Source organism: Bradyrhizobium macuxiense (genome assembly GCF_007993935.1).
Lineage (GTDB): Bacteria > Pseudomonadota > Alphaproteobacteria > Rhizobiales > Xanthobacteraceae > Bradyrhizobium > Bradyrhizobium macuxiense_A.
This window is the reverse complement of record NZ_VITY01000007.1, coordinates 1-55,861: the sequence shown is the minus strand read 5'-3', so window position 1 is coordinate 55,861 and position 55,861 is coordinate 1. Positions and strand designations below refer to the sequence as shown.

54 protein-coding genes and 1 pseudogene (1 of these 55 cut by a window edge) are annotated in these 55,861 nt (G+C 64.0%); 26 read left to right on the top strand and 29 right to left on the bottom strand.

The genetic code is table 11. The features are described 5' to 3' along the window. The 6 genes from FBZ93_RS19300 to xoxF5 all read right to left on the bottom strand — a co-directional run. Positions 1–602: the 5' portion of an epoxide hydrolase family protein gene (locus FBZ93_RS19300; RefSeq protein WP_146987545.1), read on the bottom strand. It extends 541 nt beyond the left edge of the window; only the first 602 of its 1,143 coding nucleotides appear in the window; it begins with the start codon at positions 600–602; its stop codon lies beyond the left edge, outside the window. Between the two features lie 76 nt (positions 603–678). Further along, a complete protein-coding gene (locus FBZ93_RS19295; RefSeq protein WP_146987544.1) occupies positions 679–1,632 on the bottom strand; it encodes a hypothetical protein in 954 nt (317 codons plus the stop codon). Positions 1,633–1,768: 136 nt separating this feature from the next. Continuing rightward, positions 1,769–2,332 (bottom strand): S-(hydroxymethyl)glutathione synthase, encoded by a 564-nt coding sequence (gfa, locus tag FBZ93_RS19290; RefSeq protein WP_146987543.1) that lies wholly within the window; start codon positions 2,330–2,332, stop codon positions 1,769–1,771. A 33-nt stretch (positions 2,333–2,365) separates the two neighbouring features. Then, the gene (locus FBZ93_RS19285; protein ID WP_050419326.1) at positions 2,366–3,475 is read right to left on the bottom strand and encodes an S-(hydroxymethyl)glutathione dehydrogenase/class III alcohol dehydrogenase; all 1,110 of its coding nucleotides are present in this window, start codon (positions 3,473–3,475) and stop codon (positions 2,366–2,368) included. Positions 3,476–3,525: 50 nt separating this feature from the next. Continuing rightward, complete coding sequence (locus tag FBZ93_RS19280; RefSeq protein WP_050419327.1) at positions 3,526–4,008, bottom strand: c-type cytochrome, methanol metabolism-related; 483 nt, start codon at positions 4,006–4,008, stop codon at positions 3,526–3,528. A 124-nt stretch (positions 4,009–4,132) separates the two neighbouring features. Further along, positions 4,133–5,938, bottom strand: a complete 1,806-nt coding sequence (xoxF5, locus tag FBZ93_RS19275) for a lanthanide-dependent methanol dehydrogenase XoxF5 (protein ID WP_146987541.1) — start codon at positions 5,936–5,938, stop codon at positions 4,133–4,135. Between the two features lie 421 nt (positions 5,939–6,359). Here xoxF5 and FBZ93_RS19270 point away from each other — a divergent pair, with 421 nt between their 5' ends. Then, positions 6,360–7,334, top strand: a complete 975-nt coding sequence (locus FBZ93_RS19270) for a helix-turn-helix domain-containing protein (protein WP_146987539.1) — start codon at positions 6,360–6,362, stop codon at positions 7,332–7,334. A gap of 31 nt (positions 7,335–7,365) precedes the next feature. Beyond that, the gene (locus FBZ93_RS19265) at positions 7,366–7,761 is read left to right on the top strand and encodes a YkvA family protein (RefSeq protein ID WP_146987537.1); all 396 of its coding nucleotides are present in this window, start codon (positions 7,366–7,368) and stop codon (positions 7,759–7,761) included. Here FBZ93_RS19265 and FBZ93_RS19260 read toward each other — a convergent pair. Next, positions 7,742–9,115 (bottom strand): histidine kinase, encoded by a 1,374-nt coding sequence (locus FBZ93_RS19260; protein WP_146987535.1) that lies wholly within the window; start codon positions 9,113–9,115, stop codon positions 7,742–7,744. The two genes, FBZ93_RS19265 and FBZ93_RS19260, sit on opposite strands and share 20 nt — an antisense overlap. A gap of 181 nt (positions 9,116–9,296) precedes the next feature. Here FBZ93_RS19260 and FBZ93_RS19255 point away from each other — a divergent pair, with 181 nt between their 5' ends. Together FBZ93_RS19255 and fghA are read left to right on the top strand one after the other, a co-directional pair. Continuing rightward, positions 9,297–9,917: a response regulator transcription factor gene (locus FBZ93_RS19255; RefSeq protein WP_146987533.1), complete on the top strand. Its 621-nt coding sequence runs from the start codon at positions 9,297–9,299 to the stop codon at positions 9,915–9,917. A 30-nt stretch (positions 9,918–9,947) separates the two neighbouring features. After that, positions 9,948–10,787 carry an S-formylglutathione hydrolase gene (gene fghA, locus FBZ93_RS19250; RefSeq protein ID WP_146987531.1) on the top strand — a complete coding sequence of 280 codons (840 nt, stop codon included), beginning with the start codon at positions 9,948–9,950 and terminating at the stop codon, positions 10,785–10,787. 196 nt (positions 10,788–10,983) lie between these two features. Here the strand turns inward: fghA and FBZ93_RS19245 are convergent. Further along, a pseudogene (locus FBZ93_RS19245) lies at positions 10,984–11,456 on the bottom strand (DUF3280 domain-containing protein). Between the two features lie 175 nt (positions 11,457–11,631). Between FBZ93_RS19245 and FBZ93_RS19240 the strand changes: the two are divergent. The 6 genes from FBZ93_RS19240 to FBZ93_RS19215 all read left to right on the top strand — a co-directional run bounded on the left by FBZ93_RS19240 (position 11,632) and on the right by FBZ93_RS19215 (position 16,492). Then, positions 11,632–12,813 (top strand): ABC transporter substrate-binding protein, encoded by a 1,182-nt coding sequence (locus tag FBZ93_RS19240; RefSeq protein WP_146987529.1) that lies wholly within the window; start codon positions 11,632–11,634, stop codon positions 12,811–12,813. 14 nt (positions 12,814–12,827) lie between these two features. After that, positions 12,828–13,796, top strand: a complete 969-nt coding sequence (locus FBZ93_RS19235) for a YVTN family beta-propeller repeat protein (protein ID WP_167529111.1) — start codon at positions 12,828–12,830, stop codon at positions 13,794–13,796. Beyond that, a complete protein-coding gene (locus tag FBZ93_RS19230; RefSeq protein ID WP_146987525.1) occupies positions 13,793–14,608 on the top strand; it encodes an ABC transporter ATP-binding protein in 816 nt (271 codons plus the stop codon). Before FBZ93_RS19235 ends, FBZ93_RS19230 begins: the two co-directional genes overlap by 4 nt. Next, positions 14,605–15,453, top strand: a complete 849-nt coding sequence (locus FBZ93_RS19225; RefSeq protein ID WP_146987524.1) for an ABC transporter permease — start codon at positions 14,605–14,607, stop codon at positions 15,451–15,453. Before FBZ93_RS19230 ends, FBZ93_RS19225 begins: the two co-directional genes overlap by 4 nt. Continuing rightward, on the top strand, positions 15,450–16,067 hold the full coding sequence (locus tag FBZ93_RS19220; protein ID WP_167529110.1) for a hypothetical protein: 618 nt from the start codon (positions 15,450–15,452) through the stop codon (positions 16,065–16,067). Before FBZ93_RS19225 ends, FBZ93_RS19220 begins: the two co-directional genes overlap by 4 nt. Positions 16,068–16,195: 128 nt before the next feature. Further along, a complete protein-coding gene (locus FBZ93_RS19215; RefSeq protein WP_074125345.1) occupies positions 16,196–16,492 on the top strand; it encodes a copper-binding protein in 297 nt (98 codons plus the stop codon). 37 nt (positions 16,493–16,529) lie between these two features. On the opposite strand, the gene FBZ93_RS19210 is transcribed toward FBZ93_RS19215, so the two are convergent. Both FBZ93_RS19210 and FBZ93_RS19205 read right to left on the bottom strand, forming a co-directional pair. Then, a complete protein-coding gene (locus FBZ93_RS19210) occupies positions 16,530–17,084 on the bottom strand; it encodes a PQQ-dependent catabolism-associated CXXCW motif protein (RefSeq protein ID WP_146987522.1) in 555 nt (184 codons plus the stop codon). After that, on the bottom strand, positions 17,081–17,962 hold the full coding sequence (locus tag FBZ93_RS19205; RefSeq protein ID WP_146987520.1) for a substrate-binding domain-containing protein: 882 nt from the start codon (positions 17,960–17,962) through the stop codon (positions 17,081–17,083). Before FBZ93_RS19205 ends, FBZ93_RS19210 begins: the two co-directional genes overlap by 4 nt. 203 nt (positions 17,963–18,165) lie before the next feature. On the opposite strand from FBZ93_RS19205, the gene FBZ93_RS19200 reads away from it, so the two are divergent. Next, the gene (locus FBZ93_RS19200) at positions 18,166–19,056 is read left to right on the top strand and encodes a quinoprotein relay system zinc metallohydrolase 2 (protein WP_433995432.1); all 891 of its coding nucleotides are present in this window, start codon (positions 18,166–18,168) and stop codon (positions 19,054–19,056) included. Positions 19,057–19,099: 43 nt separating this feature from the next. Further along, positions 19,100–19,924, top strand: coding sequence for a quinoprotein dehydrogenase-associated SoxYZ-like carrier (locus FBZ93_RS19195; protein ID WP_146987516.1), 825 nt, complete (start codon positions 19,100–19,102; stop codon positions 19,922–19,924). Positions 19,925–19,951: 27 nt separating this feature from the next. On the opposite strand, the gene FBZ93_RS19190 is transcribed toward FBZ93_RS19195, so the two are convergent. Beyond that, the gene (locus FBZ93_RS19190; protein WP_433995429.1) at positions 19,952–20,320 is read right to left on the bottom strand and encodes a hypothetical protein; all 369 of its coding nucleotides are present in this window, start codon (positions 20,318–20,320) and stop codon (positions 19,952–19,954) included. A 149-nt stretch (positions 20,321–20,469) separates the two neighbouring features. Between FBZ93_RS19190 and FBZ93_RS19185 the strand changes: the two genes are divergently transcribed. The 4 genes from FBZ93_RS19185 to FBZ93_RS19170 are packed head-to-tail and all read left to right on the top strand — an operon-like array spanning position 20,470 to position 23,236. Beyond that, complete coding sequence (locus tag FBZ93_RS19185; RefSeq protein WP_433995431.1) at positions 20,470–21,402, top strand: ABC transporter substrate-binding protein; 933 nt, start codon at positions 20,470–20,472, stop codon at positions 21,400–21,402. Positions 21,403–21,404: 2 nt separating this feature from the next. Beyond that, on the top strand, positions 21,405–22,142 hold the full coding sequence (locus tag FBZ93_RS19180) for an ABC transporter permease (RefSeq protein WP_146987511.1): 738 nt from the start codon (positions 21,405–21,407) through the stop codon (positions 22,140–22,142). Continuing rightward, on the top strand, positions 22,132–22,842 hold the full coding sequence (locus FBZ93_RS19175; RefSeq protein ID WP_146987510.1) for an ABC transporter ATP-binding protein: 711 nt from the start codon (positions 22,132–22,134) through the stop codon (positions 22,840–22,842). The genes FBZ93_RS19180 and FBZ93_RS19175 overlap by 11 nt, the downstream gene beginning before the upstream one ends. Before the next feature lie 40 nt (positions 22,843–22,882). Further along, positions 22,883–23,236, top strand: a complete 354-nt coding sequence (locus FBZ93_RS19170) for a hypothetical protein (RefSeq protein ID WP_146987508.1) — start codon at positions 22,883–22,885, stop codon at positions 23,234–23,236. 3 nt (positions 23,237–23,239) lie between these two features. Here the strand turns inward: FBZ93_RS19170 and FBZ93_RS19165 are convergent, their stop codons facing one another. Beyond that, the gene (locus FBZ93_RS19165) at positions 23,240–23,476 is read right to left on the bottom strand and encodes a hypothetical protein (RefSeq protein WP_146987506.1); all 237 of its coding nucleotides are present in this window, start codon (positions 23,474–23,476) and stop codon (positions 23,240–23,242) included. A gap of 124 nt (positions 23,477–23,600) precedes the next feature. Between FBZ93_RS19165 and FBZ93_RS19160 the strand changes: the two genes are divergently transcribed. Together FBZ93_RS19160 and FBZ93_RS19155 are read left to right on the top strand one after the other, a co-directional pair. After that, positions 23,601–24,755 (top strand): efflux RND transporter periplasmic adaptor subunit, encoded by a 1,155-nt coding sequence (locus FBZ93_RS19160; RefSeq protein ID WP_246667557.1) that lies wholly within the window; start codon positions 23,601–23,603, stop codon positions 24,753–24,755. Continuing rightward, positions 24,748–27,876, top strand: a complete 3,129-nt coding sequence (locus FBZ93_RS19155) for an efflux RND transporter permease subunit (RefSeq protein WP_146987504.1) — start codon at positions 24,748–24,750, stop codon at positions 27,874–27,876. Before FBZ93_RS19160 ends, FBZ93_RS19155 begins: the two co-directional genes overlap by 8 nt. Before the next feature lie 254 nt (positions 27,877–28,130). Here FBZ93_RS19155 and pqqA read toward each other — a convergent pair whose 3' ends face one another. Continuing rightward, positions 28,131–28,211, bottom strand: a complete 81-nt coding sequence (gene pqqA, locus FBZ93_RS19150) for a pyrroloquinoline quinone precursor peptide PqqA (protein ID WP_009031067.1) — start codon at positions 28,209–28,211, stop codon at positions 28,131–28,133. A gap of 342 nt (positions 28,212–28,553) precedes the next feature. Continuing rightward, positions 28,554–28,952, bottom strand: coding sequence for an EF-hand domain-containing protein (locus FBZ93_RS19145; protein ID WP_146987503.1), 399 nt, complete (start codon positions 28,950–28,952; stop codon positions 28,554–28,556). A gap of 200 nt (positions 28,953–29,152) precedes the next feature. Here FBZ93_RS19145 and FBZ93_RS19140 point away from each other — a divergent pair, with 200 nt between their 5' ends. The 4 genes from FBZ93_RS19140 to FBZ93_RS19125 all read left to right on the top strand — a co-directional run bounded on the left by FBZ93_RS19140 (position 29,153) and on the right by FBZ93_RS19125 (position 32,590). Continuing rightward, positions 29,153–29,398, top strand: coding sequence for a hypothetical protein (locus FBZ93_RS19140; protein WP_246667556.1), 246 nt, complete (start codon positions 29,153–29,155; stop codon positions 29,396–29,398). 228 nt (positions 29,399–29,626) lie between these two features. Continuing rightward, the gene (locus tag FBZ93_RS19135; protein WP_050628657.1) at positions 29,627–31,291 is read left to right on the top strand and encodes a methanol/ethanol family PQQ-dependent dehydrogenase; all 1,665 of its coding nucleotides are present in this window, start codon (positions 29,627–29,629) and stop codon (positions 31,289–31,291) included. A 70-nt stretch (positions 31,292–31,361) separates the two neighbouring features. After that, positions 31,362–31,655: a c-type cytochrome gene (locus tag FBZ93_RS19130; RefSeq protein WP_246667572.1), complete on the top strand. Its 294-nt coding sequence runs from the start codon at positions 31,362–31,364 to the stop codon at positions 31,653–31,655. Then, positions 31,652–32,590, top strand: a complete 939-nt coding sequence (locus tag FBZ93_RS19125) for a substrate-binding periplasmic protein (RefSeq protein ID WP_146987501.1) — start codon at positions 31,652–31,654, stop codon at positions 32,588–32,590. The genes FBZ93_RS19130 and FBZ93_RS19125 overlap by 4 nt, the downstream gene beginning before the upstream one ends. Before the next feature lie 190 nt (positions 32,591–32,780). Here the strand turns inward: FBZ93_RS19125 and FBZ93_RS19120 are convergent, their stop codons facing one another. The 11 genes from FBZ93_RS19120 to FBZ93_RS19070 all read right to left on the bottom strand — a co-directional run bounded on the left by FBZ93_RS19120 (position 32,781) and on the right by FBZ93_RS19070 (position 42,961). Next, the gene (locus tag FBZ93_RS19120; protein ID WP_146987499.1) at positions 32,781–33,689 is read right to left on the bottom strand and encodes a flagellin; all 909 of its coding nucleotides are present in this window, start codon (positions 33,687–33,689) and stop codon (positions 32,781–32,783) included. A 16-nt stretch (positions 33,690–33,705) separates the two neighbouring features. Next, on the bottom strand, positions 33,706–35,484 hold the full coding sequence (gene flgK / locus FBZ93_RS19115) for a flagellar hook-associated protein FlgK (RefSeq protein WP_146987498.1): 1,779 nt from the start codon (positions 35,482–35,484) through the stop codon (positions 33,706–33,708). A 27-nt stretch (positions 35,485–35,511) separates the two neighbouring features. After that, positions 35,512–35,967 carry a flagellar protein FlgN gene (locus FBZ93_RS19110; RefSeq protein WP_146987496.1) on the bottom strand — a complete coding sequence of 152 codons (456 nt, stop codon included), beginning with the start codon at positions 35,965–35,967 and terminating at the stop codon, positions 35,512–35,514. Positions 35,968–35,986: 19 nt separating this feature from the next. Continuing rightward, on the bottom strand, positions 35,987–36,244 hold the full coding sequence (locus FBZ93_RS19105; RefSeq protein ID WP_349643259.1) for a hypothetical protein: 258 nt from the start codon (positions 36,242–36,244) through the stop codon (positions 35,987–35,989). Continuing rightward, a complete protein-coding gene (gene flgE / locus FBZ93_RS19100; protein WP_146987494.1) occupies positions 36,241–37,512 on the bottom strand; it encodes a flagellar hook protein FlgE in 1,272 nt (423 codons plus the stop codon). Before flgE ends, FBZ93_RS19105 begins: the two co-directional genes overlap by 4 nt. A gap of 19 nt (positions 37,513–37,531) precedes the next feature. Beyond that, positions 37,532–38,203 (bottom strand): flagellar hook assembly protein FlgD, encoded by a 672-nt coding sequence (locus FBZ93_RS19095; RefSeq protein ID WP_146987493.1) that lies wholly within the window; start codon positions 38,201–38,203, stop codon positions 37,532–37,534. A gap of 237 nt (positions 38,204–38,440) precedes the next feature. Beyond that, the gene (locus tag FBZ93_RS41960; protein WP_433995428.1) at positions 38,441–38,986 is read right to left on the bottom strand and encodes a hypothetical protein; all 546 of its coding nucleotides are present in this window, start codon (positions 38,984–38,986) and stop codon (positions 38,441–38,443) included. A gap of 93 nt (positions 38,987–39,079) precedes the next feature. Continuing rightward, a complete protein-coding gene (gene fliS / locus FBZ93_RS19085; RefSeq protein ID WP_146987491.1) occupies positions 39,080–39,526 on the bottom strand; it encodes a flagellar export chaperone FliS in 447 nt (148 codons plus the stop codon). Continuing rightward, positions 39,526–41,232, bottom strand: a complete 1,707-nt coding sequence (fliD, locus tag FBZ93_RS19080) for a flagellar filament capping protein FliD (RefSeq protein WP_146987489.1) — start codon at positions 41,230–41,232, stop codon at positions 39,526–39,528. Before fliD ends, fliS begins: the two co-directional genes overlap by 1 nt. 63 nt (positions 41,233–41,295) lie before the next feature. After that, positions 41,296–42,120: a flagellin gene (locus tag FBZ93_RS19075; protein ID WP_029080085.1), complete on the bottom strand. Its 825-nt coding sequence runs from the start codon at positions 42,118–42,120 to the stop codon at positions 41,296–41,298. 139 nt (positions 42,121–42,259) lie between these two features. Beyond that, entirely contained in the window at positions 42,260–42,961 is a 702-nt protein-coding gene (locus tag FBZ93_RS19070; RefSeq protein WP_146987487.1) for an RNA polymerase sigma factor, read from the bottom strand. A 667-nt stretch (positions 42,962–43,628) separates the two neighbouring features. Between FBZ93_RS19070 and FBZ93_RS19065 the strand changes: the two genes are divergently transcribed. The 3 genes from FBZ93_RS19065 to FBZ93_RS19055 are packed head-to-tail and all read left to right on the top strand — an operon-like array spanning position 43,629 to position 48,136. Beyond that, a complete protein-coding gene (locus tag FBZ93_RS19065) occupies positions 43,629–45,962 on the top strand; it encodes a hypothetical protein (protein WP_349643258.1) in 2,334 nt (777 codons plus the stop codon). Positions 45,963–46,020: 58 nt separating this feature from the next. After that, positions 46,021–47,379 carry a hypothetical protein gene (locus FBZ93_RS19060; RefSeq protein WP_146987484.1) on the top strand — a complete coding sequence of 453 codons (1,359 nt, stop codon included), beginning with the start codon at positions 46,021–46,023 and terminating at the stop codon, positions 47,377–47,379. A gap of 31 nt (positions 47,380–47,410) precedes the next feature. Beyond that, complete coding sequence (locus FBZ93_RS19055) at positions 47,411–48,136, top strand: formyltransferase family protein (protein WP_146988104.1); 726 nt, start codon at positions 47,411–47,413, stop codon at positions 48,134–48,136. A gap of 145 nt (positions 48,137–48,281) precedes the next feature. On the opposite strand, the gene FBZ93_RS19050 is transcribed toward FBZ93_RS19055, so the two are convergent. Beyond that, a complete protein-coding gene (locus FBZ93_RS19050; RefSeq protein WP_146987483.1) occupies positions 48,282–51,317 on the bottom strand; it encodes an ATP-binding protein in 3,036 nt (1,011 codons plus the stop codon). Positions 51,318–51,609: 292 nt separating this feature from the next. Here FBZ93_RS19050 and FBZ93_RS19045 point away from each other — a divergent pair, with 292 nt between their 5' ends. Next, positions 51,610–52,098 (top strand): hypothetical protein, encoded by a 489-nt coding sequence (locus FBZ93_RS19045; RefSeq protein WP_146987482.1) that lies wholly within the window; start codon positions 51,610–51,612, stop codon positions 52,096–52,098. A gap of 113 nt (positions 52,099–52,211) precedes the next feature. On the opposite strand, the gene FBZ93_RS19040 is transcribed toward FBZ93_RS19045, so the two are convergent. The 3 genes from FBZ93_RS19040 to FBZ93_RS19030 form a co-directional block, all read right to left on the bottom strand. Then, positions 52,212–52,454, bottom strand: a complete 243-nt coding sequence (locus FBZ93_RS19040; RefSeq protein WP_167529109.1) for a hypothetical protein — start codon at positions 52,452–52,454, stop codon at positions 52,212–52,214. Between the two features lie 365 nt (positions 52,455–52,819). Further along, a complete protein-coding gene (locus FBZ93_RS19035; protein WP_146987480.1) occupies positions 52,820–54,274 on the bottom strand; it encodes a short-chain fatty acid transporter in 1,455 nt (484 codons plus the stop codon). Between the two features lie 51 nt (positions 54,275–54,325). Beyond that, positions 54,326–55,861: molybdopterin dinucleotide binding domain-containing protein (locus tag FBZ93_RS19030; RefSeq protein WP_146987478.1), on the bottom strand; the 1,536-nt coding region annotated here is incomplete at its 5' end.

Below are 55,861 nucleotides of genomic sequence, written 5' to 3'. Positions count from 1 at the left end.
ATGTGGATGCCGGCGCAATGCGCCGGATCCTGTCCGCCGATCGCGGTCGTGACCGCGGAGCCCCAATCGCCGCCTTGCGCGAAATAGCTGGTATAGCCCAGCCGCTGCATCAGGACGGCCCAGGCCTTCGCGATGCGGTCGACACCCCAGCCGGCCGCCGCCGGCTTGGCCGAGAAGCCAAAGCCCGGCAATGACGGGCACACCACATGGAACGCATCGGCGGCGCTGCCGCCATGCGCGGTCGGATCGGTCAGCGGTTCGATCACCTTGTGGAATTCGACCACCGATCCCGGCCAGCCATGCGTGATGATCAATGGCCGCGCCTCCGGATGCTTTGAGCGGACATGGATGAAGTGAATGTCGAGCCCGTCGATCTCGGTGGTGAACTGGCTGAAGCGGTTGAGCCGCGCCTCGCGCTGCCGCCAATCATAGGTCTCGGCCCAATACTGGCAGATGTCCTTGATCCATTTCAGCGGAGCGCCCTGGCTCCAATCGTCGACCAGCTCGGCCTCCGGCCAGCGGGTCCGGCGCAACCGGGTGCGCAGATCCTCGAGGACATCGTCGCTGACGGCGATGCGAAACGGGCTGATGGCGGTATTCATGGCGTCTCCCCCGGGATGCAGAGCTTTCCGGAGAAGATAGGGGCGGACCGTCAGCCGATCAAACCGTCGCGTAGGGCTATTTGCCGATCGCTGTCTCCAGCAGCGCCTGGGCCTGCTTGGTGGCTGCGGCGAATGCCTGCTGCTCCGGGGCGTGCTGAACGAAGCAGCGCCTGAAGGCATCCTCGCCCTGCTGGCGCAGGTCGCCGAGCTTGTCATAGGCCGCCCGGGTGATCTGCTTGCGCTCGAGCTTCTCGGCCGCCGCGTCGGCCTTCTTGTTGTAGTCGGTGCGGATCGCGGTGCAGGCCGGCACCTGCACGGTGGGCGCGATCTCGCCATAGGCGATGTAGAACTTGCCGTTGGCGAGCGCTGCGACAAACACCTCGTCGGCCGCCTTTGGGAACGAATCCTGGGTACGGCCGGCCAGAAAACCGTAGGTCAGCGTGGCCGACGCCGGCTTAGCGACCGGCAGCTCGTTGAAGTTGATCACGGCCGCATCGGTCGAGATCGCCTGGGTGTAGAGACCCTCGAACTTCAGCGCCGGTTCGATCTGCTGCGGCACGTTCTTGCTGCCCTTGTCCCACCAAGCCTTGTGCTCGTGCAGCCAGTGGGTGAACAGGGCTTCGGATGTGACGATGATGTGAGCTTTCGGCTCGACGAAACTGCCGTCGGCACGCTTCTCGCCGATCTTGCCGCCGTCCCTGCCGGTGTCGGCATCGAAGCGCAGGCCGTCGAGCATGCCGAACCCCATGTCGCCTTTATATAGAGTGTCAAGATTGAGCTGGGCGGGCGCAAAGCCCGGCCGGGCGGGCTGCGACAGGACCGCGGCCAACTGGCCCTTGAGCTCGTCGCGCGCGGCCGCCTCGGCCTTGTCGACGGCCTCGTTGATCTTGTTGTCGTTCGACAGCTTGGCAAATTTGGCGATCGCGGCGTCACGCGTCGCGATGTAGCGGTCTTCCGGCGACGCGGCGCGGGCCGGCGACAGGATCAGGATCAGGGACAGGACGAGGGCAAGGCGGAAAATAAAATGCATGCCCTGTGGTCGCCCGCAGGGCATGCAAGGTTCAAGGTCACGGGTACTACCAGCATATCCGTCGCCGGCAGGCCCTCTGCCGGCGCCGAATCTCGTCAGGACAGACCGGTCAGGCCGCCCTTGTCGGCTGCCGTGGTCAGGCTGCTTTGGAATTCGCCACGTGGGTGGCGATCGCATCCATCAGCGGCGGCGACAGGCAGTCATAGGGCTCGAGCCCAAGCTCCTTCAGCCGCGACCTGATCCCGGCCATGTCGGCTGGCTTGACGCCGGATTCGATCACCGACGACACGAAGGCAGCAAACCCCGGAGCCGCCGAGCCGGACTCCTGGAACAGCTCGGGATGGATGAAGTCGAGGCCATAGAACGGATGGCCCTTGTTCTCGATCCGGCCGTACATGTGGGTGCCGCATCCGGTGCAAGCATGGCGCTGGATCACCGCAGCGGCATCGACGATCTTCAGCTTGTCGCCGTTCTCCAGCACGGTGACGTTCTCGCGCGGGACGACCGCGACCACCGAGAAGGTGGCGCCCGAAGGCTTCCAGCACTTGGTGCAGCCGCAGGCGTGGTTGTGGGCGACGTCGCCCTTGACCCCGACCTTGACCTTCTTGTCCGCGCATTTGCAGACGAGCGTGCCGCCGGCAAAACTGCCGGAGCCTTGTTTGACGCCATTGTCGACCGACGGGTGGATATGAACAGTCATTGGTCTATCCTCCTAGTGCTTGGTGTTTTGATTTCAGAATACGACGACCGAACGGATCGATTTTCCCTCGTGCATCAGGTCGAAGCCCTTGTTGATCTCGTCGAGCTTCAGCACATGGGTGATCATCGGATCGATCTGGATCTTTCCGTTCATGTACCAGTCGACGATCTTCGGCACGTCGGTGCGACCGCGCGCGCCGCCGAAGGCAGTGCCCTTCCAGACCCGCCCGGTGACGAGTTGGAACGGCCGGGTCGCGATCTCCTTGCCGGATTCCGCGACACCGATCACGACCGAGACGCCCCAACCACGGTGACAGGCTTCCAGCGCCTGCCGCATCACGTTGGTGTTGCCAGTGCAGTCGAAGGTGTAGTCGGCGCCGCCGTCGGTCAGGCCGACCAGGTGCTGGACGATATCGCCGGTCACCTTGGTCGGGTTGACGAAATGCGTCATGCCGAACTGCTTGCCCCACGCTTCCTTGGAGTCATTGATATCGACGCCGATGATCTTGTCGGCGCCGACCATCTTGGCGCCCTGGATCACGTTGAGGCCGATGCCGCCGAGGCCGAACACGACGACGTTGGCGCCCGGCGTCACCTTGGCGGTGTTGACGACCGCACCGACACCGGTGGTGACGCCGCAGCCAATGTAGCAGCTCTTGTCGAACGGCGCGTCCTCGCGGATCTTGGCGACCGCAATCTCGGGCAGCACGGTGAAGTTCGAGAAGGTCGAGCAGCCCATATAGTGGAAGACCGTCTTGCCCTTGTAGCTGAAGCGCGAGGTGCCGTCCGGCATCACGCCCTTGCCCTGCGTTGCGCGGATCGCGGTGCAGAGATTGGTCTTCTGGCTCAGGCAGCTTTTGCACTGGCGGCATTCGGGCGTGTAGAGCGGGATCACATGATCGCCCGGCTTCACCGACGTCACGCCGGCACCGACCTCACGGACGATGCCAGCTCCTTCATGTCCGAGAATCGAAGGGAAGATGCCCTCGCTGTCGAAGCCGTCGAGCGTGTAGGCGTCGGTGTGGCAGATGCCCGTCGCCTTGATCTCGACAAGGACCTCGCCTGCCTTGGGGCCTTCCAGGTCGAGCTCGACGATCTCAAGCGGCTTCTTTGCTTCGAATGCGACTGCGGCGCGGGTCTTCATCTTGGTCTCCACAAAACATCAAACAGGTTTGTCATTCGCGCCGGTCACGCTCACTTCTTGTCGTTGTGACCCATGCAGGCGTCTTCTGCCTTGCCGTAGGCTTCCGATTTGTCTTCGTGCTTGGCCGGCCGTACGCGCTCAACCGCATCATTGGAACGAGCACGCAGGTACACATAGAGGTCGTCCATGTAGCAAGCAACGTTCGGATTGTCGCCGAACGCCGGCATGACGTTCTCCTGCGACGTCGAGACGTTCTTGCGTCCGCTCGCGACCACGCCGAGAAAATCGGCATAGTTCATACTCTTCAACGAGTCCTTCAGCGCAGGCGCGTACGTCGAACCCATGCCATCGGGCCCGTGGCAAACGTGGCATTCCGAATGGTATCGGCGATATCCGGAGTAGGTGTACCAATCCACGGTCCCGTCAGGTGCAACCTTGTAGGTCGGGTTACCGTCCTTATCGAGATACTTGCCGTCCTCGGACTTGACCGCCGTCGGGTCGCCGGGAGCTTCGGCAGAGGCAACTCCTCCCATTGCCACGACGAAGATCGCAGCAGTCACAAACCAGATCTTACGCAAAAGCATATCCTCGCGTGCGGATTGAAGACGGACCGGCGCATGGAGATCGCCCCATGCGCCGGAACGAGGCTTGCTCAGCTCACTGCTGCGGCAGCGAGAACACCGTGAGCGTTCCACCGAGCGCGGTGTAGTTGCTCAGCGCCGCATAGCCGCCGACTGCGCCAAGACCGGCCGTCGGATCGGTCAGACCGGCCGCGAGGCCGATGCCTGCCCAACCACCAACACCCGACAGAACTGCGACGTACTGCTTGCCGCCATTTTCATAGGTGGTGACGTTGCCGATGATGCCGGACGGGGTCTTGAACTTGTAGAGCTCCTTGCCCGTCTTCGCGTCGACTGCCTTCAGATAGCCTTCCAGCGTGCCGTAGAACACCACGCCGCCGGCGGTTGCGAGCGCACCCGACCAGACCGAGAACTGCTCCTTGTTCGACCACACGATCTTGCCGGTCTTGCCGTCCCAGGCAATGAAATTGCCCATGTTGGTCTCACCGGGAGGCGGATACATCGACAGCGTCGCGCCGACATAGGGCTGACCTGCGGTATAGCTCACCTTGAACGGCTCGTAGTCCATGCAGACGTGGTTGGTCGGCACGTAGAACAGTTGCGTGTCGGGCGAGTAGGCCGCAGGCTGCTCGTCCTTCGAACCCAGCGCCGCCGGGCAGATGCCCTTGACGTTGTGGTCCTCGCCGGCCTTGTCGGTCGACGCTGCATCAAGAACCTTCGGACGACCATAGGTCGGCGAGCTCTTGTTCATGTCGACGCCGGAGGTCCAGTTCACCTTCGGATCATACTTCTCGGCGACCAGCAACTCGCCGGTGGCGCGATCGAGCGTGTAGCCGAGGCCGTTACGATCGAAGTGCGTCAGCAGCTTGCGCGGCTTGCCGTCGATCGACTGATCCGAGAGGATCATCTCGTTGACGCCGTCATAGTCCCATTCGTCATGGGGCGTCATCTGATAGACCCACTTGGCGACGCCGGTATCCGGGTTACGTGCCCAGATCGTCATCGACCACTTGTTGTCGCCGGGACGCTGCTTCGGATTCCAGGTCGAGGGGTTGCCCGATCCGTAATACACGAGGTTCAGTTCGGGATCGTAGGAGATCCAGCCCCAGGTCGCGCCGCCGCCGATCTTCCACTGATCGCCTTGCCACGTCTTCAGGCTCGAGTCCTTGCCGATCGGCTTGCCGAGCTCGGTGGTCTTGTCGTCGACCAGGATCTGATCATCCGGACCTTCCGAGAAGCCGCGCCAGACCAGCTTGCCGGTCTTGAGGTCGTAGGCCGTCATATGGGCCTGAACGCCGAACTCGCCGCCCGAGATTCCGATCAGGACCTTGTCCTTGATGACCATCGGCGCCGATGTACCGGTCGATCCCTTGCTCGGATCGCCGTTCTTGACGCTCCACTCCACCTTGCCGGTCTTCGCATCGAGCGCGACCAGCGTGGTATCGGCCTGATGCAGGAGGATCTTGCCGTCGCCGTAGGCGAGGCCGCGATTAACGGTGTCGCAGCACATCACCGGAATGACGTTCGGATCCTGCTTCGGCTCGTACTTCCAGACGATCTGATTGTCCTTGGAAAGGTCAATAGCGTAGACCTTGTTGGGGAACGGGGTATGCACGTACATCATGTTGCCGATGATCAGCGGTCCGCCTTCGTGACCGCGCAGCACGCCGGTCGAAAACGTCCAGGCGACCTGCAACTTTCCGACGTTCTGGGCGTTGATCTGATTCAGCTTCGAGTAACGCTGATTGGTGTAGTCGCCGGTCGGCATCACCCAGTCTTTCGGGTTCTGCGACATCTTGTGGAGTTCGTCATTGGCGCTGGCGGCTCCGACGGCAAACACCGCCATTGCCCCAAGGCCCGTCGCGTAAAGCATCTTGCGCATCGTGGATTTCCTCCCAGGTTCAAGAGCTCAAGGGTTTCCGCCGAAACGGCCCCACTTCTTCCATTTTGGTTCCCCAGTCGTAGTCCGATCGAACCCTGCTGACTTGCCCAATAGAGAAGAGCCGTTTGCTCAAAAGCGAAGCTGCGACAGATTTTTGCAGGCCCGGCCCGAATGGGTGGCATAAGGTTGCTTCATGTTGCAGGGCATCAATCGCGGCCGGCGCATTCGAAGCGCCAGATTGACGCGTTCTAAGGTTGCGCTTGACGAGCCCAGAACTAAGTCGGAGGATCACCCGACATTAACCGGGAAGAAATCCCGCCACCTCCCTAAGCTGTTCAGAATCAGGGAGAAGGCGCATCATCCCGGGCCAGATTGAGCATGGTGAGCAGTCACGTTGGGGATCGAATCGGTGGCTGGAAAGATGTCCGATACAGTCCATTCACTCAGCACGAACGGATTGACGCCCAAGCGGCAAATCCAGCGCTGGTCGGATGCGCTCACTGACCTCTGTGGTCAGTTCGACGTCGATGCGCTGGAAGGATCCTCGCTCGAGGGCCGCATCAATTTCACGACGGTCTCGCGATTGAAGCTGTGCCAGATCGAGGCAAGCCAGCACCGGATCGCGCATACCATCTCGCGCATCAAGCTGAGCGAGCATCCCTACATCAAGATCGTCTTCCAGACCCACGGCGTCTCGCATTTCGAGCAGGACGGTCTGCACTTCGACATCATGCCGGGCGACTGCTTCGCCTACGACGTGTCCTGTCCGCATACGATCATCAGCCCGTCCCTGACCCGTCACGAGGTTGTCATCGTGCCGAAGGACCTGCTCAAGGAGCGCGGCTTCCAGCTCTCGAAGATGGCGCCCTGCAAGCTCTCGGCGCGCAACGGCACCGGCCGCATCGCCTATGATTTCGTGCATGCCGCGTTCGGCGAAGCGCCGACGCTGACCCCGGTCAATGCGGTCGGCGTCGCCGATGCGCTGATTGATTTGCTGCTGCTGCCGCTGCGCGAAACCGGCGCCATGTTCGATCGCGGCAGCGCCGAGGCAACCTATGTGCGGGCCCAGGGCTTCATCCGCGAGCACCTGCGCGATCCCGATCTCTGCATCGACCGCATCTCTGCGGCCCTCGGCTGCTCGAAGCGGTATCTGCACATGCTATTCAGCGATCGCGGCATAACGGTCAGCGACTACATCTGGAAGGCCCGGCTACAGAATTGCCGGCAGGAGCTGGAATCCCAGAACGGCAAGACCATCACGGACGTCGCCTTCTCCTGGGGCTTCTCGAGCTCTTCGCATTTCAGCCGCGTATTCCGGAAATATTTCGGCATCGCGCCCTCGTCCGTCCACAAGGGTCTGCACAGCGGCATGCCAGTGGACGTGGTGCTGGAGTAGCGGTTTTCGTCTGGCGTGCTGGCGTCACGCCATGCTGTCCGCGATCAAGATTTCCTCTGTCAAAGCTTGGGCGCGCAACCTGAAACGGGACAGCGTTGCGCTCTATCTCGCATCACGCGACCCGCGCGTACCGTGGTACGCCAAGGCGCTTGCGATCGCCATCGCGGCCTATGCGCTGTCTCCGATCGATCTGATTCCGGATTTCATCCCGGTGCTCGGCTATCTCGACGATCTGATCCTGCTGCCGCTCGGCATCTGGCTTGCGATCTCGCTCGTTCCGGACGAGGTGATGGCGGAATGCCGCGCCAAAGCCGGCGCGGTATTGCAGCGACCGATCAGCCGGGCCGGGATGATCGCAATCGTCGTGCTCTGGATCGCCGGCGCACTGGCGCTGGTGTGGGCCGCATTCAGATACTGGCCGCGGTAGCGGCCTTCGGCACCAGCGCTTCGACCGTCACGCCGTCATCGGTGGAGTTGATCTTGAGCGTGCCGCCGAGCGCGAGGATCCGCTCCCGCATGCCGGTCAAGCCGCGGCCAAGTCTGTGATCGGCGAGCATGCCGCGGCCATTGTCGCGAACCCGCACCAGCGCGCCGCCGCGGCTGCCGCGCAGGCCCGCCTGCCGCTCGACAGGCTCGATCGTGATAGCGACTGCCGTCGCGCCGGCGTGGCGGAACACGTTGGTGAGCGCTTCCTGGACGATGCGGTAGATCGTCAAGTCGGCCATCTCGCCGGTCTCGCCGATATCTGGCGACACGTTACTCTCGATCTCCACCTCCGGGTGCGTCTCGCTCCACAGCCGCACCAACGCGCCGAGCGCTTCCGCAAGCCCCAGCTCGGCCAATCCCACCGGCCGCAATCGCTCCAGGATGCGGCGAGTGAACTGCTGGAGCGCGTTGACCTGCTCGAGGATGGCGTTGCCGTGCTTGCGCAGTGCCGCAGGGTCCGCCTTGTCCACCTCAGACAGCCGGGTCAGCGCGCCGGCATGCGCACGCAGCGCAAACAGATAGGGCCCGAACTCGTCGTGCAGTTCGCGCGCGATCTCCTTGCGTTCGGAATCCTGCAGCGAGACCGCACGTTCGGCGAGTTGCCGCTTGCTGTCGACGGCCTCGCCGAGCGTCGCCGCCAAATGGTTCAGTTTGGCACAGATCGCGGCCAATTCAGGCGATCCGCCGGGCTCGACCCGTGCATCGTAGTCCCCGGCCTCGATGCCGATCATGGCCTGCGACAGCGCCTCGAGCGGCGCCAGCGCGCGACCGACCACCAGCATGGTCACCAGCAGCAGCGCCACCGCGATCGCGGAGCCGATCTCGAGCTGGGTAACGATGCCGTCCCAGATCTCGGCGATCTCGTCGTCGGGATGCGAGGTGATGACAAGCGACTGCGGCTTGCCGTGAACCGAGATCGGCACCCGCACCGAGGTCTGCTCGGGATGGACCAGTGCGACGAACCACTCCGGCGGGGCGCGCGGATCGCCAGCGTCCTGCGGGCGCTCGGGGGATTTTGCGGTCGCGTCATCCTGCCGCGTGATGCTGACATGGCGCAGCCGGCTCAGATCCTCGACGATCTGATCGAGCCGCGCATCGGGATCCGGCGCCTCGTCGAGACCGGCCACGATCGCAGCAACAAACTCGCGCGCGAGCCGGATAACGCTTTGATCTTCTGCCTGAACGCGAGGTCCCGCCTCGAGCGCCAGCCGCGCGATATTGATGCCCAATCCAAGCGCCAGTATCAGCGCCAGCAACAGGTTGATCCGTGCGCGCAAGGATAGCTTTTGCCACATGACGTTGCCCCCGACCGCGATCCCTCCTCCGAGAGGATCGTTGACAGCCAAATTTGCCCGGCTATCTAATCGCACCCTATCGCAATCCCGTGCGAGGTGCACAACCGGTCGGAACCGAGGTGTTCTTCGTGCAAGCCGATGTGATGACGCGTGAATCGAAGCAGGTCGCCGGAACAACGCCATGCGCATTCTGATCGTTGATGATCATCCCATCGTTGCCTCCGGTTGTCGCACCGTGTTCGCCGACGATCCCGAGATCACGCTGCTCGAGGCGGCGGATGCCGAGAGCGGCGAGCGGGCTTTCGTTGCTGAGAAGCCCGATCTCTGCGTGATCGACATCAACCTGCCGACCGTCTCCGGCTTCGAGCTGGCCCGGCGCATCCTGACCCGTGATGCGTCCGCGCGCCTCATCATGTTCAGCATGAACGACGATCCGGTGTTCGCCGCCCGCGCCATCGACATCGGCGCCAAGGGCTACGTCTCGAAGACCGGCGATCCCAACGATCTGGTGGAGGCGGTGCGCGAGGTCGGCAATGGCGGCGTCTATCTGCCGCCGGCGATCGCACGCAACGTCGCCTTTGCACGGCCGGGCTTTGCGCAGAATCCGCTTTCCAAGCTGACCTCGCGCGAGATGGAGATCCTGCGCCTGCTCAGTTCCGGCAAGAGCCTGTCGGAGATCGCCTGGCTGGTCCATTCGTCATACAAGACGGTCGCGAACACGTCATCGATCATGCGCCAGAAGCTTGGCGTGCGCACATCGGCCGAGCTGGTGCGCCTCGCGATCGAGAGCGGCGTCGCCTGACGCCGCGCACCAACATAGAGGAACACGACGATGCAGACGGTTTCCCAGAACAAGTCGCATGGCGGCACGCAGGGCGTCTACCGCCATCCCAGCCGCGAGACCAAGACCGATATGACGTTCTCGGTGTTCGTCCCGGATCATGCGGCCGGCACCAAATTGCCTGTCGTCACCTATCTGTCGGGCCTGACCTGCACGCACGCCAACGTCACCGAGAAGGGCGAATTCCGCCAGGCTTGCGCCGAGCTCGGCCTGATCTTCGTCGCTCCGGATACCAGCCCGCGCGGCGAAGGCGTCCCCGGCGATCCCGCCAATTCCTACGATTTTGGCCTCGGCGCCGGTTTCTATGTTGACGCGACGGAGCAGCCGTTCGCGACCAACTACCGGATGTGGAGCTACGTCACCGAGGAATTGCCGAAGCTGATCGCCGAGCAATTCCCGGTCGACACGACGCGGCAATCGATCCTCGGTCACTCCATGGGCGGCCATGGCGCGCTGACGGTGGCGCTGCGTTATCCGGATCGCTATCGCGCGGCAAGCGCGTTTGCGCCGATCGTGGCGCCATCGCAGGTGCCGTGGGGCAACAAGGCGCTCGGCGGTTATCTCGGCAACAACAAGCAGGCGTGGCGCAAGCATGATGCGGTCGCGCTGATCGAGGATGGCGCCCGCTTCTCCGACCTGCTGGTCGATTACGGCGATGCTGACGGTTTTCTCACCGAACAGTTGCGGCCCGAGTTGCTGAAGGCTGCATGCGAGAAGGCCAACATTCCCCTCACCTTGCGGCGTCAACCGGGTTACGACCACAGCTATTACTTCATCTCGACCTTCATGGCCGATCACCTGCGCTGGCATGCCGCGCGGCTGAAGGCATGAGCGCGCGCCCCGCCGGGAAGGGTCACCCACGAATATATCCCCGTCATCCTGAGGAGCCGCGAAGCGGCGTCTCGAAGGATGCACGGCCCGGCTGGTGGCCGCCGACCCTTCGAGACGCGCGCGAGAGCGCGCTCCTCAGGGTGACGGGGATAGACTGCCGTCGCTCAATCAAGTTTTTTGCTAGTGAAGGACTGATCTACCGCACTTGCGGCGCGCCGTAGTTCGGCGCGAGCAGGCGGTTGCGCACGAGGTAATCGGTGGCGCGCGACCAGGATTCGTCGGTGTTGCCGCGCATGTCGGCACTCACCGCTGTCAGCAATTGCCCGGTATGCACGGCAGATAGAGATTGATGTTGAGGATCAGGTTGGAAACCTTCTGCACCACGCCCGTCATCGCAAGATCGGCGCCAAGCTCATCGGCCAGTTTCACGTCGCATCCGCCGCAAGCCTGAAGATTGCTGCCGTGCGCCGCAGCATTGACGGGCGCGATGTCGATCACGCGGAACTTGCCGGAATCCGCAAGCTCCTTGCGCACCTGACCGCCGGTGCGGAGCAGCCGTGCCTGCTCGTCGGTCTGCGGCCCGTTCATCTCCCCTTGCAGGCTGGTGTCGATCATCTCGAGGTCGAACACCGCGAGCTTGGGCGGCTCGGCGCGTGCCGCCGCAGACATCACCAGCAAAGATACGACGATGGCGGACGCTGATCTCATCATTGTGAACCAATCGAATTTGTAACCTTGCAACGACAAAAAGCGGGGTTGCAAGCCAAGCCAATTTCGTCATCTTGCATCTCAACGCATGGTCCGACAATGCCATGCCCGGTGCAGAAAGACTGCGGGAGGAGTTATGTTCCGATGGCTGATCGGCACGATCGCGCTCAGCATGGTGGCGACCGGCGCATTGGCGGCTGATCCCGTCGAGATCCATATCGGCTATCTCGGCAATACCGGCATCAAATCGACACTCTCGCTGGTCGAACAGCCGGCCGACAATGACGGCATCGCCGGCGCACGCCTCGCGATCGAGGACAACAATACGACCGGCAAATTCCTCAACCAGCGCTTCGTGCTCGACGAGGTCAAGGTCAAGGACAGCGACGATGTCGCCAAGGTCGCGACCGATCTCGCCGGCCGCAGCGACTACATCATCACCGACCTGCCAGCCGATGCCCTGCTCAAGGTCGCCGATACGCTACGCGACCGCGGCACCGTGCTGCTGAACGCGGGCGCGATCGACGACCGGCTGCGCGAGCAGGACTGTCGCGGCAATGTCATTCATGTCGCGCCGACCCGCTCGATGCTGGCGGACGCGCTCGGCCAGTACCTGGTGTGGAAGCAGTGGAAGCGCTGGCTGCTGGTGACCGGCTCGCACGACCAGGACAAGCTCTATGCCGACGCGTTGCGCCGGGCCGCCACCCGCTTCGGCGCCAAGATCGTCCAGGAACGGACCTTCGAGGATACCGGCGGCGCACGCCGCACCGACTCTGGCGTCACGCTGATCCAGCGGCAGATGCCGGTGTTCACGCAGCAGGCGCCGGCTTACGACGTACTGGTCGCCGCCGACGAGAGCGAGGTGTTCGCGAACTATCTGCCCTACCGGACCTGGGACCCGCGGCCCGTGGCCGGCTCGGCCGGGCTGGTGCCGACAAGCTGGGACGCCGCGCATGACCAATGGGGCGCGGTCCAGATCCAGAACCGCTTCGTCAAGCTGAACATGCGCCGCATGACCGCGCTCGACATGCAGGCCTGGACCGCCGCGCGCATGATCGGGGAAGCCACATCCCGCACCAATTCGGGGGATCCCAAGAAGGTCATCGCCTTCCTCAAGGGCAAGGATTTCTCGATCGCCGCCTTCAAGGGTACGCGACTGACCCTGCGAGACTGGAATCTGCAGCTCCGCCAGCCGATCCTGCTGGCCGATGGTCGTATGGTCGTTTCGGTCTCGCCGCAGGAAGGTTTCCTGCATCAGGTCTCCGAGCTCGACACGCTCGGTGTTGACCGGCCTGAAACGAAGTGCAAGCTGCAGTGAGGGAGATAAAACGCATGTGGCGCCGCTGTCTGTTGACCGGGATGCTGATTTGGCTTGCCGCGACACCGGCGTCCGCCTTCGTTGCCTATGTCTCCAACGAAAAAGGCAACACCGTCACGGTGATCGACACCGACAGCTGGACGGTGACGAAAACCATCAAGGTCGGCCAGCGGCCGCGCGGCATCGAGTTCTCGCGCGACGGCAAGTTCGTGATGGTCGCGGTGGGCGACGACGACACGATCCAGGTGATCGACACCAAGACCCAGGAGATCGTCGACACCCTGCCCTCCGGCCCCGACCCGGAACTGTTCACCCAGGATGCCGCTGGCAAGACCATGTATGTCGCTAACGAGAACGACAACACGGTCACCGTGATCGATCTCAAGAAGCGCGCCCGGCTCGGCGACATCCAGGTCGGCGTCGAGCCCGAGGGCATGACGGTCAGCCCGGACGGCAAGATCCTCATCAACACCTCCGAAACCACCAACATGGCGCATTTCATCGACACCACGACGCGCCAGATCGTCGCCAATGTGCTGGTCGATTCGCGGCCACGCTTCGCCCAGTTCAAGCACGACGGCTCCGAACTGTGGGTCTCCTCCGAGATCGGCGGTACGGTGTCGATCATCGATCCGGTCAAGCACGTGGTGACCGGCAAGGTCACCTTTGAAATCCCGGGCCTGCGCAGCGAGGCGATCCAGCCCGTCGGCATCGGCATGACCAAGGACGACAAGACCGCGTTCGTGGCGCTCGGCCCCGCCAACCGCGTCGCGGTCGTGGACGCCGCGACTCACAAGGTGCTCAAATATCTGCTGGTCGGCCAGCGGGTCTGGCACATGGATTTCACCCCGGACGAGAAATATCTGATGGTCACCAACGGCGTTTCGAACGACGTCTCGGTGATCGACGTCGCGGCCCAGAAGGTGATCAAGACCATTCAGGTCGGCGAACTACCCTGGGGAATCACGATCGCGCAGCCATGACCGCAACCGACGCCCATATCGCAAGCCAGCCTTCGCCGGATGCAGGCACCGTAGCAACCGTGCAACCGGCGCTGTCGATCGGCAATGTCAGCCACAGTTACGGTCCGCGGCGCGCGCTGATCGACGTCAATTTCACGGTGCAGCCGGCGAGCTTCACCGCGCTGCTCGGCCTCAACGGCGCTGGCAAAAGCACGTTGTTCTCGCTGGTGACGCGGCTGTTCGGTATCCAGAACGGCCAGATCAAGATCTTCGGCCACGACATCAGCCGGACGCCGGGTGAAGCGTTGCGGCTGATGGGAGTCGTGTTCCAGCCGCGCACGCTCGACCTCGATCTGTCGCTGACGCAGAATCTGCTCTATCACGCCGCGCTGCACGGCATCTCGCGGCGCGAGGCGCGGCTGCGCAGCGCTGAGGTGCTCGGCCGCATCGGCCTTGCCGACCGCGCCAGCAGCAAGGTGCGTGACCTCTCGGGCGGCCAGATGCGGCGGCTCGAGATCGCCCGCGCGCTGCTGCACCGTCCGCGCCTGCTGCTGCTCGACGAGGCCACCGTCGGGCTCGACGTCAAGGCGCGCGCCGACATTCTCGACCATGTCCGCCAGCTCGTCACCGAGCAGGGCATCGGCGTACTCTGGGCGACGCATCTGTTCGACGAGATCATGCCGGGCGACGACCTCGTGGTGCTGCACCAGGGCCGGATGCTGGCGCACGGCCCGATGTCGCGCGTGATCGCGGACGCAGCCGCGCAAGACGTCAACACCGCGTTCATGCGCCTGACCGGAACGGCAACCCTCACCGGAAAACCGCCCACATGAGCACCACGACGGTCACGCCTGAGCGAAGCGGCTTCTCGGTGTCGGAATACATCGTCTGCCTGAACGGCATCGTGTGGCGCGAGGCGCTGCGCTTCCTGCATCAGCGCGAGCGCTTCGTCTCGGCACTGGTCAGGCCGCTGGTCTGGCTGTTCATCTTCGCGGCCGGCTTCCGTCAGGTGCTCGGCATCTCGATCATCCCGCCCTATGAGACCTACATTCTCTACGAGGTCTATATCGCGCCCGGCCTGATGGCGATGATCCAGCTCTTCAATGGCATGCAGTCCTCGCTGTCGATGGTCTACGACCGCGAGATGGGCAACATGCGCACGCTGCTGGTCAGCCCGCTGCCGCGTGGCTATCTGTTGTTCTGCAAGCTGCTCGCCGGCACGGCGGTGTCGCTGCTGCAGGTCTACGCCTTCCTGCTGATCGCGTGGTTCTGGGACATCACGCCACCGACCATCGGCTACCTCACCGTGCTTCCGGCACTGGTGCTGTCGGGCCTGATGCTCGGTGCGCTGGGCATGCTGATCTCCGCCAGCATCAAGCAGCTGGAGAATTTCGCCGGCGTGATGAACTTTGTGATCTTCCCGATGTTCTTTGCCTCGTCGGCCCTCTACCCGCTCTGGCGAGTGCAGGAGGGCAGCCCGATGCTGTACTACGTCTGCCAGTGCAATCCGTTCACGCATGCGGTGGAGCTGATCCGGTTTGCGCTCTACGGCAAGATGAACTGGGTTTCGCTCGCGGTGGTCGGCGGCTGCACGGTGGTGTTCATGATCGGCGCGATCCTGGCTTACGATCCATCGCGCGGCCTGGTGCGCCGCGGACCCGGCGGAGGCGAGGCATGACAGGCTGGCGAACGGGACTTGGCACGCTGCTCGCGATGGTGCTGTCGAGCCAGGTCGCATCGGCCGCGGACCCGCGCTACCCGGACTGGCCCTGCCAACAGGCCAAGGTGCCGGAGATCTCGCTGGCCGCGGTGTGGGCCGGCCCGCCGCTCGGCGATGCCGAGACCAAGTGGAGGGACAATCCGAAGATCAGCGCACTCGCGACCAAGCTCGCGGCGCGCCGCGTTCCCTTGGAGGATGCGCAGAAAGAGATCACCGAGTTCCTGCAGGCCGCCACGGCCGACAAGGCCAATGCGGGAAAACTGCTGTTCGCGGGCCTGTTCGATACGCTCAACGGGCAGCGCGCCTCGGTCATGAACGGGCTCGAGCGCGTGATGCGCAAGCAGCGCGAGGCCGCGGAGAAGATCCGCGACGACACGGTCAAGCTGCAGGCGCTGCAGGATGCCACCCCGCCGGATCAGGCCAAGGTCGACGAACTCGGCAACCAGCTGGTCTGGGAAACGCGGATCTTCGAGGACCGCGGGCGGGTGGTGAAATTCGTCTGCGAGGTGCCGACCACCATCGATCAGCGTCTGTTCGCGCTCAGCCGCACCATCCAGCAGGAACTGGATTGAGGCCTGCGCCCGATCGCCCCGGCGATCATTAAACCTGCCTCCTCATGTGCTGCCAGGCCGCACCGGCCCGGAACCAACCGCGCTCCCCGTTCGTTATCTCCAACTATATCTGAAGTTGGGAGACCTCGATGAGAGCAGCCAAGATCGTCATGACCAGCCTCGCCGCAGCGAGCCTGATCACCTCAGCGGCTTTGGCCCAGCAATCCATGTCGGGAATGGTCACCAAGATTGACCGACTGCGCAGCACGATCTCGATCCAGCAGACGCAGAGCGGCACGGTGGGCGCGACCGGCGCTGCGATTCAGGAATACAAGGTGCCCAAGGGACAGTCGCTCGAAGCCTTCCATGCCGGTGACAAGGTGACGTTCACCGCGTCGGACAGCGACGGCGGCAAGACCATCGACAAGCTCGACAAGGAGAAGTGACGCGCTGGAACGCGTTCCTGGCCGTGCGGGGACGGCGTCACTGCTCGCCCTCGCGCGGCTCGGGCTCCGCATCCGCCAGCGGCAGCTTGGCCCGTTCCCATCCGTCGGTTCCCTCCGGATACCACGCCACGTTGCGGTAGCCGTAGGACAGCACGCGCTTGGCCGCATTCCACGACATCCAGCAACTCTCCTGACAATAGATCACGAGCAATTTTGCTCTGTCGTCACCGGAGGCACGGGCCAGGCCGCGCCGCAGATAGTCCTCGGTCGACGCCGCAAGCTTGCCGTAGCCGGTGTCAGGCAGCCAGATGCTGCCGGGAATGTCGCGATGCGGCCGCTCGCGCCACACCGTGCCGGCGGGCAGTTTCGGCTTCGGCGGGCGTGGCAGAACATCGACGAAGGCACCGGACTTGTCGCGCCAGATCGCTGCCGCTTCCTCGGTCGTGAGCACGCGTGCGCCGGCAAGAGTGGCCGGCACCGGTGCGCGATAATCCTCGGTGCGGTACCCCTCGGGCTCCGCAGGTTGGTCCTGCGCGCGGACAGGCGAAGCGGCGACCACCAGCACCGCCAGCATGGCCGCGAGCCTGATCATGGCGACTTCGTTGCGGTCTCCGGCCCGATCGGACGGTCGTTTTCATCAAGCAGCGGAACGCCGAAGTCGAGCAGGATCTTGTTGATCGCCGGCTGGTTCTCCTGGATCAGGCGATTGAGCTGCCGCTTCCAGTTCTGGTCGGACCCGCGCACGCCCATGCCGATGCGATACACCAGCTTCGGTCCGGTGGTCTCCTTGACCAGCGGCGTGATATGCAGCGGCGGGTTCGCCTTCTTGGCATAAAAGCCCGCCATCGGCCCCCACAGGATGCCCGCATCGATCTCGCCCTTTTCGAGATCGTTCATCATCGCCTCGGCCGAAGAATCGTAGCGTGTGTCGATCATCAGCGGATAAGGCTTCGCATTGCCCATCAGCCCGTTGATGGCCATGTTGGTCGCGGGCGGCGTTCCGGCGACGATGCCGATATGCTTGCCCTTCAGCCGCTCATCCTCGAGCGTCGTGACCTCATCCAATCCGCTGCCCGGCTTGGCGACGATCGCATAGGCCGTGCGGTAATACGGATTGGTGCCTTGCGCGAGATCGTCGCCTTGCGGAAATCCCATGATCACGTCGCAGCGGTGCGAGCCGAGGGTGACCCGCACGAAGCCGGTCGCCTGCGGAAAATACATGTAATCGAGCTTCTTCTGCAGCTTCTCGGCGAACAGCTCGCCGATCTTGTTCTCAAAACCCTCGCCCTTGTCGTTCGAGAACGGCAGGTTGCGCGGATCGGCACAGATGCGGAGCACTTTGGGATCGACCAACTCGATGGAGAGTTCGCCCTGCTCATTGACCTGCGCACGCGCGATGTCGCGGCCGGCGAGACAGGCGATAAAGCCGACAAACGCGAACAGGACTGGGCGGCATCCGACAACTCTCATTACGCGGTCTCCTCTTGAGCGGACAGGTCACCGTGGTCAAGCAATTGCCCGGCGCGCCATGACGTGTAACAGGGATAATGATCGCGACGGCGCCGCGTTGCGTGTTGCAGCGCAAACGAATGTGAGACGACATCGTTCACGCGTCCCCGAGAAACTGAGGCGGAAACATGGCTCATGGCGGTTCGGTGCTTGCGCTGCTCCTGATGCTTTGGGCGCCGACCATAGCGCGGGCGCAAGAGGCGGAATTGCCTGTGAGCGAAGTCGCCCCCGGAATATTCGTTCACACCGGCGTCACTGCATTGATGACGCGCGAGAACGAAGGCGCCATCGCCAATGTGGGCTTCGTGATCGGCGACAGCGCGGTTGCCGTCATCGACACCGGCGGCAGCGTCCGCGAAGGGCGGCAATTGCTCGCCGCGGTACGCAGCCACAGCGACAAGCCGATCCGCTACGTGATCAACACGCATGCGCATCCGGACCACAGCTTCGGCAACGCGGCGTTCGTCGGCGACGGGACCAGCTTTGTCGGCCACAAGGCCCTACCCCGCGCGCTGGCTGCGCGTGGGCAGTTCTATCTGGACGGGTTTCGGCGGACCATGGGCGATGTCTTGATCGGCGAGGTGCGGATCATTCCACCGACCGTGCTGGTCGAGGACACGCTGAAGCTCGACCTCGGCCGGCGGAGCCTCACCCTAAAGGCCTGGCCGCCCGCCCACAGCGACAACGACCTCACCGTCTTCGATGAACGCAGCGGGACCCTGTTCGCCGGCGACATGGTGTTCCTCGAGCATATTCCGGTGGTCGACGGCAGCCTCAAGGGCTGGCTGCGCGCGCTCGGCGACCTCACCGCAATTCCCGCCGAGCGGGTGGTTCCCGGTCACGGTCCCGTGAGCGCATGGCCTGCGGCGCTCGCCGACGAACGGCGTTATCTCGAGACGCTGGCCACAGATATCCGTGCGCTGGTCAAAAGCGGCAAGCCGATTATGGCTGCGGCGGAGCACGCCGCCGCAGCTGAGCGTCCGCGCTGGCAATTGTTCGATGATTACAACGCCCGCAACGCAACTGCAGCATTCTCGGAAATTGAATGGGAGTAGCTGTTGGTCCTATAATGATGCAGCTGCATAGGATCTCGCGAACATGACCGGACATCGCGCCCGCCTGCTTTGTATCGCCAGCCTCGTTGCGATCGCGCTGGGCGCACCGGCCGCGCTCGCGGCCGAAACCTATGATCCCTGGCCGGGCCTCGTCCAGGACATCTTCAGCAATCGTCCGATGAATGACGGCAACGATGTCATCGGCATTGAGATGCCGGCGCGCGCGGAGGACGCGGCGATCGTTCCGGTCACGCTGCGCACCAAGCTGCAGCCCGGCGACAGCCGCCGCGTCGTCGCCATCACCCTCGTGATCGACGAAAATCCCGCACCGATGGCCGCGAAATTCACGCTCGGGCCGGACGCCAACGTCACCGAGATCTCGACCCGCGTCCGCGTCAACAATTACACCAACGTGCACGCCGTCGCGGAGCTCAGCGATGGCAAGCTCTATGTGAGCAAGGTTTACGTCAAGGCATCCGGCGGCTGCTCGGCACCGGCCGGCAAGAACGTCGAGGAAGCCAAGAATCACCTCGGCCAGATGCGCTACCGGCAATTCACGAAGTCCGAGCAGGGGCCGGCGACCAGCACGCGGGAAGCCCAGATCATGATCGGGCATCCGAACAATTCAGGCCTGCAGATGGATCAGGTCACGCAGCTCTATATCCCGGCCTTCTTTGTCAACGAGCTGCACATCTGGCAGGACGACAGTCCGGTGCTGGCGATGGAGGGCGGAATCTCGATTTCCGAGGACCCCAACATCCGCTTCACCTACGTCTCGAACGGCGCCAAGCACTTCCGCGCCGAAGCCAAGGATACCGACGGGCACGTCTTCGAGCACGAATGGAAGGTCGAGAATCCCGGGACCTGAAGGGTACGCGATCTCGCGATCAACGCTCTAGAAACACCTGACTTCGGCTTCGGCCTGGGCGCGCCTGAGGTCGTTGAGCGCGTTCGCGGCCTGCTCGGACGAGCGGAACTGGCCGCCCAGGTTGCCGCGCACCTGCGCCATGCTCAGCACCGTCTCGGCGGTGACGTAGCGATCGTAGGGGATGATCGAGGCGACCACGTCGATCGAGCAGGAGCATTGCTCGATCGACTGCCGGGATTCGCCATTGGCCTTCATGCAGCCGAACACATACTCCGCCCGCGCCGAGGTCGGATAGTCGTTGATCTCCTGAGCCCGCGCGCTGATCGTCGTCCCGGCGAGCACGGCCAGGAGCCCGGCCAGGAAAACCGCCGAGACGGCGACAATCGGTCGTAGCATGCCAGCTCCTGCCATGGTCGTGCTTCCTCTTCTCTTCCCGCAAGCTATGCTATGGGTGTTGATCAGAAAAGAAAACATTCGGGGAAGTGGCTCAAGAAACGATGATCATGTCTGTACGCACGGTGTTGGCTGCGGCAATTCTGGCGGTCATGCAGTTCGGCACCTCGTGCTCCGCGGAGACCATCCGCGTTGCAGCGCAGAAGACCGGAACGCTGGCCTGGGAACTGGCTGTCATTCGCTCCCATGGTCTCGACAAGAAGGCCAATCTGTCGATCGACGTTGTCGAGCTCGCCAGCCCCGAGGCCGGCAAGATCGCGCTGCGCTCCGGCACCGCCGACGTCATGGTATCCGACTGGCCCTGGGTGTCGCGCGAGAGGTCGCTCGGCGCCAAGCTGCAATTCTATCCCTATTCGAGCGCGCTCGGCGCCGTGATGGTCCCGGCCGCCTCGCCGGTCAAAACACTCGCCGACCTCAAGGGGCGCAAGCTTGCCGTCGCCGGCGGCGCGATCGACAAGAACTGGCTGTTGCTGCAAGCCGCCTTGAAGCAGGACGGCGTCGACCTGAAGTCGCAGGCGACCATCGTCTATGGCGCGCCGCCGCTGCTCGCCGCCAAGACCCTCGGCGGCGAGATGGACGCGACGCTCAACTACTGGAATTTCTGCGCCGCGCTCGAGGCCAAGGGCTTTCGCCGTCTCGCCGGCATGGAGGAGATCCTGCAGAAGCTTGGTAGCAAGGGCCGCATCGCGATGATCGGCTACGTGTTCGATGAAGCCTGGGCCAACGCCAACAAGGACCTGGTGGCCCGCTTCATCGCCGTGACGCGCGCCGCGAAAGAGATTCTGGCGACCTCGGACGCCGAATGGGATGCGATCGCGCCGCTGACCGGCGCGCAGGATGCCGCAACCCGGCAAGCCTATCGCGACCGCTATCGGGAAGGCATCCCGCGCCGTCCGATCGCTGACGAAGAAGCCGACGCACGCGTGCTCTACCGGGTGTTGGCGCAGCTCGGCGGCCGCGACCTCGTCGGCGCCGCAACCGAGCTCGATCCCGGCACCTTCTATCAAGCGATCCCGGGAGATTAGCGGTGCTGCGCCTGCTTTCATTCGCGCTGTTCGTCGCGACCTGGTGGATTGCCTCGCTCGTGATCGGCGATGCCAAACTGCCGGCGCCGCCGGCGGTGCTGTCGGTGCTCATCGCCGAGGCACGATCGGGGGCGCTGTTCGTCAACCTCGGCGCGACGCTGGCGCGCGTCGCGCTGGCCTTCACGCTGGCGATGGCGATCGGCTCGGCGATCGGCTACCTGATGGGCCGCGTGTCGCTTGCCAATCGCCTTGGCGATCCCTGGCTGATCCTGCTGCTCAATTTGCCGGCGCTGGTCGTCATCGTGCTGGCCTATATCTGGGCCGGGCTGACCGAGGTCGCGGCGATCGCGGCCATCGCCATCAACAAGCTGCCGACTGCCGTGGTCACCCTGCGCGAGGGGGCTCGCGCGCTCGACCCTGCGCTCGACGAGATGGCAACGGCGTTTGCGCTGCCGCGCGGCCGCGCGTTCCGGCATGTGATCCTGCCGCAGCTTGCGCCCTACATCGCGGCCGCGGCGCGCTCCGGGCTCTCGCTGGTCTGGAAGATCGTGCTGGTCGCCGAATATCTCGGCCGGCCGAACGGTGTCGGCTTCGAGATCGGCGTCGCTTTCCAGCTGTTCGACATTCCCCTGCTGCTCGCCTATTCGCTGAGCTTTGCCGGCGTCGTGCTGGTCATCGAGACCCTGATGGTGCAGCCGTTTGAAACCAGGCTAACGCGGTGGCGGCTCCGTGCAGCTTGAGGTCAATATCACAGGCAAGAGCTTCGAGAGCGCGGCCGGGAAGCGGCACGACGTACTCGACAACGTCACCTTTACATTGAACGCCGGCGAAGTCGGCGTGCTGTTCGGCCCGTCGGGTTGCGGCAAGAGCACCCTGCTCAAGATTCTCGCCGGGCTCGACGGCAACTACCGGGGCCATGTCACGCGCTCGCCCGGCATGCGCCTTGGCATGGTGTTCCAGGAGCCGCGGCTGTTGCCCTGGCGCACCGTCGAGGAGAACGTGCGGCTGGCCGCACCTGACGTCGACGACGGCACGCTGGCTGCGCTGTTCGAGGTGCTCGAACTGAGCGCGCATTGCAACCACTTTCCCGGTGAGTTGTCGCTCGGCCTCGCCCGCCGCGTCGCCCTCGCCCGCGCCTTCGCCATCGAGCCGGATTTCCTGATCCTCGACGAGCCGCTGGCCTCGCTCGACAATGCCCTCGCGGGCCGGCTGCGCGACCAGGTCGCGACCCTCGTGGCCAGCCGGAAGATGATGACGCTCCTTGTCACCCACGATCTCGACGACGCAGTCCGCCTCGGTGACCGCCTGTTCTTCCTGTCGCCGCGGCCGGCCCGAATCCTTCACGTCGAGACCATCGTCACGCCGCGCGCGACGCGCAGCGAGCCTGAGATCGACGAAATCAAGCGGCAGCTCTCACAGTTGGACCTTGCAAATATGTGAGACGCCGTCATCCTTGGACGAAGCGTTAGGGAGAAGTCGGATGTCGCGTGCGTCGATTGCCATTGGAGTTGCCTTGCTTGTGCTGCCTGCGACCGTGCTCGCCCAAGGCAAGGGCAAGGGCATCCGGTTGTGGAATCTGACCAGCGCCACGATTTCGAGCTTCGAGCTGTCGCCGGCGGGCAAGAATGAATGGGGTCCCAACCAGACGCTGAACGACAAGGACAAGGAAGTCGAGCACGACGAGCGCTTGCGTATCACCGGCGTCGAGCCAGGCCGCTACGATGCCAAGGTCGGCTATAGCGGGGGCAAGCAGTGCTTGGCCCGTGACATCGAGATCAAGGCCGACGCAGTGTTTTCGGTGTCCGACAAGGACCTGAAGGATTGCAACAAATAACGGCTAACCCGCCGGCGGTTCGCCGCCGGTGCTCGCACGATCATTGGTGTGCGGATATTCGCACCGCCATCGCACCGCGGTCCATTTCGGGTGTTCGCCGACCCATTGCGCGATGTAGGGCGGCGCGGCCATGGCGCATTGCTGCAGCGAGCCGCTCCAGTTGAACACCAGATGCTGCTCCTCGCAGGTGGTGGGCGACAGCACGGCACATACAGTGACGATGAGATCAATCGGGTTCATGCATGAGACCTCGCGGGCGTCGTCAAAAAGATAACATAAGCGCTACGCCCACAGCAGCCGGAAGTTTCATTTCGTGCGAGATCAAGCGGAACCCGGCGGGGCGCGGCCCCGCCAGCACGGCGGCGTGACCCGAGCCGACAACCGTGAAACCGACGCCTTGCCGCCGGTTGATTTCGTCAATAAGCTGGTTCCCACAACTGCTAACAGGCTGATGGCTCTTACGGAAACCTCCCGGCACGGCATCGCGGTCGCCATATGCTTGCTGGCGCTCGGCGCCGGCGCTTGGGCTGTCACGGGTCAGGTTCGGCGCGCAGCGGCGGAGCCGCAGCCGAACAAGCCGGATTCAGGCCGCACCGAGCCCTCCCGCACCGCAAGCAGCGACCAGGCACCGGTCAAGCTGACACCCAGCCAGCAGGGACAGATCGGGCTCGAAACTTCGGTTGTGGAAGCCGCTCCGCATCCTGAGCAATTCCGCGCATACGGTGCAGTGCTGGACATCTCTCGCATCACGGAGCTCACCAACAGCTACGCCAATGCGCAGGCCCAACTCCAGACAGCGCAGGCCAAGCTCGAAGTCGCGAAGAGCGCATTCGACCGGACCAAGAATCTCGTCGACTCCGCCGCGCTCCCGAGAAAGGAAGCCGAAACCGCGGAGGGAACGCTGCGAACCGACAAGGCCGCGCTTGCCGCAGCGGAATCGCAGCTCAGGACTCTCGCAGCAACAGCACAGCAGGAATGGGGGCCGGTGATCGGCCGCGGCATCGTCGAGCGCTCGCCCGCGGTCGTCAGGCTGATCGAGCGCGATCAGTTTCTGGTTCAGGTGACGCTGCCGCCCGGCGTGAGTGTCACCGAAACTCCGCGAACGGCCCTCGCACAGGCGCCGACGCGAAATGCGAATATCGATCTGCAGTACATCTCCCCAGCAACACGCACCGACCCCCGGATTCAGGGATTGAGCTATTTCTTCTCGGCGCCCGGCGACAGTGGTCTGCTGCCCGGCATGAACACCACGGTTTATGTGCCGTCGGGCACCACTTACGAAGGCGTGTTCATCGAGGATACCGCGATCGTGCGATGGCAGGGCCGATCGTGGGTTTACCTGCGCGTGAGCCCCGACAGCTTCCGGCGGCATCCGATCAGCACGGATCAGCCGGTCTCGGATGACGACTACGTCGTCCGGGACATCCCGTCGGGATCTGAAATCGTCGTCCGGGGCGCACAGGTCTTGCTGTCCGAGGAGGCCAAGAGCGAGCTTCGGAGCGGCGATGACAATGACTGACGGCACCGGCTCCGACCGTTCAGGACCGCAAGCCGCTCTCGTCGCGTTCGCCATCCGCTTCCGCGGCATCGTGCTCGCGCTTTCGTTCGCACTGCTGGGCTACGGCCTGTTCGCGCTCGGCGAAGCCAAATACGGCGTCTTCCCCGAATTCGCACCGCCACAGGTCACGATCCAGACCGAAGCTCCCGGCCTCAGCCCGGAGCATGTCGAGATCCTGGTCACGCAACCGATCGAAACGTCGATCAACGGCCTGGCCGGCGTCGAAAGCCTACGCTCGTCGTCGATCCAGGGCCTCTCCGTGGTGACGGTCGTCTTCCAGCCGGGCAGCGATATCTACCGGGCGCGCCAATTGGTGACCGAGCGTCTCTCGGCCGTGGCCGCGCGGCTGCCACAAGGCGTGCAGCCGCCCTCGATGACACCGTTGACCCCGCTGGCCGGCACGGTGCTGGTCATTGGCCTGACGTCCGAGCGACGCTCGCTGATGGAATTGCGCACCGTTGCGGACTGGACCGTGGCAAGACGGCTGCTGGCCGTCACGGGCGTGGCACAAGTATCCACTTACGGCAAAGACGTCAGGTCTCTGCAAGTGCAGGTCCGCCCGGACGACCTGATCCGGTTCCGGGTCGGCATGAACGATGTACTGGCCGCCGCGCGCAAGGCCACCGGCGTACGGGGCGCCGGCTTCATCGATACCGCCAATCAGCGCATCACGCTGCAAACCCAGGGGCAGTCCCTGACGCCCGATCAGCTTGCCCGCACCGTTCTTCTGCACGAAGGCGGCGCGAGCGTGGTTCTCGGCGACGTCGCCACCGTCGTGACGGCTCCCGAGCCGCCGATCGGGGCCGCCCTCATCGACGGCGTGCCCGGCATCATGCTCATGGTGAGCCAGCAATACGGCGCGAACACGCGAGAGGTCACCACGCGGGCGGAAGCCGCCCTGCAAGAGCTGCGACCGGGCCTTGAAGCCGACGGCGTCAATCTCCATGCGGACATCTTCCGGCCTGCCAATTTCATCGACGCGGCAACCGAGAACGTGCTCAACGCCTTGTTGATCGGCGGGGCGCTCGTGGTCGTTGTCCTGTTTCTGTTTCTGTTCGACTGGCGCACCTCGATCATCAGCTGCACTGCGATTCCCCTCTCGTTGATCGCGGCCGTGCTCGCGCTGCAATGGATGGGTGAAACGCTCAACACGATGACGCTGGGCGGCCTTGCGATCGCAATCGGCGAAGTCGTCGATGACGCCGTGATCGGCGTCGAGAATGTGGTACGTCGACTGCGCGAAAACCGCCGGGCAACGGCACCGAGACCCGAGGCTCGCGTCGTGCTCGAGGCCTTCCTCGAAGTGCGTACCGCCGTTGCCTATGCGACATTTGCGGTGCTGCTGGTCTTCTTCCCGATCCTGACGCTTTCCGGCATTGCCGGTCGCCTCTTCGGGCCCTTGGGCATCGCCTACATCCTGGCCGTGCTCGCCTCGCTGGCGGTCGCCCTTACGGTGACGCCGGCGCTCTCCATGCTGCTCCTCGTCGGCAGGACCGGCGGACAGCGCCTGCATGAACCGCCTGCGGTGCGGTGGTCCCGTCGCCACTACCAGGCCTTGCTGCGTCATATCGGCCGCTACCCGAAGCTGGTGATGACGGCGGCCGCGGCTTTGACGATCGCCGGCGCGGCGATGCTGCCCTTCTTCGGCGGGACCTTCCTGCCGGACCTGCGCGAAGGCCATCTGATTCTGCACGTCTCCGCGATCCCCGGCACCTCGCTCGACGAATCGCTTCGTATCGGCAAGCTGATGACCGATACACTCCTAAAAATCCCGGGTGTGCGCCGGGTGGCGCAGCATGCCGGCCGCGCCGAGGCCGGTATCGACACGGTCGGTCCGCATTCCAGCGAGTTCGAGGTCGACCTGGAGCCCGGGCTCTCGGGTCGGGCACAATCCGCTGCCGAAGCGCGCATCAGGGCCGCTCTGGCCGGCTTCCCCGGGGTTTCGTTCTCGAGCAAGACCTACCTGACGGAGCGCGTCGAGGAGACCGTGTCCGGATTCACCGCGGCGGTGGTCGTCAACATCTACGGGCCCGATCTCGATTTGCTCGAGCGCGCTGCACGCGACGTCGCGCGAGAGCTGGATGAGGTCGCGGGGGCCGCCGACGTGCAGCAACGATCCCCGCCGGGAATGCCGCAAGTCAACGTGACGCTTCGCCCGACTGATCTGCAGCGCTGGGGGCTCGACGCGGTCGAAGTGCTCGAACTCATTCGCACCGCCTATCAGGGCGATGTCGTCGGCCAGGGATATGAAGGCAATGCGGTCTTCAATGTCATCGTGATCCTCGACGCGCACGCCCGCGCCCGCGTCACTCAGATCGGTGACCTACCTGTGCGGACGCCGAGCGGTGCTTACGTTCTGCTGAAGCAAATCGCCGACGTCTACGAGACCTCGGGCCGCTATCAGATCCAGCACCTGAATGCGCAGCGCGTGCAGACCGTAACGGCGAACGTCAGCGGCCGCGATCTCGAATCCTTCGTGGCCGCCGCCAAACGCAAGCTGACCCGCGAGGTCACGTTGCCGCCCGGTGCTCACGTGGAATTTGCCGGTGCGGCCGAGGCCCAGGCGCGGTCGCGGCACGATCTCATCGTCAATTCCTTGCTGGCCGGGACGGGCATCGTCGTTCTGCTTGCGATGGTGACCGGTCATTGGCGAAACCTGTTGCTGGTCATGATCAACTTGCCGTTTGCGTTTGTCGGCGGCGTGTTCGCCCTGGCGTTGACCGGTGGCCTGCTCTCGCTCGGGTCGATGGTCGGCTTCGTCACGCTGTTCGGAATCACGCTGCGCAACTCGATCCTGATGATCTCGCACTACGAGCATCTGGTCCTGGTCGACGGTCGCGTGTGGGGACTGGATACCGTGATCGAGGGCGCGGCCGACCGCCTCGTCCCGATCCTGATGACATCTCTGGTGACTGGCCTCGGATTACTGCCGCTCGCGATCGGCGCAGGAGAACCGGGACGTGAAATCGAGGGCCCGATGGCGATCGTCATCCTTGGGGGCCTGATGACTTCGATGGCGCTTAGCCTGCTGGTGCTACCGACCCTCGCGCTTCGATATGCGCGATTCAAGGGCCGGCCCTGAGCACGCGCAAGGCGCGTGACGATCGGTTCGCTTCACGGACAGGCCGCAGCGCCGGCCAAGCATGGGCGCAGCACAATCCGGCGATGGACGGTTGAGGTCTTGGGCGGGATCGTCGAAGCCTGTTCAGGTGAGGCTTTGCGTGACGGCACCGGAGCGATCATTTCGACCGGCGTCCGGAGATCGAAAGACCCGCCGACACTGCCACGGCTCCGACGGCGTTTGCCATCGAAGCCGCGGCAGGTCGTCAGGTGGTCTTACTTGCGCGCTGCGCAGGCGTACATGTTGATTTCCATGCCGACCGGCACTTCGACGATCTTCGGTGTTTTCCAGGCCATTTCCTTCTCCCAAGTATAAGTTGGCGCAAAGCCTCGCGCCGCGCGGCAAGCTAGGGCTGGCTCTTCCAAGGTGCAAGCCGGGCGAGTAATGACCCGACTTCGCTGCTGGACATGCCGAAACGGACGACGGCTCGCGGACATCCGCCCGGCTTTGCAACGGCTGGGAAATTCCGACACTGATCTGTCAGGCATTTTCCGGCTGCCGGGCGGCGACGCGCGAAAAAGCAAACCCGATTGCGTCGGCCGCGTCTTGCCCAAGAGCGAAATCGCAACTTTTTTTGTCATGCACGGAATCCAGCGTCAATGTCCGGAATCCGCGCAACGAAACCCGCTGCCGGGCAGCTATTTGAGCAAGCGCAGCAACGCCCGGCCGGCACGCGACTTCAGCTCTTTCGCATCGAGCGTTCCGTCATTGTCGGGATCGGCGGCCTTGAAACGCTGCTCGACAACCGCGAGGTATTCGTCGAGCGTCAGGGTGCCGTCGTGATCCGGATCCGCCAGCTTGAGCTGTTTCGCGGTCAGACGTCCGCGCAATTCGCGGACGTCGAGCGTACCGTCATGGTCGGGATCGAGCTTCGCGAACAGGTCGGCGGCAGCCTTCTTCGCTTCGGCAAGGTCGACTGTGCCGTCATTGTCGGGGTCGAGCATCTTGAGCGCGCTGCGACCACCGGACGCGGCCAGAGCGGGCCCTGACAGGACGGCAGCAGCCAAAGTCAAAGCAAGCGATCGGCGCGAGATCATCGTTCGTCTCCCATGATGCCGCTCCGGCGCGAGGTACGGAGCAGGTCCGCAATCGAAGTTCACCATAGCAGCATCGCGAAGCTTCCACAGCTAGTGCAGCCGGTGCGCCCTGTCGGGTTTCGGGTGGAAACAGGCGGCCTGACGCATCATCGATGGCGCTCCGTCGATGGCGTTTGCGCCAGAACGTGCGAGGTGATCCCATGAGCGATATTTGCAGGACCATGTTGGGCTGCGTCGTTGCGCTCGGTCTGATTGCGCCCGTCTCCGCGCAGAATGGGGCCCCTGTCCGGTCGGCCGAGGCGGTTCAGCCGCGGGTGCTCACCGGCAAGGAGCGGCTCGGTCGCAAATGGACCGACGAGCAGCGCATCGACAATTGCAATGTGCCGCCGGACAAGCGCGGCACCAAGCCGCGGCCAAGTGCCTGCCCCCACGCACCGTCGAGCTGATCGAACCGTTCGCGCTGCGGCATAAGTGCAACCCAAAGGGTGGCGTTGTGTATTCCACGCGACGGTAAGCCACGGACGCATCAACAAAAAACTGACGCGATCGCCCGGCCTCCCGCGCTGGCTGGGGTTCGTTCACGTTTTCGTATTGACCCGTTTTGGTTTCAGGCCGATGGTTCCGTTCGCAACGTCAGCAATAGGCGTGCAGCAAAGGTTCATTGGGAGGATAGGATGAGACGCATTGCGCTGGCCGCAAGCCTCGTGATTCTTGCATCGTATGGTGCAAGCGCTCAGACCAACGAGCAGTTGGTCAAGGGTGCGACTGATACGTCGAACGTTCTCAATTACGGAATGGGTTACAACCTTCAGCGCTTCTCGACGCTGAACCAGATCAACAAGGACACCGTCAAGAATCTGGTGCCGGTCTGGAACTACAGCCTGAACGACGACCGCAGCGAGGAATCGCAGCCGCTCGTCTACCAGGGCGTCCTCTACGTCACCACGCACAACGCCACGATCGCGATCGACGCCAAGACCGGCAAGCAGATCTGGAAGACCAAGGTCGAATATCCCGCCGAGACGCCCCGCATCGTCTGCTGCGGGATCATCAATCGCGGCGCCGCCCTCTATGACGGCAAGCTGTTCCGCACCACCCTCGACGCCAATGTGATCGCGCTCGATGCCAAGACCGGCAAGGAGCTGTGGCGCGAGAAGGCCGCGGACATCAAGGAAGGCTACTCGATGACGGTGGCGCCGCTGGTCGCCGACGGCGTCGTGATCACCGGCATCTCGGGCGCCGAATTCGGCACCCGCGGCTTCATCGACGGCTGGGATCCCGCGACCGGCAAGAAGCTCTGGCGGACCTACTCGATTCCGACCCCGGACGAGCCCGGTGGCGACACCTGGAAGGGCGATACCTGGAAGCTCGGCGGCGGGTCGACCTGGATCACCGGCTCCTACGATGCCGAATTGAACACGGTGTATTGGGGCATCGGCAATCCCGGACCGTTCAACTCGGCGGTGCGTCCCGGCGACAACCTCTACACCTGCTCGGTGCTCGCGCTCGATCCGAAGACCGGCAAGATCAAGTGGCACTACCAGTTCTCGCCGAACAATCCGTTCGACTATGACTCGGTGGCCGAGATGGTGCTCGCCGACATGAACGTCGAGGGCAAGCCGACCAAGGTGCTGATGGATGCCAACCGCAACGGCTTCTTCTACGTGCTCGACCGCACCAACGGGAAGCTGCTCGCGGCCAATCCTTATGTAAACGTCAACTGGGCCACCGGCGTCGACCTGAAGACCGGACGGCCGATCGAGACCGACGTCGCCAAGGATGCGCGTGACGGCAAGAAGGTCACGGTCTACCCGTCGATCCTCGGCGGCAAGAATTGGGAGCCGATGTCGTTCAATCCGCAGACCGGCCTCGCCTACGCGAACACGCTCGCCTTCGGCGGCAAGTACAAAGCCGAACCGGTGACGTTCAAGCAGGGCGAATGGTATCTCGGCATGGACCTCACCGACCCCTGGGAATGGGGCACCGGACCGCGCGGCCATCTCAAGGCGATCGATCCGATGACCGGCAAGGCGAAGTGGGAAGCGCCGAGCGACATTCCGCGCTTCTCCGGCGTGCTTTCCACCGCCGGCGGCGTGGTGTTCTCCGGTCAGCTGACCGGCGAATTCGAGGCGTTCGACGCCGACAACGGCAAGAAGCTCTGGCAGTTCCAGACCGGCTCGGGCATCGAAGGACAACCCGTGACCTGGCAGCAGGACGGCGTGCAGTATGTCGCCGTCACCTCGGGCTATGGCGGCGTCTATTCGCTGTTCTCGGGCGACGAGCGGCTTGCCAAGGTGCCACCCGGCGGCTCCGTGTGGGTTTTCGCGGTCAAGAACTGAGCGCGGAGCACACGTGGCTGAAAGAGTAACCCTGTTGACGGCGGCGATCTTCGCCGCCGTCGCGGCGGCCTTGATCACCTTGATCCCGGCAGCCGCACAGCAAGCCGGTGCAATCGACCTTGAAGGTCAGGTCGACCAAGGCAAGGTCACCTACGCCAAGAACTGCTCACATTGCCATGGGCCCAACATGGTCAACTCCGGCACCATCACGCCGGACCTGCGCGCATTTGCCGGCGACAAGACCCGCTTCGTGACTACCGTGAAGCAAGGCAAGAACGGCAAGATGCCGCCTTGGGCCGATATTCTGAGCGAGCAGGAGATCGCCGACGTCTGGGCCTTCCTGTCGAGCCGGAGGCCCCAATGAGGGCCCTGCTTGCTAGTGTTGCGACGGCCCTGCTTCTTTGCATGACGGCGGCAGCGCATGCCGCCGACGCGCCGCTCAAGGTATGCCTCGACGAGGATCTGCCGCCTTTGTCGGCACATCATCGCGGCAAGCCGGATGCAGGCTTCGACGTGGCGCTTGCGCAAGTGATTGCTGAGCGGCTCGGACGTCCGCTCAAGATCCAATGGTTCGAGAGCAAGCTCGACGAGGATTCGAGCCCGGCGCTGGAAGCCAATGCCCTGCTGTCGGACGGGCGCTGCTCGCTCGTCGGCGGCTATGCGCTCACGACGGATTCGCTGAAGGCACCAGGCGTCACGACGGCCAAGCTGCCGGACTTCGACGGCGCCACTCGCGACGATCGCCGCCGCCGGATCCCGATCGGGGTGCTGGTGCCGAGCCAGCCCTATATCTATTCGCCGATGACCGTCGTGCTCGGTCCGAAGGCCGGAGAAAAGATCAAGGACCGCAAGATCACCGATATCGGCGATCTCGCCGGCCTTAGCCTGACGATCGAAAGCGGCACGCTGGGCGATGCCATCCTGATGACTTTCGACAAGGGAAAACTGATCGAGGACATCACCCACCTCGTCCCCGGGCGCAGCGACCTCTTGGGCGAGCTCGAGCGCGGCGAATACGACGCCACCCTGCTCGACCTGCGCCGGTTCGACGCCTACCGCGCGAGCCACCCTGATACCAAGATCGCGGCGTCGGGATATTATTATCCGATCGGCGCCAATCGCGGTTACGTTGCACTCGAAACCGACAACGCGCTGCTGGAGGCCGTCAACAAGGTGCTGTCCGACCTGCAAGCCAAAGGCACCATCGCGGAGCTCGGCAAGGCGGCAGGCCTCACATGGCTGCCCCCGCGCGAGCCGATCATCCTCGGCGATGTCTGGCTGAAGATCCTGAACCGCTAGCACTGATTGCAGCTAGGAAGGCGATCGCAATTGCAGTATTGCGCGCCCTCTTTCCACGTCATTGCGAGCGGAGCGAAGCAATCCATCGCGCAGCAAGCGGTGGCATGGATTGCTTCGTCGCTGACGCTCCTCGCAATGACGGGAAACGAGCTCAGATCTGCTTACGGGGAAACATCAGGACGTGACCGCGCTAACGCAGGTAGCTCGCCAGGTTCATGCTCTGGATCTTGGAGATCGCCGAATAGGACGCCGTCAGCTGCGCCTGATAGGTCGAAAGCTGCGCCGTCACCGCAGCGACGTCGACGCTGGTCAGGTTGGTCGACAGGGTCTTGGCGAAATTCTGGTAGTCGCTCTGGTCGGTGCTGGCGGTCTCGATCTGCGACGCCGCGGTCGAAAGCTTGGCCTGCACCGTGGACGTTGCATCCAGCGCAGTGCTGGCGAGATCGAGTGCCTGCGAGATGTCGCTCGACGTCAACGTCGTGCTGTTACCGACATATTTCAACAGCCGCACGACCTGCTCGAAGGCCGGATTGTCGGCGGTGACGCCGTAGGAAATCGACTGGCTGTCCGAGACACGCACCGACGCGATCTCGCTGTCGCCCTTGTAGTAGCTGGTATCCGACGTCGCCAGTGAGCCGGTGCCGGTGTCGAAGCTCGACAGATCCGCGGGCGCCGTGTCGGTACGCGCGCCGCTGAAGACATATTCGCCGTCGTACTGGGTGTTGAGCAACCCCTGCATCTGCGACATGGCCTGCTGGGCATAGTTGATCACGGATGCGGTTGCCGTGCTGCTGCCGGTGGTGGCCGCGCTGAGCTGGGTCCGCAGCTGCGTGATGATATCGGTCACCGAGCCGACCGCCGAATACATCGCCTGCACCTTGTTGTCGGCGAGATTGCCGGCATCGATATAGGACTGAGCACGCGTCACCGAGACCTGCAGATTGATCACGCGGCCGGCGCCGGAACCGTAACCGCCGAAATCCTCGGATTGCAGCCCGGAGGACTCCTGCACCTGCTCGTTGGCCATCGCCGCCTGCAGGCGCAGCGCGCCTGATATCATCTGCTCCGACTGCGCGAAGGTGGCAACACGCATCAACATGACGACGGCCTCACGCTTAAGCTGCGCTCATCGCGGTCATCAGCGCCGAGAACATGGCGTTGATGGCCGTAATGATCTGGGACGCGGCAGCGTATTTATTCTGCAATGCGCTCAGATTCGCGCTCTCCTGGTCAATGTTGACGCCGGACTGCGACGACAGTGAACTCGCATAGGTCGACTGCGCGGTCTGCTTGGCGGTGTAGGTCGCCGACGCCTGGGTCGCCTTGCCGGCAACGTTGGCGACGATCGCGGCCGCATAGTCGGTGAAGGAGCCGGTCGTGGCGCCCAGCCCGCCCGCCATGGCGAAATTGGTCGACCCCGTCAGCGCGCTCGACAGCGCGTTCACGACCGTCGCCGAGCCCGCCGACAGCACCGAGTTTCCAACCGTCAAGGTCGACGACGCATCGAGCGTCGACGTCGGCAGCGCCGCCGTGCCGCTGAGGATATCGCCGCGGACCGCGATGGTGGAAGCGCTGGCCCCCGTGATCAGGTCGTTGAGTCCGAAGTAATCCGAGAAGCCCTCGCCCGAACTGCCGACCGAGCTCGTCATCTCGTTGATCGCGATGCTGTTGCCGGAACCGGTCGCAGAGATCGTCAAATGTCCATTGGCATCGACCGATGCGGACACGCCCGAGATTCCGTTGATCGCGGTGGCGAGCGCGCCGACCGTCGTGTAGGACGCCAGATTGAGGTCCTGGTAGGACACCAGATTGCCGCTCTTGTCCGCGACCGCGATCCGCACCGTTCCCGTTGCCGACAGCGGTGTCGCGTTGCTCACGGTGGCGGTTCCGGTCAGGCCGGCTGGCGGCGGCACAGACGTGCCCTGGTTCGATACGGCGTTGACGCTCGCGGCGAACTGCTGGGCAAGCTCGTCGAGCTGCGATTGCGCGGCCGGCAATGTCTGGTCCCGCAGGCCGATCAGCGCGTTGACCTTGCCGGAGGTGATCTGCGAGGTGATGTCGACCCCGTTGACGGTGATGCCGCTGAAGCCGCTCGTCGCCGATCCCGCGACATACGTCGTCGATGCCGTGACATTGGACGTCGGCGTGTAGCTCAGGGGGTGCGCCGTGCTGTCGACCAGCGCCTGGCCCGAGCCGCTATAGACCTGCAGATCACCGCTCGAATTGGTGAAATAGCTCACATTCATTTGCGACGCGAGGTCCTGCAGCGCGCTGTTGCGCTGGTCCTCGAGATCGGCGGTCGGCTGGCCCGCGGCCGCTTCCTGCTTGATCTGCTTGTTGAGGTCGGAGATCTGCTGCAGATCGGAATTGATGCCGCTGACCGACGAGGCGATGTCCTGGTCCGCATCGGCGCGCAGCTTCTGGATGCCGCTCGAGGTCTGCTGCAGTTGCGTCGTGACCGCGTTGAGCGCGCTGACAGCGTTCGACTGCAGCGATGCGCTGCTCGGCGTGCTCGCCAGCGACGACAACGCCGATTCGAACGCCGCGAGCGTATTGGCCAGCGAGGTTCCCGTCGTGGAACTGTCCCCGCTTGAGGTCGAGCCATAGAGCTGCTGGAGCTCGGTCAGATAGTTGTTGTTGGTGTCCGCGGCGCCAAGATCGGAATCGGCTCCGACCAGCGACTTCAGGAGCAGCTTGTCGACCGAGCTGCTGATCCCGGTGATCGTGACGCCGGTGCCGACGCCGGAGGTGACGCTGCTGCTCTGGTTGGCGGTCTTCTCGGTATAGCCCTTGGTGTCGGCATTGGAGATATTGGCCGAAGCGATGCTGATCTGCACCTGGGTGGCCGACAGGCCGCTGAATGCGATGCTTCGTGCAATATCGAGCGACGACACGACTCTTTCCCTCCGGTGCCGGCCCGATCAGGCCCGCACGTTGGTGCCATAGGACATCGCTGGCGTGACGCGACGGCCGCCGGCCCCATAGGGCGATACGTTGGCGATCTGCTCGCGGATCGCCTGCATGATCGCCTCGATCCTGCGGTTACTGGCATCGATTGCCGCGCGCAGCCGCAACACATTCTCGTCCATCGCGACGCGGAGCTTCAGGATCCGGTCCAGCAGCTGCTCGCGCAGCACGCGATCCTGGACGTTGAGGTTTGCGGTCTTGCCGACGGCTTCGGCCACGCACTGCTCGAACAGGGTGGCAAGCCGGTTCTTCTCGTCGACCTGCTTCAGCCGCGAGGCCGGCAGACCCTTGGCGAGCTCGACATTCTCCTCATTCACGATCGCGATCAGATTGTCGATCAGCGCGATCAGCGACCTGGCGCGCTCGTCATTGCCCGCGGGATTGATCTTGATGTTGCGTTCCGGTGTCATGTCATCGCTCCCGTTCAAGCTAGTGTCCGCGGCGCAGGGCGCGAACCGATTGTGCGCTGCGCCCATACGCGGTGATTGCCGTTACCCGGGCCGAAGCCCGGTTGAATTCCTGGTCGAGCCGCGCGCATTCGCGCTTCAGCAGATCTCGCAACGTTCCGATGTCGTCGAGCAACGCGATGAGCTGCGCCCGATCGCCGGCTTTGACGGTGCCGGCTCGCGCGGTCAGGCGCCGCAGCTTCCGCAACAAGGCATCTTCGCGGCTTGCGTTTGCCATCATCGCGACACCGCCGAGATCAGCGTATCGAACATCTTGTTGACGGTGGTGATCACCTGCGACGCCGCCGAATAGGCCTGCTGCGCCGAAATCATGTTGGAGAACTGGCCGCTGGTATCGGTGGTGCTCGATTCCAGCTCGCTGCCGTAGATCGTGCCGGCGCCGTTGGTCCCGGAGGTCTGCAGCGTGGCGCTGCCGGAGGCCGCCGTCGCGGAATACATGCCGTCGCTCGCGGCGTTCAATCCGTTCGGGTCGCTAAAGGTCGCAACCGCGATCTTGTAGATCGCGATGGTCTGCCCGTTGGAATAGGTCGCATCGACCACGCCGCCCTTTCCGATCGCGATGCTGCTCAGCTTGCCGTAGGGAAGACCATCGGCCGTAATGCCGGTCAGGTCGACTGCCGGGGTCGTCTCGCCCGACGCGTATTGGGTCAGGCCGTCGGTCTTGCCGACGGTACCGAGATTGAGCGCGATGCTGCTGTTGGCGGCGCCGTCGGTCCAACCGGTCATCGAGATTGTCGGCGGGCTCGGATTCGTCGAAGCGAGCGAACCGTCGCTGTTGAAGGTGATTGCGACCGTGCCGCTGCTCGTCGTTCCCGTCGTGGTGCTCGAGTTCGAGGCAAGCGTCGGATTTCCAAAGCTTGCGGTCCAGGCGTTGGCGCCGGTCTTGGTCCAGGTGATCTGGATCGAGTTCGCGGTGCCGAGCGAGTCGTACGCGGTCATCGAGCTGGTGAAGGTGGCGCCGGTCGCGGCATCCGAGGGCAGATTCGCTGCGATCGTCGCCTTCGTGGTGGCACTGCCGCTAGTCGAGGCGACCTGCGTGTTGATAGGCCCGAGACTCGCGGCTGAGGCATTGCCGATGATGTTGCCTTGCGCGTCGGTGCGCCAGCCCTCGAGGTAATTGCCGTTGTTGACGAGATAGCCTGCGTTGTCGGTGGTGAACGCACCGTTGCGCGTATACGAGGTGGTGCCGCCAGCCGTCGCGTTGGTGGTGACGAAGAAGCCGCTGCCCTGGATCGCAACGTCGGTCGCGTTCGTGGTCGCGGACAACAGGCCCTGCTGGGTGATGTTGGCGCGGCCGGACACCGTGACGCCGCCGGAGGTGTACGAGGTGGCGCTGTTCGACGCCGTCACCAGGTCTTCGAACATCGCCGACGTGGTCTTGTAACCCGTGGTATCGGCGTTCGAAATGTTGTCGGAAATCATTGCCAGCGACTGGCTCTGCGAATTGAGCGCCGAGATCGCCGAGGAAAGTGCTCCAGTAAGACTCATGATAATACTCCGGTAGCAATCAGGACGTGACGCCGATGATGTTGGCGGCGCTGACCGGGACGCCGTTCACAAGCAGCGAGGGCGTCGAGCCGGAGGCATCGATCCCGGTCACCGTTCCCGTCATCGAGGTGTAGCTGAGCAGCGAGTTTCCGGCGGCGTCGGTCGCAGTCACCTGGATCGTGTACTGGCCGCCATTGCTGAGCTGGGTGCCGCTCGTTGTCTGGCCATTCCAGGTGAAGGTGTTGGAGCCGGCGTTTCCGGTCCCCTTGCCGCCCCACACCGTGTTGCCCGACGAATCCTGGATCGTGATCGCGACGTTCGAAGCGGCCGAGGTGAGCGAGTAGCCGAATGTCGCCGAGCCGTTGGTCAGCTCCGCCGTGTTCGTCTTCGCCTCGACGGTGTGGCCGATATAGTTGACCGAGTTGAGCGTCACGAGGCTCGAGAACGAGCTCGCGAGCGACGTCATGCTGGCGTTGGTCGACTGCTGTTCGGTGAAGTTGGCGTAGGAAGTGAGCTGGTTGATGAAGTCGGTCGTGCTGGTGGCGTTCAGCGGATCCTGGTTCTGCAGCTCGCTGACCAGCAGGTTGAGGAAATCGGTGGAGCTCATCCCCATCGACGCGCTCGTTGACGAACTCGACGACGAGCTCGAGGCGGCGGAGGTTGCAGCAGAGGTTGCCGAGGAAACGGTCATGACAAGGCTCTCTTCGCCGCGGGCTAAGGCGGCGGAACGCGTTGGAACATTGGGATCGTGAAGTCGTTCGCAGATAAAACGGATGAGGCGCCGATTTCAGGCGCGGATTCATCGGCGCGGAATCGCTTGATTAATCGGCAGAATTTGCCGATCGGCCGCAGTCTCGAAGCTTGCAAACGCGCACAGGCCAAGTCGCCGCGAGAACGCACGGCCTGCCATCAAGGAGATGCGGAGAGCTTAGAGCGAGAGGCTGATCGGCAGATCCGGTTCGCCGAGCATCAATGCCGGCGGCGCCAACGTGGGCAACAGGCATAGCGCCAGCAACAGAGCCGGCAGCACCTTGCCTTGCTGGGCGGACTCGCCTTGGCTTTGCGCATCGTTCGGCTGCGCCTCGGGCGACGGCGGTTCAGCGGCCTGCGCTTGCGGCGGTCCCTCTTGGGGCAATTTCTCTTGCGGGAGCTTCGCCGCCGCGGTCACGATGCGGTCGGCGAGGCCCTTGGGGGCACGAACCGGCGGGGCCGCGAGCGCCCGGCGCACTGTGCTGGCCTGCTCATAGAGCGTCCGCGCCTCGGCCGAGGAGGCGAGCAGCTGGGCGGCGGCAAGGCGTTGATCGTCGGGCCAGCGGGACAGATCCTCCCCCAGCCGGTCGATCAGGTCCTCGAATGTCGCAACGTCCATCCCGCGCGCAGATCCAGCCTCGTCGCCAAGGCCGTCATAAAGCATTCGGGGGACGGCGGAAATCAATTTCCGCCGCCGGCGCGTCAGGTCCAGCATGGTGCTCATCGGGCGGCCATTTTCCCCACCAGGACGCCTGCCCGGACGCCCTGCCCTCACCGAAGAAGCCGCTTCGCCGAGTGATTCGCGCCTTCCCCGCGCTCAGCGGCCGGCGGCTGATTCGAGCGTCTTGTCGGGTGTCTTGTCGAGCGTCCTGGCCTTGCCGGCGGTTGCCTCGACGAATTTCCAGGCGTCGCGGAGTTCCGTCAGGCTGGCGATGATGCGCCGGAAATTCTCCTTCGCATGCGGCCGGCCGTAGGAGCGCAGGCACGCAATGATCAGGGCATTGTAGGTCCGGAACAGCCGATCGGCCATCGCGCCGCCGCGGGTGACGTCGAGATGGTGGCTCAGCCCGCGCAGGATCGCGGTCGCCCGCGTCAGATAGGCATGCCCTTCCTCGAAGCGCTTCGCCTCCTGCGCATCCAGCGCCTTCTGCAAAAACGTGATGGCGCCGTCGCACAGCATCACCACCGCCTTCAACGGCGGCACCGCCACCGCGGCGGATCGATAGGCATTGTTGGCGTGGTAGGCCATTGCATTCTGGGTCATTATTTACTCGATGATGCGTTCAGGAGGGCGCTCAGGTAGCCCAGCGTGTTGTTCGCGCTTTCGATGGCGGCCTGGTAATTGGCGTATTGGAGCTGCAGCTGCGCCTTGAACGTCGCCGCATTGCTCTGGATGTCGCTGACCTGGGACTGCAGATCGGTGTCGCGCGACTGCAGATTGGTGATCAGCGTCTGCAGCTGACCGGTGGTCCCGGCACTGGTGTGCGCGAGCTGGTAGATCTGCGACGCAAGACCCGATGTCGACGACACGGTGATCGATTGCGAGGTCGAGCCGGTGTAGGTGAACGCCATGCCGGCGTAGATCGTGCCCGAATTGCCGATGATGGTGTTGCCGACCACAGAAAAGCCGGAGCTGTCGCCGCCAACGGATGCGCCGCTCAGCGTGCCGGTCGAATCCACCGTGACGTCGAGCGTGAAGGATTGCGGTGAGGTGCCGGTGTTGACGACGTTCAGCTGGCTCGACGACGTCGTGGTCTGCGCCGACAGCAGCTTGGTGACCCCCGCCAGATTCTGCGTCAGCACGGTCGACAGCGTGCCGGTGTCGAGCTGCAGCTCGTTGCTCTCGTTGAACGACAGGCCAAGATCGGCCATCGTCATGCCGTTGACCGAGCCGCTCAGCACCTGCTGGAGCTGGGTCATGATATCGCGCATCGTGCTGTCGCCGAACAGCACCGCGCTCGATGCGGCCGTGCCGTCGGAATTCTGCGCCGACTGCGCGATCACCTGGTCGCGAAACGCGTTGTAGTTGGTGACGAAGGTCTGCAGCGCAGACGTGATCTGGCTGGTGTCGGTCTGGATGCTGATGTTCAGGCTGGTGCCGCTCGGCGTCGGCTGCAGCAGATCGAAGGTGACGCCCGACAGCACGTCGGAAATATCATTGGTGTTGCGGGTGAGCGCGATGCCGTCGAGCGTGAATTGCGCGGACTGCGCCTTCTGCAGCACGTCGGTGAAGGCTCCCGTCGTGTCGGTGACGCCGAGCTTGTTCAGGATGTCGTCGCCCGAGGTCGACGAATAGGTGATGTTTGCGGCGTCCTGGGTCCCCGTCAACACCATCTCATAGGACTCGCTCGACACCTGAACGATCGAGGCCTGGACATTGGTGGTCGAGGTCTGGGCGTTGATGGTGTCGACGACATCCTGCATCGACATCCCGCTGGTGATCGAGATCGCCGTGCTGTTGCCGCCGGCCAGCCCGAGCGAGAACGTGCCGGCGAGGCCCAGCGCCGTCGACGTGCTCGACTGCGAGGAGCCGATCACTTTCTGCGCGGTCGCGAGCTGGGTGATCTGGAGCGTGTGATCGCCGGTGGCCGAGCCGCTGTTGACGCTCATGTTGAGCGCCGAGGACGCGCTGACGTCGCCGGTGGAGGCGATCGTTGCCGAACGCGTGGCGAACGCGTTGGTGGCGATCGAGTTGATGATCGAGGTGCTGAGCGACGACAGCCCGGTGGCCAGCGTCGACAGCTCGGTCTGCAGGGATTGGTAGGCCGTTATCTTGGCCTGGTTGGCGGTGATCGACGTGGTGATCGTGGTCGCCGCGGCCAGCTTGGCGTTGACCTCGGCCTCGATCAGGGCACTCCAGTCGATACTGGCCGAATTGGTGGTGCCGGTCGTGGTCACCGTGCTGGCGGAGCTCGCCGACGTCGTGCTTGATGTGCTCGAGGTGCCCGAGGTGGCGCTGCTAACCGTCATATCGACACTTCCGCCGCAATAGAAATCGGGCCGGCATCATGCCGGCCCGATTTGTCCGTCGAATTAGCCGAGCAGCTTCAGCAGGTACTGCGGCATCTGGTTCGCCGCGGTTTCCGCCGAGACCGCAGCCTGGGTCTTCACTTCGGCCGAGGACAGCGTCGCCTGTTCGGAGGCGATATCGACGTCCTTGATCGCCGAATTGGCGGACTGCAGGTTCTGGGTCTGGGTCGAGATCGAGTCGGCCGAGAAGTTGAAGCGCGATTCCTGGGCACCGATCTCGGCGCGGGCGGACGACACGGTGTCGATCGCGCTGTCGAGAGCCGACATCGCGCTGGTGGCGCTCGACAGGCTGGAGACGTCGAGCGAGGTCACGCCGAGCGAGGACGCCGTCAGGCTGGTCAGGGTGATCGTGATGGTGTCGGCCGAGGTCGAGCCGACCAGCACCGAGACGCCCGAGGAGAACACGCTCGAACCATCGAGCAAGCTCTGGCTGCTGTAGCGGGTGCCGCTTGCGATGGAGTCGATTTCGCCTTTGAGCTGCGTGAATTCCGAGTTGATGTAGGCGCGGCTGGAGTCCGCGACGGTGCCGGAGGCGGACTCGGAGGCCAGCGACTTCATGCGGGCCAGGATGTCCGAGATGTTGGAGGCGCCGCCGTCGGCGGTCTGCAGGATCGAGGTCGCCTGCGCGGCGTTGGTAGCGGCCTGCTGCAGCGTCGTGATGTCAGAAGAGATGCGGGTTGAGATCGCAAGGCCGGCTGCGTCGTCGGAAGCGGAGGTGATGCGCGAGCCGCTCGACAGCTTCGACAGCGCGCTGGTTTCCTGCTGCGAGTTGATGTTGAGGTAACGGACCGCGGAGTTGGCGGCGGTGTTGGTGGAAATTGCGGGCATGAGTAGCTCCTGTGCTGATGGGGCATGGCATGCCGCATCGTGAAAAGTGAGGTGACGCGGTTCCAGCCCCCGTCCGCCCGATCAAACGGGTCGGCCGCCGGTGGTCAGGCGCGAAATCTTCAGAAGCCGAAATTTATGGTTAGCAGTCGGTAAACGCGCCGCGCAGGTCACGTTCGTGCCGCTTGAGCATCTCGCGCAGCTGTTGCCGCCCGCGCTTGAGCAGCGACTCCACTGCGGCCACGGTCGTGTCCATCACCTCGGCGATCTCGCCGTTGCTCATGTTCTCGTGATACGAGAGGATCACCGCGACGCGCTGCTGCTCGGGCAGCCGCTGCATCGCGACCTCCAGCAGATTGCCGATCTCGTTGCGCTCGATGACCGTGCTTGCGTCGAGCTGCGTGTCGGCGACCTCCGGCACGACGTCGACGTTCTCGGTGCGCGGCTTGCGGCGCAGATCGATGCAACGGTTGCTGACGACGCGATAGAGCCAGGTCGAGAACTTGGCGCGGCCATGCTGCCAGCGGCCGCGATGCGTCCACACCTTCAGCATCGTATCCTGCACCACGTCTTCGGCATCTGCGGCGTTGCCGACGATGCGCAGCGCGATCGCGTACGCGCGATCGACATGGCGTTCGACGAGAGCACGAAATGCCGCCTCGTCGCCGGCGGCGAGGCGGTCGAGCAGGTCCTTGTCCTCGTCCTGGATCTCGACGGTGTCGAGCGGGCCCGCATCGGCAACCGTGGGGACGCTGCTCCAGGGAGCAGCAGCTTCGACCGGCGCAGCCGCGGCCGCGGTGGCCTCCACCTCGACTGCTGCCATCACATCAAGCGCGTAACTCATCCGCCGCTCTCCAACCAACGCCGCAGGCACACATCCCATGCGGCTTCTGAGCGTTGAACGGAGGGGCCGAGCAAACCAGGCGAATTTTTTTCGTTGTTTTTCAAATGCTTAGCTGGATGTTTTTGCCGACCGCCCGGCAAAAGCTGCCGCTGCGCGGAAGCGCAGCCAGCAATTCTACGGAGTCTGGAGCAGTCGTTCAGCATCGCCTCGCATGCCCGCGGAAAAGTTCGTCGCGCCGGAAATCGCTGTTGTCACATCAACTAACGCTACGCGAACACATGCATGCGCGGAGCATGCGAGTGATCCATCGCCGTTGGTCGCCATCTTGCATTCGACGATTGCGACTAGGCAATTTTTTCCGAATCACTATTTCGACGTTATCGGATTTTTTGAATCTGTCAGTCGCGAAGCGCGCGTTTTCGAATCCCGCATCAACTTTTTTGAATCATCGCGCCTGATTTGTCTCACGCAAGCGTTCAACGCATGAGGACTGGCGGGAATTTTGCGCATGACGATCATGACGGTCGACGCAACGCGTCGAGCGCAGAATGTTTCTGCATGTTCGTTCGATGTTTTCGATACATTTCTGTTGCGTGCCTGCACGACGCCGGATGGCATATTTGAAAGGGTTTTTCAGCTTTCGCGCATTGCTGAAAAATTTCCGAACATGTCGGTCAGTTTCGTTCAGCATCGAATCCAGGCGGAGGCGCGTGCGCGCAAGCTGGCGCTGGAGCGCAGCGGCTCCACCGAAGTGCGCATCACCGATATCTATAAGTACTTTCCGTTCAGGCTGTTCGACCTGAGCCGCGATCTCGCGCAGATCGAGTTCGAAGCCGAGCTCGAGCTGTGTCGCGTCAATCCGGAAATGCTCGAGCAATATATGGACATGAGGCGCGGCGGTTTCCGCACCGGCTTCATCTCCGACACCTACTGGAGCACCGACCAGCTCGCGCAGCTGCTGCGGTCCTGCAGCCCGGGACTGAGCTGGGATTTCCTCTACGCATCCTGCGATCACGGCAGCAGCAAGAGCGAGGCGCTGTTCGAGGCCTATCTCGCCGAGCAGGGCGTCGATGCGACGAGCTCGTTCCACATCGGCGACAATCACAACGCCGACATCAAGGGCGCCGGCCGCTACGGCATCCGCCCGCGCTACTATCCGCAGGCCAGCGCGGCGCTGGCATCGAAGCTTCAGCGCGAAACATCAGTGTTCGAATTGCTGTGTCCCGATCAGCCGTCGCGGCTCGATTGCGGCGCACGCACGCTGCGGCGCGTGGTGAGCGCACGGAGCGCAGAGCATTCTCCGGCTTTCAATCTTGGCGTGACCGTGCTCGGCCCTGTCATGGCATCGTTCGACGCATTCATCGAAGCGCGGCGCGCTGCGCTGGCGCGCGAGGGCGCGCGCGTCGCGGTCGGATTCCTCGGCCGCGACGGTCTGCTGTCGTACCGCGTCTGGCAATCAGGCCATGGCGAAACCGGCGCCTATGTCGAGATCAATCGCCGCGTCAGCCTGGTCGGGTCCGCCGATACGCTCGAGCCTCTCAGCGAGCTGCTGAGCCGCGTCGTCAGGATCGACGCGCCGACCTTCGTCGACATCGTCAAGGTACAGCCACCTGCCGTGATGAAGTTCTTCGCGCAGTATCCCGACGGCATTGCGAGCGGCCGCGAGCTCGCCGACGCCCTGCCCGATCTGATGGACCCGCGCGAAATCACCGATATCGCCGCCGGCGTCCGCGCGCGCCTGCTCTCCTATCTTCGCGCCAAGATCGCGGATTTCGACGGCTGCACCGACCTGATCCTCGTCGACCTCGGCTACTCCGCAAGCGTACAGAAGTCGCTGCGGCGCATCTTCGATCGCGAGGGCATTCGCATCCGCCTGCATGGCGCCTATCTGCTGACGCTCGACGATGCCTTCGACGACATCGCCGATGACGACACCGCGGAAGGCCTGATCTCGGACCGGATCGTCACGCCGCACGTCAAGCGCATGCTGATCCGCAACGTCGCGTTGCTGGAGCAGCTTTGCTGCTCTGATGAGGGATCGGCGCGTGACTATCGCGGCGGCGAGGTGTTGCGCGAAGGCGATCAGCGCCCGGCCGCTCAGCTCGCGCTGGCGAACGAGGTGCAATCCGGGACACTCGCCTATACAGCGCGCGCCCGGGAGCTGGCACCGCGCTACGCATTGCAGCCCGACGCGGATCCCATTGTTGCGGCACGCTGGGCCGCTGCCGTGCTCGGACGCCTGCTGCTGCTGCCCGATGACGACGAGCTCGTGCTGCTTGGCGGCATCAAGCATGACGTCAACCTCGGCACGCAGGCGCTGGCGCCGCTGCTCGACGCCAACTTCATCAACGATTGCATCATCGCCCGCGGACTCTCGACGGCATGCACGGCCCCGGCCCCGCCGATGTGGCTGGCCGGCAGCTTTGCTGCGCTGTCGCCGTCGCACGCCTATCTCTACACGTTGTTCGGCGCCAATCGTCTGCCCGCGAACGTGTTCGGCGAGGCGCAATGCGGGACCTTGCAGGTCGGCCTGTTCGGGCGCGACGGCGAGGCATCGCTGGAATCCGTCAGCGTCTATCATACCGGGCTCGGCGACCTCCGCCTGCGGGTTCCGCTGTCGCGCCGCATGGCGGTCGCGACCATCGCGCTGCCGCTGGCAAAGTTCACCCGTCACGGAATGCTCCATGGCATCACGGTGCAATACGGCGAGAGCGCCGCGAAGGCTGCGGAGAGTTCGAACGTGAGGACGATCGCGGAAACACGGCTCATGGACGCCGGCCTGGAAAGGAGCGGCCGTCAGTTCCGCGCCGCCGGTGACGACGGCATGCTGCTGATCCCGGTCGACGGCTTCCAAGACGATGTTGCAATCTACACGATCGCGCTGACCGCGCTCGACCATGACCGCATCCTTGCGGTCGAGGATCGTGACGGCAACGGGGCCCCCTCTGCCACGCTGTCCTGGCGCGCGGGCAACGGCGCGCAGGCAATCGACGGCAACTGATTTGTCCGCCTGATCTGGCCGCCCCGCCCGTAGAACGTTAACGAGGGGTAGCGCGGGCATGATTTCGGCTGACACGGCGCAAGCGGACGGCTTGCAGACGAATTTCGATCAATTACTGGCGGCCGACGGCATCCGGATGAGCGCTGCACAGCGCCGGCGGCTCGCATGGCTGTCCGACCAGCTCGGAGGCGCGACCGTCCATCGGGCCAGCTCGGTGCCGGGGCGGGACCATGGCGTCATCATCGTCGTTGAACCGCCGAGCGGCCCCGCCGCCGAATTGTTCTACCGGTCGCTCCGCACCGACTGCGCAGTCGTTGTCCCGTTCGGCGAGAATCCCGCCTTCGATTTCCTGAAGTCCAAGCTAGCCGACTTCGGGACGATCGGGCCGAGCTTCGACGGTCCGCACGAGATGTGGTGGGGCGGCCTCAACTGGCGCCCGATCGCGCCGGCGGGGGGCTCGCGATCCAACGCAGCGCTGCGCGTGGTCTCCTGCTATCCGCGCGCCCGCGGCGACGACCATGCCCGCGCGCTTCGGGAGAAGCTGGCCGAATTCGAGATCGCCTCCGACATCGTGCCGATCGACACCGCCGATGGCGAGCACATGCGCCCATCCGAGAAGTCCGGCTTCTTGCTGCGGATGTGGCAAGAGCACCGCGAGCCGCTGCTCTTCATCGAGGCCGATGCAATGCTCAGCGAGCCGCCGCTGCTGCCGTCATTGCTCGATTGCGACATCGCGCTCCACAAGTGGAACCGGTGGGAGATGTCGGCGCGCACTCTGTATGTCGGCCGTTCCCCGGCCGCCGAAGCGCTGCTGCGCAACTGGCATCACATCGCGACCGCCTATCCCGCGGTCTGGGAGGGCTACCTGCTCGATCAGGCCTGGAGCCTGACCTCGTCGCAGATGGCGCTCGACACCGTCTGGCTGCCGCGCTCGTACCATGCTCCCATTGAGGACGCGGGCACGCCGCGCCATACGACGATCGTTCACAACCTGCCCACCGACAACAGCGATCTCGGACCCGACACCGAATTCGGCGTCGCGATGCGCCCCGCCCGGCGCGCCAGCCGCAGCGGCGGCCGCGACGCCATGATCGTGATCAAGTCGCAGGCGGCCTCGAATAACGCAATCACGGTGATCATGCGCGACATCGCGACCAGCGACGCGCGCGAGATGGCTGCCAGCATCGAGGCAGTCACCGGCGCATTCGCCACCGATTGCGGCGGGTTCGGCCGGCTCGAGCTGGCGCTCTGCCCCTGGCAGGACGATATCCGCGCGGCGAAATCGGCAGCCACCAGCGCGAACAACCGGATCATCGAGATCGCGCCGTGGCAGACCTTGCCGGCCGACCTGTTCCGCACCGTGGGCCAATCCCGCGATGCCGGCAGCGTCGTCGTCATGGCCGGGCAACGCCGCTGATATCAGAATAAGAGCAGGGAAGGACATCGACATCATGAAGACCATCATCCTTCTCACCGGAGTCGCCAGCCAGCAATTCGCGCTCACCGAGCTGTTGAAGGCGCACAATCCAGCGCTGTCGTTCCGTTGCGCGGTGACAGCCGAGGAGCTTGCGGCGATCGAGCCCGAGGTGCTGCGCGAGGCCCGGCTGCTCGCCTTCACCACCAGCGTCATCGTGCCTGAGAGCATCCTGGCGGCGCTCGGCCACGGCGCCTACAACTTCCACCCCGGCCCACCGCAATATCCCGGCTGGGCGCCGGCGCATTTCGCGCTCTATGACGGTGCGCGCACATTCGGCGCGACGGCCCATGTGATGGCCGCGCGCGTCGATTCCGGTCCCATCGTCGGCGTCGAGTCCTTCATCATTCCCGACAAGATCAGCGTGCGCGGGCTCGAGCAGATCGCCTATGTGCGGCTGGCCCATCTGTTCTGGCGGATGTCGCGCGAACTCGCCCGTGATCCCTCGCCGCTAGAGGAGCTGGAGATCGCCTGGTGCGGCATCAAGAGCACCCGGCAGATGTACCGCGACATGTGCGAGCTTCCCGCCGGCATCGGCCCGGCCGAGCTGGCCCGCCGGATCCGCGCCTTCCACGACGACTTCCGCGCAATCCCGCTGACCGTCTCGGTTCACGGCATCCGCTTCCAGCTGGCGACGACCGCCACGCAGGCCGCCGAGGCACCGCAGGTGGTCTCGCCGCCCCTTGCAGCCGCCTCCTAAAGCATGATCCGGAAAAGTGCGAAGCGGTTTTCCCTCGCGACAAACGCGGAACGCGTTTGCGCGGAGATCATGCTCAAACAATGAGCTAGAGCACGATGATGATGATTGAACCTAACCTCATCGTGCTTTAGCGGCGCAAGACGCTTCACTGGGAATCGGCGAGCATTCCGTTCAGAAGCGCTTCGGCCCGATGCAGCAGCGGCTTCGCGCCACTGTCCGATGCAATCGCGATCGCCATGCGCAACTGGTGGAGAACCAGGTTCCTCTCGTTCTCGTTCGTGGCTGGCGATATCGTTGCCTCGCTGAACAGCGCCTCGGCTTCCAGACCTGAAAAGCCCTGCTGCCGCGCGGTGTTTCGCACCTCGCGCAGCATGTTCAGCGCAGCCCCTGTATCGCCGAGCCGGCTGACAGCGAGCGCCAGATAAATCGAAGCTCGCAGCACGATCGAGGTGTAGCCGACCGATCTGGCTTCTTCCCGGGCTTCGATGAGCGTCAGCCGCGCTTCATCGAGACGCCCCTGCTCCAGATATGCGATACCGAGATGGCAGGTGACAACCGGCACGAAGAGGCGAATTCCATACTTCTGCGTGAGCGCGAAAGCCTCCCCCAGAATGTCAGCTGCTCCCTCGGGATTGCCCTGGCCGAGCATCAGGAAGCCGCCGCTATACCCTGCGGCAACGCGATCAAACGGTCGATTGCTCTCATCGGCGATCGCGGCCGCGCGCTCGTGAAATTCGATACCGGTGTCGAGCTCTCCCAGCGTCGTGTGGGTCACGCTCTTCATCATGCAACAGAGCAACAGAAGTGTTCTCGGCGTCGTCCCGGGTGGCGCGCTGGCATCCGGCCCGGAAAGCTGGACGCAGGCTTGTCCCAGCATCTGTTCAGCTTCACGGAACCGGCCAGCGATGAAGTAGGCCTGGCCAAGGCTGTATTGAGCCAGGTTGAGCCAACCGGGACTGCCCCATTCCCCGGCCAGGCGAGCAACCTCCTCGCCGGTTTCGATTGCCTCGATCGGCGTGCCGTAGAAGTTCTGGGCCCCAGACCTGACCGCCATCGCCGCGACCTTCCGCCCGATATCGCCGACTGCGTTGGCGCGTCCCTCTGCGTCCCTTCCGAGATCGAACCATTCGGCGACCTTACCGGCGCTCATGAACGCCGTGCGCGCCTCGATGCGAAGGTCGATCGCATCCGCTTCGCGCGAGCGAGCGAACGGCGTCTTGTCGAGCGCGGCCATCGCGATCTCGAAGTAGTTGATCGCATCGGCAAATGCCGATCGTGCCAGGCTCTTGCGCGCGGCGGTTCTGCCGTAGGCAAAGGCCCTTTGCCAATCCTTCGCCCGCATTGCGTGATAGCAGAGCTTGCTGGGCTCATCGTACGAACTGCCATTGCCTTCCAGTGTCGCAAGAATCCGCGCATGGACGCTCTCTCGCAGCTTTTCGACCATCGAGTCGTAGGTCACCTGACGAACCATCTCGTGCGGGAATTCGAGCAAGCCGTCCTGCTCGACATCGATCCTCACGAGAAATTCGACACGATCGAGCGCCGTCAGGCAGCGCTGAAAGGCCTCTTGCGGCAGGCCGGACACCTCACGCAGCAAGGATTCCGTCGAAGACGGTCCCAACGCCGCCGCAATCTGCAACAGCGCGCGCTCCTCCTTCGATATGCGATCCAGACGCGTGGCGATGACGCCCTGAATGCTGCTCGGAATCCCGAGATCACCGACCGGACGCGCAAGCGCCAGTTCACCCCAATGGCCCCGGAGGATTCCGCTGTCCTTGAGGCTGCGACAAACCTCCTCAATGAACAGCGGTACGCTCGCCGTATGAAGAACGACGCGGTTCTTCAGATCAGCCATGTTCGCCGACGAACCCAGGATGTCGTCCAGCATCTCGCGTCCGGCATCCTCATCGAGCGAACGCAACGCCGTGATTTCAGCGTTGCTGCGCTCGACCCAATCCGGAATTCCATTGGGCCGGCTGGTCAGCAGCACCAGAAGGCCGGGTGCCCTCAGCGAAGCGAGGGCGGCCATCACGGTCTCGCTGGCGCGATCGATCCAGTGCAGATCCTCGATGAGGATCACCGCGCGCCGGCGCACGACCAAGCCTTCGACAATCGCACAGCATGCCTCGCTGATCGCACGGCCGCGTGCGTGCGGCTCCAGCTCGCCCCATTCCGGATCCGATATCGGGCGGTCAAGCACGGCATCGATGGCCGAACGCTGAATCGCGGTCAGTTTGGCCAAGCCGTCCGGGTCCGCCGCGGCTCCCTCCAGGATCGAGAGCAACAGGGCCTTGAGTGTGCTGAACGGCGCGCCTTGAAGATTCGGGCTGCATTCGGCGTGGATGGGAAGCCACCCCTCCCGGGTGAGCTGGTCTACGAATTCATGCACCAGCCGCGATTTCCCGATCCCGGGATCGCCGATCAAGAGTGCCGTTTGCCGATCAGGGTCGGCATCGTGCGCCAACTGCCTGAGCCGCGCCGTTTCCTTCAGCCGGTTGACGAACCGCGCAACGCTTCGTGCCCTGCGCACCCGCCAGCTGGAGACATCCGTTGCGCTGGCGACGCGGTAGATCGGTAAGGGTTCGCTAAATCCCTTGAGTTGCTTCCGACCCAGATATTCAAACTGAACGTTGCCCTCGGCAAGGTTCTGACAGGCTTCCGACGCGTAGATCTGGTTCGGTTCGGCGACCGCTTCAAGCCGCGCCGCAAGATGCTGAGCCGCCCCGCCGATCTCGTAAACCTTGGAGTACTCGCTGGCGACCATATAGGTCACCACCCGCCCCGAATGGAGCCCGACCCGGACCTGGAGCCGCGGATCGCCCAAACCTGCGACCCGCCGAACCAGTTCGATTGCCGCATGGCAGGCCAGCGGCGCGTGGTTGTCGTCAGCGATCGGCGCGCCAAATACCGCGGCGAGCCCATCACCCAGCTCCTTGCTGACGATGCCGCCGAACTGGCGCACGGCGCCTCGCATCGCGATCAGGGCCGGCTCCAGGCGCGAGACCGCCTCTTCCGGGTCCAAATCCGCGACGAGCCCCGTCGAGTCGACCACGTCGGCGCGAAGGATCGTCACAAATCGTTGTTCGCTATCGGGGTCCGCGCGCTTAGCTACCGCAGCACCGCATTTGGCGCACCAATTGTCGTCCGCTCCGATCGTCGACTGGCATGCAAAGCAAAGCATTCCCCTGCTCTCAAAGGCTACTGCGGTATCGCCGGCTCCCCCCGGTGAGCAGCCTAGGGTAGAGATTACCCATCGGGACCTGCTTATCAATCCGGACGTGCAATCCACCTGCATCCGCGCCAACCCGAGAGGTTGTCGAACTAGACGGGATACAGTCTTGAGTGGTAGGTCGGGGCGCTAGTGAAATCGGGCGGCGCAACTGGAGCCGCATGACCTATTCGATCGACGTACCAGCGTTGCATAATTTACGTATAGCCAGAGCAATTCAAAGTTACAATGAAAGGGAAATCCTATGGGCGGAAGAGTATTCAATAATCAACAATTTAAAGATCACATCAACGCGCACTACTATCCTTTGCAGAACATGATCAAGAGCGTCGCTATACTTAAGGCGTCGGATCATATCGACATCGAGACGCTGGAATATGGCCAGTATCAGCCGATCCTGTCGCCCCGGGACCAGTGGCCGGGCGGAAGCGGCAAGCGGTGGCAGCGGGAGATGGGCAAGGCGCGCCTGGACCTGGCCACGCAGGCAAGCACCGCCGCCCTCTCCAAGGACGAAGCCGGTGTCGTGCCGCTGACGAAGTGCGCCCTGCTGGATGCCAGCGTCCGCAAGTGCTTCAACTCCGAACCGCCGATCCCGATCAAGATCGACGTCAAGGAGCAGGACAAGAACGCGCCGAACGCCGATCGGCACGACATCCTGCTGGTCTGGGAGCACGCCAACGGCGACGATCAGCCGCCGACGCTTCTGCTGCTGACGATGGTCTGCCCGGCCTAGTGCCGGATCGCGGGCAGCACCTCCTTACAACCGGCTTTGCACCAACGGCGGCTGCCTGATGGCAGCCGTGCTGGCGTAGCCGCAACGATCATCTGCCTCGCTTCAATCCACTTTCAGGTGCCGGCGCGCGGCGCCGATCTCGATGACGCCTGGCGGCGTTGCAAATGCGCCCTCACCGCGCGCTCCGCGGCCCGCGCGGAGCCGAAATGGCCGCCGTCGAGGCCGTCAAAGGCGCGGTCGGAGGAGAAGAAGCAGAAGCCGCTGCTATCGCCGACAACGATACCCGCGGTGCGATCCGAGACTTCGATGATGTAGGCTTTGGATATTTGGGCTTGGGACGTTTGGGCTTGGGACATGCGTGCTCACGCGCCGAATGACGGCGATCCGGTCTGATTGTCAGGTGCTCTGGATTTTCGAAGCGATCAACAACAGACGCCGGTCGCCGCCGAGACGCAGCGATGCTGCATGCGGCTTCGCATGTCGCACATCAGGCTGCGGAGGGTGTGTCTCATTGCGGTGACCTTCAACACGGATATCGCGGATCAATATCCAGCCGAACCGCGCGGCGGTCAATGAAATGGCCGTCCAAAGATGACGGTCCGGCGCGATACCGCATTCGCGACGGCCTGGAAAACAGCACAGATCTGGTGATGACGGCAGCGGGCCGCCGAATTACGGAGCCGGCCGGGCACTCTGCGTCCTGGTGCCCGGCCGCGATCGCTCAGGGCAGGATCGGCGGGTGATAAGTGAAGGTCGCCATCAGGATCGCGGCCAGCAGCATCACGATCGGAAAGTGGATGAAGAACTGCACCGACGTGTAGCCGATCAGATCCTTCGACTTCAGGCCGAGGATGCCGAGCAGCGGCAGCATCCAGAACGGGTTGATGAAGTTCGGCAGCGTCTCGGCGATGTTGTAGACCATGACAGTCCAGCCCAGATGCGCGCCGATGTCGTTGGCCGCCTTCATGATGTAGGGCGCCTCGATGATCCACTTGCCACCGGCCGACGGCACGAAGAAGCCGAGCAGCGCCGAATAGATTCCCACCAGGAACGAGAACACGGTGGAATTGCTGGAGGCGCCGACGAACCAGTGCGCGATCGTGTCCGACAGCGTGGTGCCGCTGCTGTTCGGCACCTTGGTCAGGATCTGGGCGATGCCGGCGTAAAACGGAAACTGCAGCAGCACGCCGGAGACGCTCGGCATCGCCTTGGAAAAGGACTCGATCAGGCTGCGCGGCCGCCAATGCAGCACGATGCCGAGAATGAGGAAGACGAAATTGTAGGTGTTGAGCCCCGACAGCGTGATCAGCGGATTGCCCGACTGGAACGTCTGCCACAGCCAGCCGGCGGCAAGCAGCGCGATCAGGATCGTCAGCAGCGGACTGAACTCCAGCCAGTCGCCCGGCCGGGCCGGCTTCCTGGCTTCGATGCGATCGTCGTCGAGCGCAACGCCAAGGTCTTCCGCCGTCTTCGCCTGCTCCGCCGTCGGCGTCGTGAAATAGCAGATCGCCGCCGACACGACGCTCACCATCACGACGGTGACCATGTTCTGCCAGGTCAGGATGGTTTCCGAGAAGCCGATCACCCCGGTGATCGGCAGGAGCGATGCCGGAATGCTGCCGGCATTGGCCTGGAGCTGCGCAGCCGACGAGGTGATGCCGAGGGTGAAGCCGCAGCCGAGCCCGAGATAGCCGGCCGCGCCGGCTGCCCGGTAATCGAGCCGGATATCCGTACGCCGCGCGATCTCCCGCACCAGGAGACCGGAGAAGATCAGGCTGAGGCCCCAGTTCAACAGCGAGAGAAAGATGCTGAGCATCCCGACGAAGACCACTGCGCCGCGCCCGGTTTTCGGCACGCTTGCGAGCCGCGCCAGCACGGCTGCCACCGGCGGCGACATCGCCACGACGTAACCGCCAATCGCGACCAGCGCCATCTGCATCGTGAAGGGAATCAGATTCCAGAACCCGTCGCCGAACGCGCGGCTGACGGCGAGTGGCGAACCGCCATGCAGGATGGCGCCCGCGGCAACTGCAATCACAGCGATCAGGACGAAGACATACGCATCCGGGAACCAGCGCTCGGCGAACGCCACCAGGGCCTGCGAAAACCGCGCCATGACGTTGTCCGCGACAGGTTTTCGCAGGCTCACGGCTTGGTCGTGCGTTGCATTCGTCATCAATCTGATCCCCTTCCGGTGATGCGGTTCGTCTTCAATCGTGTTTGGTCATCAAAGTGCGAGCGTGAGATCGGTGAGCGGCACGGCCTGACAGGTGAGACATTGGCCCTCGCTGCCATCGACCGGACCGAGATGGGTGAATTCCCCATCGACCACCTCGACCGCGCAGCTTTCGCACTGCCCGACACGGCAGCCGCTCGGCAGCGCGACCCCGGCCGCACTCGCCGCGTCGAGCAGCGTGCCCTGCTCCGGTCCCCACGAAAAGCTCTGCTTGCTGTTGGCAAGCCGGATGGTGCGCGGCGCGAGGTCGCGCGGCACCGACGGCGGCGACACGAAGCTTTCAGCGAAGATGTCGAACCGCGGGATACCGAGCGCCGCTGCGGCCTCGATTTGCGCTGTAACGAATTCCGGCGAGCCACAGATGTAGACGAGCGGCCGGCGCGCCAGCAACGGCTTGACCTGTTCGAGATCGATCCGCCCCTTGCGCAACGCATGCGAGTTGACCGGGTCCTGCGCGAATGGCGCCGAGTAGAAGGTCACGCGCGTCAGCCCCGGCGTGGCCGCCTCCAGCTCCGCGAGCCGCCGCGCGAACGGATGCTCGCGGCTGCTGCGGCAGCCATGGAGCAGCAGGATGTCGGCAACGCGATCCCTTGGCGCTGTGTGTTGCAGCGTCTCGAGATGGCTGATGAACGGCGTGATGCCGATGCCGGCCGCGAGGAAGACCAGCGGCCGCGGCCCTTTCAATGGCGGGGTGAAGATGCCGCCCGGCGGCTCCAGCAGAACCTCATCTCCGACGGCAAGCCCATGCAGACGATCCGGCATGAAGAATGGCGCGTCGCCGCCCTTGGCTTCGTCGAAGAAGCGTCCCTTCACCGCAATCGACAGCGCCTGCGGCAGATCGCCCGATCCGGTCAACGAATAGGCCCGCGCCTCGGTTGCGCCGGGCAACGCGGTCATCACGTGCTGCCCCGGCAGGAAGTCGGGCAGCGGACCGCCGTCAAGCGGCAGCAGGCTGAGGGCAATGACGTTATCGGCCTCGGCCCGGCGCTCGCCGACCACGAACCGCCGCTGGCCGCTCCAGACGCCGCGGCTGGCAACGCCGTCGCGCCTGATATCGCAGACGATGGCGCGCAGCGGCACGGAGCCGCTGACCGGATCGCGCGTGTCGTCATGCAGCACCGCGTTGATATTGCGCGTGAGAACGCCTGCCGCAGCCGAGCGATCGCGGCCGAGCGGCGGACAATCCTCCCACCAGCCGAATTCGGCGACGACGACCCGCGCATCGAGCGCCGCGTTGAGCCGCACCTTCAGGCGCACGGCACCGCCCTGTGTCTCCACCACGGCCCAGTCGCCTTCCACAAGCCCGCGCTGCGCGGCAAGCTGCGGGCTGATCTCGACCGCCGGGTCGGGCGACTTCCGCCGCAGCGAGGCGACATGCCGCCAGGACGAGTGAATGAACCAGCCGCTCTTGGCGGTGGACAGCACGAGCGGAAAGACCGTATGTCCGTCTCTGCCGGTGAGGTGGCTCGCCCTACACTGCGCGTCCGAGGGTTGCTCGGGCGGTCCGAGCCGATCCTCATCACAGGA

Excerpts from the sequence above, each read along its gene's own strand:
- FBZ93_RS19295 (WP_146987544.1), bottom strand. The coding sequence starts at position 1,632 with ATGCATTTTATTTTCCGCCTTGCCCTCGTCCTGTCCCTGATCCTGATC.
- gfa (WP_146987543.1), bottom strand. The coding sequence starts at position 2,332 with ATGACTGTTCATATCCACCCGTCGGTCGACAATGGCGTCAAACAAGGC.
- FBZ93_RS19285 (WP_050419326.1), bottom strand. The coding sequence starts at position 3,475 with ATGAAGACCCGCGCCGCAGTCGCATTCGAAGCAAAGAAGCCGCTTGAG.
- FBZ93_RS19280 (WP_050419327.1), bottom strand. The coding sequence starts at position 4,008 with ATGGGAGGAGTTGCCTCTGCCGAAGCTCCCGGCGACCCGACGGCGGTC.
- xoxF5 (WP_146987541.1), bottom strand. The coding sequence starts at position 5,938 with ATGCGCAAGATGCTTTACGCGACGGGCCTTGGGGCAATGGCGGTGTTT.
- FBZ93_RS19270 (WP_146987539.1), top strand. The coding sequence starts at position 6,360 with ATGTCCGATACAGTCCATTCACTCAGCACGAACGGATTGACGCCCAAG.
- FBZ93_RS19265 (WP_146987537.1), top strand. The coding sequence starts at position 7,366 with ATGCTGTCCGCGATCAAGATTTCCTCTGTCAAAGCTTGGGCGCGCAAC.
- FBZ93_RS19260 (WP_146987535.1), bottom strand. The coding sequence starts at position 9,115 with ATGTGGCAAAAGCTATCCTTGCGCGCACGGATCAACCTGTTGCTGGCG.
- FBZ93_RS19255 (WP_146987533.1), top strand. The coding sequence starts at position 9,297 with ATGCGCATTCTGATCGTTGATGATCATCCCATCGTTGCCTCCGGTTGT.
- fghA (WP_146987531.1), top strand. The coding sequence starts at position 9,948 with ATGCAGACGGTTTCCCAGAACAAGTCGCATGGCGGCACGCAGGGCGTC.
- FBZ93_RS19240 (WP_146987529.1), top strand. The coding sequence starts at position 11,632 with ATGTTCCGATGGCTGATCGGCACGATCGCGCTCAGCATGGTGGCGACC.
- FBZ93_RS19235 (WP_167529111.1), top strand. The coding sequence starts at position 12,828 with ATGTGGCGCCGCTGTCTGTTGACCGGGATGCTGATTTGGCTTGCCGCG.
- FBZ93_RS19230 (WP_146987525.1), top strand. The coding sequence starts at position 13,793 with ATGACCGCAACCGACGCCCATATCGCAAGCCAGCCTTCGCCGGATGCA.
- FBZ93_RS19225 (WP_146987524.1), top strand. The coding sequence starts at position 14,605 with ATGAGCACCACGACGGTCACGCCTGAGCGAAGCGGCTTCTCGGTGTCG.
- FBZ93_RS19220 (WP_167529110.1), top strand. The coding sequence starts at position 15,450 with ATGACAGGCTGGCGAACGGGACTTGGCACGCTGCTCGCGATGGTGCTG.
- FBZ93_RS19215 (WP_074125345.1), top strand. The coding sequence starts at position 16,196 with ATGAGAGCAGCCAAGATCGTCATGACCAGCCTCGCCGCAGCGAGCCTG.
- FBZ93_RS19210 (WP_146987522.1), bottom strand. The coding sequence starts at position 17,084 with ATGATCAGGCTCGCGGCCATGCTGGCGGTGCTGGTGGTCGCCGCTTCG.
- FBZ93_RS19205 (WP_146987520.1), bottom strand. The coding sequence starts at position 17,962 with ATGAGAGTTGTCGGATGCCGCCCAGTCCTGTTCGCGTTTGTCGGCTTT.
- FBZ93_RS19200 (WP_433995432.1), top strand. The coding sequence starts at position 18,166 with ATGCTTTGGGCGCCGACCATAGCGCGGGCGCAAGAGGCGGAATTGCCT.
- FBZ93_RS19195 (WP_146987516.1), top strand. The coding sequence starts at position 19,100 with ATGACCGGACATCGCGCCCGCCTGCTTTGTATCGCCAGCCTCGTTGCG.
- FBZ93_RS19190 (WP_433995429.1), bottom strand. The coding sequence starts at position 20,320 with ATGCTACGACCGATTGTCGCCGTCTCGGCGGTTTTCCTGGCCGGGCTC.
- FBZ93_RS19185 (WP_433995431.1), top strand. The coding sequence starts at position 20,470 with ATGCAGTTCGGCACCTCGTGCTCCGCGGAGACCATCCGCGTTGCAGCG.
- FBZ93_RS19170 (WP_146987508.1), top strand. The coding sequence starts at position 22,883 with ATGTCGCGTGCGTCGATTGCCATTGGAGTTGCCTTGCTTGTGCTGCCT.
- FBZ93_RS19165 (WP_146987506.1), bottom strand. The coding sequence starts at position 23,476 with ATGAACCCGATTGATCTCATCGTCACTGTATGTGCCGTGCTGTCGCCC.
- FBZ93_RS19155 (WP_146987504.1), top strand. The coding sequence starts at position 24,748 with ATGACTGACGGCACCGGCTCCGACCGTTCAGGACCGCAAGCCGCTCTC.
- pqqA (WP_009031067.1), bottom strand. The coding sequence starts at position 28,211 with ATGGCCTGGAAAACACCGAAGATCGTCGAAGTGCCGGTCGGCATGGAA.
- FBZ93_RS19145 (WP_146987503.1), bottom strand. The coding sequence starts at position 28,952 with ATGATCTCGCGCCGATCGCTTGCTTTGACTTTGGCTGCTGCCGTCCTG.
- FBZ93_RS19140 (WP_246667556.1), top strand. The coding sequence starts at position 29,153 with ATGAGCGATATTTGCAGGACCATGTTGGGCTGCGTCGTTGCGCTCGGT.
- FBZ93_RS19135 (WP_050628657.1), top strand. The coding sequence starts at position 29,627 with ATGAGACGCATTGCGCTGGCCGCAAGCCTCGTGATTCTTGCATCGTAT.
- FBZ93_RS19125 (WP_146987501.1), top strand. The coding sequence starts at position 31,652 with ATGAGGGCCCTGCTTGCTAGTGTTGCGACGGCCCTGCTTCTTTGCATG.
- FBZ93_RS19120 (WP_146987499.1), bottom strand. The coding sequence starts at position 33,689 with ATGTTGATGCGTGTTGCCACCTTCGCGCAGTCGGAGCAGATGATATCA.
- FBZ93_RS19110 (WP_146987496.1), bottom strand. The coding sequence starts at position 35,967 with ATGACACCGGAACGCAACATCAAGATCAATCCCGCGGGCAATGACGAG.
- FBZ93_RS19105 (WP_349643259.1), bottom strand. The coding sequence starts at position 36,244 with ATGATGGCAAACGCAAGCCGCGAAGATGCCTTGTTGCGGAAGCTGCGG.
- flgE (WP_146987494.1), bottom strand. The coding sequence starts at position 37,512 with ATGAGTCTTACTGGAGCACTTTCCTCGGCGATCTCGGCGCTCAATTCG.
- FBZ93_RS19095 (WP_146987493.1), bottom strand. The coding sequence starts at position 38,203 with ATGACCGTTTCCTCGGCAACCTCTGCTGCAACCTCCGCCGCCTCGAGC.
- FBZ93_RS41960 (WP_433995428.1), bottom strand. The coding sequence starts at position 38,986 with ATGAGCACCATGCTGGACCTGACGCGCCGGCGGCGGAAATTGATTTCC.
- fliS (WP_146987491.1), bottom strand. The coding sequence starts at position 39,526 with ATGACCCAGAATGCAATGGCCTACCACGCCAACAATGCCTATCGATCC.
- fliD (WP_146987489.1), bottom strand. The coding sequence starts at position 41,232 with ATGACGGTTAGCAGCGCCACCTCGGGCACCTCGAGCACATCAAGCACG.
- FBZ93_RS19075 (WP_029080085.1), bottom strand. The coding sequence starts at position 42,120 with ATGCCCGCAATTTCCACCAACACCGCCGCCAACTCCGCGGTCCGTTAC.
- FBZ93_RS19070 (WP_146987487.1), bottom strand. The coding sequence starts at position 42,961 with ATGAGTTACGCGCTTGATGTGATGGCAGCAGTCGAGGTGGAGGCCACC.
- FBZ93_RS19065 (WP_349643258.1), top strand. The coding sequence starts at position 43,629 with ATGTCGGTCAGTTTCGTTCAGCATCGAATCCAGGCGGAGGCGCGTGCG.
- FBZ93_RS19060 (WP_146987484.1), top strand. The coding sequence starts at position 46,021 with ATGATTTCGGCTGACACGGCGCAAGCGGACGGCTTGCAGACGAATTTC.
- FBZ93_RS19050 (WP_146987483.1), bottom strand. The coding sequence starts at position 51,317 with ATGCTTTGCTTTGCATGCCAGTCGACGATCGGAGCGGACGACAATTGG.
- FBZ93_RS19045 (WP_146987482.1), top strand. The coding sequence starts at position 51,610 with ATGGGCGGAAGAGTATTCAATAATCAACAATTTAAAGATCACATCAAC.
- FBZ93_RS19040 (WP_167529109.1), bottom strand. The coding sequence starts at position 52,454 with ATGTCCCAAGCCCAAACGTCCCAAGCCCAAATATCCAAAGCCTACATC.
- FBZ93_RS19035 (WP_146987480.1), bottom strand. The coding sequence starts at position 54,274 with ATGACGAATGCAACGCACGACCAAGCCGTGAGCCTGCGAAAACCTGTC.